This window comes from Pantoea sp. 18069 (assembly GCF_902706035.1).
Lineage (GTDB): Bacteria > Pseudomonadota > Gammaproteobacteria > Burkholderiales > Burkholderiaceae_C > Comamonas.
Window position 1 is genome coordinate 55,905 of the sequence record NZ_CACSJA010000001.1, and the last position, 56,994, is coordinate 112,898.

A 56,994-nucleotide genomic window follows, 5' to 3' on the forward strand; every position below is an offset into this window, starting at 1 on the left:
TGGAGCCGCCGCCAGAGATCAGAATCACGATGTTTTTCATTGCCACCGATTGTCTCATCCATGCCCTTTGACCCACGCTCCACTCCGCTCAATCCCGTTCAGGCCCGGGTGCTTGCCACGCTGATGGAAAAGGCCCGCACGGTGCCCGACAGCTATCCGCTGTCGCTCAACGCCCTGCTCAATGGCTGCAACCAGAAAAGCAGCCGCGATCCCGTGATGGAACTCGATGAAGGCGACGTCCAGCAGGCGCTCGACGACCTGCTGCGCCAAAGCCTGGTGACGCCCGTGAGCGGCAACCGCACCCAGCGCTGGGAGCACAACTTCCCGCGCGGCGTGGGCGTGCCCGAGCAGTCGGCCGTGCTGCTGTCGCTGCTGCTGCTGCGCGGCCCGCAGACCGCGGCCGAGCTGCGCCTGAACGCCGAGCGCTGGCACCGCTTTGCCGACATTTCCTCGGTCGAGGCCTTCCTCGATGAGTTGCAGGAACGCAGCGAGGAAAAAGGCGGCCCGCTGGTGGTGCTGCTGCCGCGTGCGCCGGGCGCGCGCGAGCCGCGCTGGGCAACGCTGCTCGGCGGCCCGATTGATTTGTCGGCATTGCCCGCAGCCCCTGCCCCGCGCGCCGCGGCGAGCAGCGTCGCCGAGCAGCGCATCGCGGCGCTGGAAGCCCGGGTGGAGCAACTGGAAGCCCAGCTCCATGCGCTGTGCCAGCAACTGGGTGTAGAGCCAACCTCTGCACCGACCCAGGATTGAAAACCGCACGACAAGCCCGGCGCAGCGGCGCCCGGCGCTGACGCGTCGGGCACCGGGTGTCCCGCTGCGGACAGGGCGAAAAAGCACGCCCGTGCTACAAATATCCCATAACAGGAGACTGACGCATGGATCTCGCATTCACCCCTGAAGAGCAGGCCTTCCGCGAAGAAATTCGCGCCTGGGTTCGCAGCCATCTTCCCGAGGACATCGCGCACAAGGTGCGCAACGCATTGCGGCTGTCGCGCGACGACCTGCAGCGCTGGGCCAAGATTCTGGGCAGCCGCGGCTGGCTGGGCCACGGCTGGCCCACGGCCTTTGGCGGGCCGGGCTGGACTGCGGTGCAAAAACATCTGTTCGAGGAAGAATGCGCGCTGGCCTGTGCGCCGCGCGTCATTCCGTTCGGCCCGGTGATGGTCGCGCCGGTGATCATGGCCTTTGGCAACGCCGAGCAGCAGCAGCGCTTTCTGCCAGGCATCGCCAGCGGCGAAGTCTGGTGGAGCCAGGGCTACAGCGAGCCGGGTTCGGGCTCTGACCTGGCTTCGGTCAAGACCCGCGCCGAGCGCCAGGGCGACCACTACCTGGTCAACGGCCAGAAGACCTGGACCACGCTGGGCCAGTACGGCGAATGGATTTTCTGCCTGGTGCGCACCAGCACCGAAGGCAAGCCGCAGACCGGCATTTCCTTCCTGCTGATCGACATGAAGACGCCCGGCGTGAGCGTGCGCCCGATCAAGCTGCTCGACGGCGAATGCGAAGTCAACGAAGTGTTCTTCGACAACGTCAAGGTGCCGGTCGAGAATCTGATCGGCGAGGAGAACAAGGGCTGGACCTACGCCAAGCACCTGCTGTCGCACGAGCGCACCAACATCGCCGATGTGAACCGCTCCAAGCGCGAACTCGAGCGCCTCAAGCGCATCGCCAAGGCCGAAGGCGTCTGGGAAGACCAGCGCTTTCGCGACCAGATCGCGCTGCTCGAAGTCGATGTGATCGCGCTCGAGATGATGGTGCTGCGCGTGCTCTCGGCCGAGACCTCGGGCAAGAACCCGCTCGACATCGCCGGCCTGCTGAAGATCAAGGGCAGCGAAATCCAGCAGCGCTACAGCGAACTGATGATGCTCGCAGCCGGCCCGTTCAGCCTGCCCTTCATCGAGGAAGCGATGGAAGCCGGCTGGCAGGGCGACTTCCCTGGCGGCGAAGTGGCGAATGCGCCGCTGGCCTCGACCTACTTCAACATGCGCAAGACCACCATCTATGGCGGCAGCAATGAAGTCCAGCGCAATATCGTTGCTCAAACAGTAATTGGATGACACCCCCTGAGCGACTGCGTCGCTTCCCCCTCTCAACCTTCGGTGGAGGGGGGCGCCCGGCTCAGGGACGGCACCATCGCTGCGGGGCGGCCCTTGCTCGGTGCCCCTGGCTTGGGACATGCCCGTTTCAGAGCTGCGTCCTGTGCAAGCATCGTGGCTAAATAAGGAGACATCATGGATTTCAATTTTTCCGAAGACCAGCAGCAACTGCGCGACGCCGTGCGCCGCTGGGTGAGCAAGGCGTACACGTTCGAGCGCCGCAACCAGACCGTGGCCGAGGGCGGCTTTTCGCGCGCCGCCTACACCGAACTCGCCGAGCTGGGCCTGACGGCGCTGGCCGTGCCCGAGGCGCATGGCGGCCTGGGCCAGGGCCCGGTCGACGTGATGGTGGCCATGGAAGAGCTGGGCCGGGGCATCGTGCTCGAACCGCTGGCCCAGGCCGTGATCGCCAGCGCCGTGCTGAGCCAGTACGCTCCCGCCGATGTCCAGGCCCGGTGGCTGCCAAAAATAGCCAGCGGCGAAGCGCTGCTCGTGCTGGCCCATCAGGAGCGCAAGGCACGCTACCGACTTGATGTCTGCAGCGCCACGGCAGCGGCCAGCGGCAGCGGCCATGTGATCACCGCGCACAAGAGCCTGGTGCCCGCGGGCGACCAGGCAGACGCTTTCCTGGTGCCGGCGCAGCTCAATGGCCAGATCGCCTTGTTCCTCGTCGAGCGCGGCGCCAGCGGCATCGCACTGCGCGGCTACGGCACGCAGGACGGCGGCCGCGCGGCCGAGCTGCAATGCACAGCCACGCCGGCCACGCTGCTGACCCAGCATGGCCTGACGGCACTGACGCTGGCCATGGACGTGGCCAACGCCGCGCTGTGCGCCGAAGCCGTGGGCGTGATGGAGCAGACGCTGGCAATCACCGTCGACTACATGAACCAGCGCAAGCAGTTCGGCGTGGTGATCGCCAGCTTCCAGGCCCTGCGCCACCGCGTCGCCGACATGAAGATGCAGCTCGAACTCGCACGCTCGATGAGCTATTACGCAAGCCTCAAGATCACCGCCCCGGCCGCCGAACGCCACCTGGCCGTGGCGCGCGCGCGCGTGCAGCTGGGTCAGGCCATGCGCTTTGTCGGCCAGCAGGCGGTGCAGCTGCACGGCGGCATAGGCGTGACCGACGAATACATCGTCAGCCACTACTTCAAGCGGCTGACGCAGCTCGAGATGACGTTTGGCGACAGCCTGCACCATTTGGGCGAGGTGTCGGCGGGGATGCAGGAGACGGCGGGGGTGTTTGCGTAAGACCTGCGGGAACCTGGGCGCTTGCCCCTTTGCCGCTCTGAAAAGCAGGCTCTCGAAATCCCGTTCGTCCTGAGCAAGGTAAGCGAGGCAAAGCCTCGCAATGCGTTGACAAGAAACAGCGGGGCTTGAGGGCAGGCCGTTCATGGTGCGACGGGCGCGCCGAGCGAGGCTCACCACGAACGGTTTTCCCCGCTCGCCCTGAGCTTGTCGAAGGGTCGGTATTTTGAGCGTAGGCCGCCCATAGTTCGCCGCTGTTTGCTCAAATCGAGTGCTTTCTAAGTCGTTGATTTATTTGACAAAAAAAGCTGTTTCTTGAGAGCGGGGTAAGCGAGACAAGTCTCGCCATGCGTTAGCAAGAAACAGGGTGAAGCATGACCTAAAAATCCCGTTCGTCCTGAGCCTGTCGAAGGATGAACTGGCGCACTGGCCTAGGGTGGAGACGCCCTTCGACGGGCTCAGGGCGAACGGCCATTAGCTATTCGTTTTGGAAAAAAATCATGACTTTGCGATCGCTGTTTGCACAAAACCAACCATTTCTAAGTCATTGATTTATTTGACAAAAAAAGCTGTTTCTTGAGAGCCTGGCGCAGGGCATCCTGTCGAAGGATGAACTGGCGCACTGGCCCAAGAGTGGAGACACCCTTCGATTCTTCGACGGGCTCAGGACTCAGGGTGAACGGCCATCAGCGATTCGTGCTGAGCCGATAACCTGAACCAGTCGAAGGTTCATAGACTGTAGCCCCCACCTCAAGTGAGCTGGTAATTCACCGGCTGCAGCGGCGCAGGCACGTCCGGGGCGTTCAAGGCTTCGAGCAGGCTGATCTCTATGCCCCGGCAAATGGTGTCCAGCGGCAGGTCGTTGCTCTCGATGCCGAACGGCTCCTCGAGTTCGTCGCCCAGCGCGTCCAGGCCAAAGAAGGTGTAGGCGACGATGGCCACGACGAACGGCGTCATGAAGCCGGTGATGTCGACCAGGCCGAACGGCAGCAAAAAGCAATACATATAGGCCGTGCGGTGCAGCAGCAGCGCATACGAAAACGGCATGGGCGTATGGCGTATGCGCTCGCACGAGGCCGCGGCGGCGACCATTTCGGTCAGCGTCGTGTCGAAGCGCGCGGCCAGGCAGGGGTCGATCTCGCCGCGGCGCACGCAGTCGCCCAGCTCCTGGCCCATGCTCATCATCAGCGCATCGGCACGCCGGCCCACGGGCTTGTGGCGCAGCGCCTCCCATTCCCGGGCCGTGAGCCAGCGCTGCACGTCGGCGGATTCGGGCTGGTCTCGCAACTGCAGGCGCAGCGCATGCGCATAGGCAATCGCACGGTGGACCATGCGCACGCGCACATCGCTTTCGCGCTGGCTGGCATTGACGGGCTGCGGCAGGCGGATCAGGCCCAGGCACTGGCGCGCGAGCGTGCGCGTCTGTATCACCATCTCGCCCCAGAGCTTGCGGCCTTCCCAGTAGCGGTCGTAGGCGGTGTTGTTGCGAAACCCCAGAAAGATCGCCAGTGGCAGGCCGATCAGCGTGAAGGGAATCGGCGTCAGCGTGATCTTCACCGAGAACAGGCTGCCATGGGCCAGCGTCACTGCAATGGCCAGCAGCGTGTTGATGGCCAGGGACAGGCGAATGCGCTGCAGCACCGAGCCCCGCAAGACAAGAAAAAGCCGATAACCGGCCGGGCGCTCGCGAACAATCATTGCGGGGGTGCAATCAGTGACAGGAAGAAGGGCGGTATTGGAGCATGGCGTGGCAGGCGTTTTCAGGAATTCCTGAAATGCACACAATTACAAAATGGGCAGCAAGGCCGCCGGGCGCCGCTAACGGCTGGCCTTGTTTCGCCCCAGCCACAAGACGGCCAGCCAGCTGCACAGCGCGAGAAGCGACAGCACGCTGAGGTACCAGAGCGCGGCCTGCACCGGCGCGCCTGCCTGGTTGAGACGCAGCGAAGCCTGGATGGCCGCCGTGCTCGGCGACAGCCAGCGCAGCGCCTGCAGCACGCTCGGCAATGCCTCCGCGGGCCAGCTGAAGCCGCCCATGAACGCCAGGGGAATCGATGTGAACAAAAGCACCTGCATCGCGCGCTCGCGGTTCGCCAGCCACCAGCCGAGCAGCGCCGACAGCCCCACGACAGCAGGAACAAAGACCGCCAGCAGCAGCAGCGCCCCCAGCGGATTGCCGCCGCGCGGGAAATCGTGCCAGACGAATATCCAGCCAAAATAGTACAGGCCCGACAACCAGCCCAGCACGCAAAGTGCCAGCAGGCGGGCCAGCCACACGGATGCCGGCGCCGCGGCCTCGCCGCGCTCGCGCCAGGTGCCGACCAGCAGTGCGCCGCCCATCAGCAAGGTCTGCTGCAGGATCAGCACCGCGACGGCCGCGACCACAAAGCTGCCGTAGCCTTCGGTGGGATTGAACAGCGCCTGCATCTGCAGATTGACCGGAGACCGGCTGTTTGCGGCCTGCAGGCTGCTTTGTCCGCCGGCGCCCAGGCGCCGCAGCTCGATGCCGGCGGAGACCGTGCCCACGGCTTCGGCAAAGCCATACTGCACCTGCTTGGCCGCGAGCGGATAGGCGCCGTTGGCGTAGACCGGCACCACGACGTTCTCGCTGCGCACCACCTTGCGCTTGAAGTCGGGCGGCAGCACGGCATAGCCCATGACATCACCGCGCAGCAGCGCCTGCTGGGCCGCGGCTTCGTCGCCGGTCACCAGGGTTACCTCGATGCGCGGACTGGCCTGGGCAAAGCGCAGCGCCTGGCGCGCCAGGCCGCTGCCGTCCTGCTGCACCACGGCCACCGGCACCCGCTGCACCACTTCATCGGCGTAGAACCAGGGGTAGAAAAAGCCATAGAGCACGGGCGCCCCGACCAGCAGCATCACCACGCCGACATCGCTGACGACCGCGCGCAGCGCGTCGATGAAAGTACGGAAAAAGGATGGCTGCTTTGCCATGCTCAGCGCCCGCCCCACTTGTCAGGACGCCGCAGGCCTCGCGCCAGGCCCGCCGTGGCCAGCAGCAGCAGCGCCAATGTGGCCAGCGCCAGGGAACACAGGATGGGCAGGCTCTGGGCCACCGGTGCACCCATCTGGAATTGCTCGATCTGCAGCCGCGCATAGTGGGTATAGGGCATGGATACGGCCCAGCCACGCGCCGAGGCCGGCATGGCCAGCAGCGGAAAGCCCACGCCACTGAAGGCAAATGCGGGTGCCGACAGCAGCCCGGCCCCCGACAGCGCCGTGCGCAGCGACAGCGTCAATGCCGCCAGCAGCGCGCCCGCGGCCAGGCTCACGGCCACCAGCGCCGCCAGCCCCAGGCCCACCCACACCAGACTGCCGGCCACGGCCCAGCCCCGCCCCGCCGTGAGCCATAGCAGAGCCATCCATCCGCACGATGTCAGAGTCAGCCAGGGCAGCGCCAGCTTGCCGGTGAGCGCGCCCAGCACCACGGACCAGCCCGCGGGCCGGTCGCCACCGGCCTCCTGCATCCAGGCGCCCAGCGTGCGGTCGCGCAGCTCGCGGCCCACAGACCAGGCGCCGGCGGTCATCGCCAGGATATGCAGCAGTGCCGGAATCAGCGCCGCGGCGAGAAACTGCTCGTAATTGGTGGAAATATTGAACAGCGAGACCAGATGGGTCTGCACCGGCTCCATGCGCACCCGCAGCACCTGCTGCGGCTCGCCGCGCCTGGCACGCGCCTGCATCTCGATGCCCGCCGACAACGTGCCGACGACCTGGCGCACATCGCGCTGGATCAGGCTGGAATGCGTGGCGAGCTGGGCGTTGTGCATCAGCACCACATTGGCTGCGTGGCCGCGCTTCACATCGCGCGCAAAACCCGGCGGTATCTGCACGACCGCATACGACGCCATGGACTGCAGCTCCCACTGCGCCTCAGAGGCATTGAGCGCCTGCGAGCGCACCGACAGGCCCGGCGTCGCGTCCAGAAAGCGCACCAGCTGGCGCGAAAGGCTGCTGTGGTCCTGGTCCCAGACCGTGATGGGCAGCCGGTGCGGCAGACCCGCCGAGAAGATCCAGACCAGCAGCATGACCGCCAGCAAGGGCACCCAGCTGACCATGGCCAGATCCCAGGGGCGGCCACGCAGCAGCCGCCCTTCGCGCCGGAGGCTGGCGAGCAGCGGGCCCATCATCCGCCTCAGCGGCCTTCTTCCACCACGACGCTCATGCCCGGCCGCGCGCCTTGGATGGGCTCGGCGGGCCTGGCGCGCACCTCGAACGTGCGCGCATCAAACCCCTGCCCCGCGCGCGTGGCGCGCCAGGTGGCGAAGTCGGGCAGCACGCCCAGGTAATACACCTCGAACTGGACCTGGCGGTTGTCCAATGCCGGCAGGCGCGCCGAGAAACGGCTGCCTTGCGCGAAACGCGCCAGATGGTCTTCACGCACGCTCAGCACCACCCATTGGTCGCTCAGATCGACCACGGTGACCAGGGCCACGCCCTGCGGCGACAGCTCGCCTTCCTTGGCCAGCACCTGGCTGACTTCGCCGCCCACGGGGCTGCGCAACTGGGTCTCGGCACTTGCCGCCTCGACTTCCGCGACCACGCCCTGGACCTGGCGCGCCTGGGCCTGGGCGGCGGTCCTGTCTTCGGTGCGCGCGCCGGAGGCGGCCATGTCGTACTGGGCCTTGGCGGCGAGAGCCTGGTCGCGCGCGGCGCGGTGGTTGGCCAGCGCCTCGTCACGCTTTTGTGCCGCGACCAGGCCCTGGTCGTAGAGGCTTTGCACGCGCCGATAGGAGGTCTCGGCAAGCTCGGCCGCGGCCTGGGCGCGCTGCCAGCCCAGGCGCGCCATCTGCACTTCCTGCGGCCTGGCGCCGGCCAGGGCCTTGTCCGCCACGGCCTGGGCTGCATCGCGCGCCGCCTCGGCCTGCGCCAGCTTGGCACGCACTTCGGGGCTGTCCATCTCTATCAGCAGGTCGCCGGGCTGGATCTGCTGGCCGTCCTTCACCAGCACCTTGGAGATGCGGGCCGTGACCTTGGAGGCGATATCCGTCTCCCGGGCCTCCATCTGCCCCTGGAAATAGAGGGGCGCAGGCTGCGCCGCGCGCCAGAATCCCCAGGCAATCAGCAGGACCACCAGCAGCACCGCCGCAATGGCCGGCACGAAACGCCTGCCGCGGGACGGCGCAGGCACCGGGGATGGGGATTTGGAAGTGCTAGGGGTCATGGTGCGTCGGCGGGAATGTGGATGTCGGCCTGGGCCATGTAGCGCGCGAAGGCATCGCTTTGACCGGAGCTCTCGAGCAGTGCGGCCAATGCCTGTACATACAGATTGGCGCTTTCCGCGCGCTGCGTCTGCACCTTGGCGAGATTCGTCTGGGCGTCGATCAGGTCGAGCACGGTGCCCGTGCCCTCCTTGAGACCGGCCACGCGCAGGCGCAGCAGCTCGCGCGCCAAGTCTTCCTGCGCCTGCTGCGCCAGGTACTGGCGGCGCGCCTGCTCCACGCCCATCCAGTGCTTCTCGACCAGCAGGGCGATATCGCTGCGCACCTGGACCTGCATCGATTGCGCCTGCTCGATCTTGCGCTGTGACGAGGCGGCCATGGCGTCGCGGTCCAGGCTGTCCCACAGCGTCCAGCGCACGGCCACGCCGGCCACCCAGTTGGGCTTGCCGCTGGTCGCCAGTTCGTGCGAGCCGAAGGCCAGCACCTGCGGCCGGCGCAAGGCTTGCTGCGCGTCGTGCAGCGATTCGGCCTGGCGCTGCTTGGCCTGGACCTTGCCCAGCCCGGGGTGCAGCCGCTGGGCAGCAGACACGAACGCTTCGAGCGGCGCCAGCGGCCGGCTGCTGACGAACAGCGGCGAACTGGGAAGCACCGGGGCCTGGGCCTTGACGGTGCGCGCCAGCGCCGTGCCCGCGAGCTGCGCATCATCGCGCGCCTTGCGTGCCTGCTGCTCGGCATCCGCCAATGCCGCCTGTGCCTGCAGGCGTTCGACCTTGGCAATCACGCCCACCTTGAGCATGCTTTGCGCGGCGCTGTCGTGCTGGCGCACCGCGTCCAGTGCCCGCATGCGCAATTGCGCCGCGCGCTCGGCCAGCTGCGCGCCAAAGTAGCGCTGTACCAGCAGGGAATGCAGCGACTCGCGGCTGCTGGCCGCGTCGGCCAATGCCTCGTCCGTGGCGCCGTCGAGCCCGGCGCGCACGGCGTCCGACACACCGCCCATATACAGCGGCCAGATCAGCGAGAGGCTGGCGGAGGCATTGTTCTTCTCGCGCTGCAGCGAGACATTGGAGGGCAGCTGCGGCGTGCCGGGCAGCATCTGCCCCAACTCGGGCGGCAGCATGCCCAGCGTGCCGTCGAGCATGCGCCGCGCGGGATCGAGGTTGAGATCGGCATTGACCGAATAACGGTAGGCCATGCCGGTGACCGCCACCGACGGGCCGCCCAGACCTTGCGTGCCCTGGCGGCGCAGGCGCGCGCTCTCGACCGCGCTATGGGCGGCGGCCAGCTGGTCCGAACGCTCCAGCAGCGCGGTCTGCGCCTCGGAAAAACTCAGCGTGGCCGCCGGCTGCGCCATGGCGGCGCCCATGCCCAGGAGAAGCACGCAGCCACCAAGCAGGCAACGCCGGCGCAGCGCAAAAGATGACGTCGGAGTCAACATGACGGATAGCTCCTTGCGCTCTCGCTATGGGCCTGGAAAAGGATGGGGCCATCATATCGGAACAACCGCCGGCGAACTTCATGCCGGCGGTGGCATGGCTTGGGTGCCGCCATGCGCACCGCCGGTTGGAAGGCAGGGTCTTCAGGCCCTGGCAGTCATCGCCCGCGTCAGCAGATCGACGCCCAGCAGGAAGTCGTCTATGTCCATGGCTTCGTGCGGATTGTGCGAGCCGTTCTCGTTGCGGATGAACACCATGCCCGAAGGCACGCCCGCGTTGGCGAATACCGCCGCGTCATGCCCGGCGCCGCTGGCAATGCGTTCGAGCTTGTCGCCAGGCAAGGCCGCGGCCTCCATGCGATCGAGCCAGCCCGCGTCCATGATGGCCGGCTCGGTGAACAGGCGCTCGTCGAACTCGAAGCGCACATTGCGCGCGCGCTCTATGGCCGCGCATTCCTCGCGCATCAAGGTGTAGAAGCGCTCCAGCGTCTGCGTGTCCTGGCTGCGCACTTCGAAGCTGAAGGCGACCTCGCCCGGAATCACCGAGACCGCATGCGATTGCGCCGAGGTGGAGCAGATGCCGGTGGTCATCACCATGTCCATGCCCATCTGCAGCAGCACGCGCCAGTGCTCGTCCATGCGCGACAGCAGCTCGGCCACGGCGAGCAAGGCGTCCTTGCGCAGCCAGCGCGGCACGGCGCCCGAGTGGCCGGACTCGCCTATGCAGCGGATCAGGTTGTGGCGCACGTTGCCGCGTATGCCCGTGACCAGCGCCACCGGCCAGCCGCGGTTGACCATGACCGGACCCTGCTCGATATGCAGCTCCAGGTAGGCCGCAATGCGCGCGGTGTCGATCAGCGATTCGCCGCGCGCGATGGCATCGACGTCCGCGCCGCAGCGCGCCATGGCTTCGCTCAAGGTATCCACGCCGTCGCGCCGCGGGCGCGCCAGCGTGGCCGCGGGCAGCTTGCCCAGCAGCGACAGCGAGCCCAGATAGGCCTTGCCATACCAGGCACTTTCCTCGCCACGCAGCGCGAGCACGCGCACCGGCGGCGCGTCCTCATGGCGCCCGCGCAGGCCGACCAGGATCAGCATGCCGGCCACGATGCCGGCCAGGCCGTCGAAATTGCCGCCTTGCGGCACGGAGTCGGCGTGCGAGCCTATCACCAGGAAAGGCGCGTCGCGCTGGTCCTCGGGCAGGCTCAGCCACAGGTTGCCGGCGCGGTCGCTTTCGCAGCGCAGATCGAGTTCCTGCGCCTTGTCGGCAAGAATGCGCAGCGCGGTGTTCTCGCCCTTGCCATAGCTTTCGCGTGTCACGCCCAGGCCCTCACGGGTCGCTTCGCGGATTTCGGCCAGCAGCGATTCGGCCAGCGTGCGCGGTTCGGTCACGGTAGTGCAGGCCATCATGCGCCGGTCCCCCCGTTGCGCAGGGACCAGGCCACGGGCGAGGCAGAGAAGTCGGCCAGCGTCGCCTGTTGCGCGCTGCTCAGCTGTCCGCTGGCCAGCAGGGCTTCATGCAGGTGCTTCCAGGTGGCCAGCGCGTGCAGCGACAGGCCATGCTCGGCCAGCGTGCTGGCTTCCTGGGCGTAAAGCGCGTAGTCCAGCAGCACCAGCACATCTTCCACCACCGGGCCCGCGCGGCGCAGCGCCGCCACGGTGCCGGCCTTGGAGCGGCCGTCGGTGGTCACATCGTCGACCAGCAGCACTTTCGCGTCGGCCGGCAGACGCCCTTCGAGCTGGGCCGTGATGTCCCAGCCCACGGGGCGCTTGCGCAGATAGAGCATGGGCAGCTCCAGCCGCTCGGCCAGCCATGCCGCAAAGGCAATGCCCGAGCTTTCCGTGCCCACGATGGCATTGATGCCGCGCGCGGCGATCACCGGCTGCACGCAGCGCGCCGCGAGGTCCATGATTTCGGCCCGCAGCGCGACATCCGACATCAGGACTTGCGCATCCACATAGACCGGACTCGCCCAGCCCGAGGTGTAGAAGAACGGCTGGTGCGCGGCAATGCGCACGGCACCCAGGCCCACCAGGGCCTGGGCAACGCGGGGTGCGTCGGAATCGGAAAGAAGCATGGGCGTGTCCGTGGGCAAAACGCAGATGTTAAGAACCCGGGCGTCCGACCAGAAGTGGCTAAAATTCCTCGAGCCGTTCCAATCCACGATGGCTCATGCCGCCCGCCCATGTCCGAATTCACTTCCTCGCGCAGCTTTTTGCGCCAGATCGACCTTGCCTCGCTGGATCTGTTCGTGCTGATCTGCGAGGGGGGCAGCATCGCGCGCGCCGCCGAGCACGGCGGCATGGTCGCGTCGGCCGTGAGCAAGCGCATCGCCGAGCTCGAGTCGCTGGCGCGCACGCCCTTGCTGCTGCGCCACGCGCGCGGTGTGCGCCCCACGCCCGCCGGGGACTTGCTGCTCGAACATGCGCGCACCATCCTGCTGGGCGTGGAGCACCTGCGCGACGACCTGATCGAATATGCGCGCGGCGTGCGCGGGCTGGTGCGGCTGAGCGCCAACGCGTCTGCCGTGGAGCAGTTCCTGCCCGAGCACATTGCAGCATTTGCCAAGCACCATCCCGACATCCGCATCGACCTGCGCCAGGCCACCAGCCGCAGCGTGGCGCGTGCGGTGCGCGACCATATTGCCGACCTGGGCGTGTGCAGCCCCTGCGATGAAGCCGAGGGGCTCGAGTCCATGCCCTACCGGCGCGAACGCATGGTGCTGATCATGCCGGGTGGCCATGCACTGGCGCGCCACGCGCAGCTCGCCTACGAAGAGGCGCTGGACTATGCGCAGGTCGGGCTGCGCGACAGCTCCATCGTGCAGGAAATGCTCGACCGCGAGGCGCGCGCGGGCCGGCGCATGCTGCGCCAGCGCATCGAGGTCGACAGCCTGAGCGCGATGTGCCGGATGATCGAATGCGGGCTGGGCGTGGGCGTGATGCCCGAGGGGGCGTACCAAAGACTGGGCGAGGCGCGCGAGCTGCACGCCGTGCCGCTGACCGATGCCTGGGCCGAGCGCAGCCTCAACCTGTATGCAACGCGCTTTGCCGACCTGCCCGCGCCCGCGCGGCACTTTGCGGCGGCGCTGGTTCCCCCAGACAAAGACGCTTAAACCACCGCCTCCACTTCATGCCCCAGCAGCATGCGCGAAGACTTGGGCAGATGCGCGGTCAGAAACTCCATCTGGTCGGCAAGGATGCGGCGGTTGCGCAGGATGAAGTCTTCCCAGAGGCTGGGCACATAAGGGGCGTACAGCAGCGGCATGCGCGCCTGCTCGGGTGTGCGTGCGCCCTTGCGGTGGTTGCAGGGGCGGCAGGCCGTGACCACGTTCATCCAGTGGTCCTGGCCGCGCGCGGCCTGGGGCAGGATATGTTCGCGCGTCAGTTCGCTGTCGGCGTAGCGCTGGCCGCAGTAGGCGCAGATGCAGCGGTCGCGCGCAAACAGCTTGCTGTTGGTGAGACCGGGCTTGAGCGCATGCGGGTTGATCGCGGGCATGCCGCGCGTACCTATGATGCTGTTGACCAGGATCTGCGACTGCAGTCCGGTGCGCGCGTTGTGGCCGCCGCGGAAACAGGCAATCGCGCCGCCCGACTCCCAGCGCACGGCATCGGCGGCGTAGTACAGCACCGCCTGCTCGAGCGTGATCCAGGACTGCGGCAGTCCCTGCGCGGACAATTTCAGCACCTTCACAACCCGCCTCCTTTGCAACCCACATCGCCAAGGAACATGGTCCCGACCGGAACAACCCGCCGGACAGGACCAACCTGTCTCAGGCAATATACTCGCTTTCCAGCAAGAACCAGCAGGCTGCGCTGGATGGACATGCGCGCATCGCTATCAAAAACAAAGCATATTGATGAAGATTTTCCGCGGCTTTCAGCACTCGGGGCGTGAGCCAGCCTGTGCCTTGACGATTGGCAATTTCGACGGTGTCCACCGGGGTCACCAGGCCATGCTGTCCCTGCTCGCGGGCGAAGCCCGGCAGCGGGGCGTCGCCACCTGCGTGCTCACGTTCGAGCCGCATCCGCGCGACTATTTCGCCAAGGCGCTGAACCAGCCCGGGCTCGCGCCGGCGCGCATCTGCACGCTGCGCGACAAGCTCGAAGCGCTCGAGCGCTGCGGTGTCGACCAGGTCGTCGTGTTGCCGTTCAACCAGCAGCTGGCCAGCCAGTCGCCCCAGGCCTTCATCGACGAGGTGCTGCTCGAGGGCCTGGGCGCGCGCTATGTGCTGGTCGGCGACGATTTCTGCTTTGGCGCCAAGCGCGCCGGCGACTACGCCATGCTCGACGCCGCGGGCCAGCGCAGCGGCTTCGATGTGGCGCGCATGAACAGCTACGAAGTCCACGGCCTGCGCGTGTCGAGCTCGGCGGTGCGCGAAGCCCTGGCCGCGGGCCGCATGGACGAGGCCGCACGGCTGCTGGGCCACCCCTACACCATCTCCGGCCATGTGCTCCATGGCCGCAAGCTCGGCCGCCAGCTCGCCGAGTCAAGCGCGGGCGCGCACGACGGCTTTCGCACGCTGAACCTGCGCTTTGCGCACTGGAAGCCTGCGGCCGGCGGCATTTTCGCGGTGCATGTGCACGGCCTGTCCGATGCGCCGCTGCAGGGCGTGGCCAACCTGGGCGTGCGGCCCTCGCTGGACCCGAATGACGTCAACGGCGGGCGCGTGCTGCTGGAAACCCACTGCCTCGATTGGCCCGCCCACCTCGGGGCTGAAGGGGCATACGGTAAAATCATCCGCGTGGAACTTCTGCACAAACTGCATGACGAGCTGAAGTACGACAGTCTGCAAGCCCTGACCGAGGGCATCGCCAAGGACTGCGACGATGCGCGCGCGTTGTTTTCTGCGCTGCCTGCGCCCAGCTATACCGAAACCCGTCGCCAGACGACCCGCGATCGAATTTGACGCGCGCCCTGCGCTTCGCTGGCCCGGGCATGACGCCCGCGCCCACTCCCGCCCCGCTTTCCATGCCCGGGCCACTTCCCCGGGCAACGCTTCGCTTTGAAGGTTTCCATGTCCGATCAAGCCAAAAATTCTCCCGCCGCTGCCAGCTATCGCAGCACCCTGAACATGCCCGACACCCCGTTTCCCATGCGCGGCGACCTGCCCAAGCGCGAAGCGGGCTGGGCACAGGAATGGGACGACAAGGGCATCTACAAGAAGCTGCGCGACGCCCGCTGCGGCGCGCCCAAGTTCATCCTGCACGACGGCCCGCCGTACGCCAACGGCCAGATCCACATCGGCCATGCGGTCAACAAGGTGCTCAAGGACATGATCGTCAAGAGCCGCCAGCTCGAAGGCTTTGACGCGCTCTACGTGCCGGGCTGGGACTGCCACGGCCTGCCGATCGAGAACGCGATCGAGAAGCTGCACGGCCGCAACCTGCCGCGCGACGAGATGCAGGCCAAGAGCCGGGCCTTCGCGACCGCGCAGATTGCCCAGCAGATGGCCGACTTCAAGCGCCTGGGCGTGCTCGGCGACTGGGACAACCCGTACAAGACCATGAACTACGCCAACGAGGCCGCGGAACTGCGCGCCCTGAAGCGCGTCATGGAGCGCGGCTATGTCTACCGCGGCCTCAAGCCCGTGTACTGGTGCTTCGACTGCGGCTCGTCGCTGGCCGAGTTCGAGATCGAATATGCCGACAAGAAGAGCCAGACGCTGGACGTGATGTTCCCCACGGCCGAGCCCGAAAAGCTGGCCGCGGCATTTGGCCTGCCCGCGCTCACCAAGCCGGCCGCCATCGTCATCTGGACCACGACCGCCTGGACCATCCCCGCGAACCAGGCGCTCAACGTCAACCCGGCGCTCGAGTACAGCCTGGTCGACACCGAGCGCGGCCTGCTGATCGTCGCCAGCGCGCTGGTGGGCAAGTGCCTGGAACGCTGGGCCCTGACGGGCAGCGTCGTCGCCACGGCGCTGGGCGAAAAGCTGGACCACCTGAACTTCCGCCACCCGCTGGCCGAAGTCGACGCCGGCTTCGACCGCCTGTCGCCGGTGTATCTGGCCGACTACGCGACGGCCGACGACGGCACGGGTATCGTGCATTCGTCGCCCGCCTATGGCGTGGATGACTTCAACTCCTGCGTCGCCAACGGCCTGGAGTACGACAACATCCTCAACCCCGTGCAGGGCAACGGCGTCTACGCGCCCGAGCTGGCGCTGTTCGCCGGCCAGCATATCTGGAAGGCCGCGCCGGTCATCATCGAGACGCTGCGCGAAGCCGGCCGCCTGCTCGACAGCCAGACCATCAGCCACAGCTACCCGCATTGCTGGCGCCACAAGACGCCGGTGATCTACCGCGCCGCGGCCCAGTGGTTCGTGCGCATGGACGAGGGCGAAGGCGTGTTCACCAAGGACAAGGCACCGGGCACGCTGCGCGAGACCGCGCTGGCGGCGATCGAGCAGACGCAGTTCTACCCCGAGAACGGCAAGGAACGCCTGCGCGCGATGATCGCCGGGCGCCCCGACTGGTGCATCTCGCGCCAGCGCAGCTGGGGCGTGCCCCTGCCCTTCTTCCTGCATGTGGACTCGGGTGAACTGCACCCGCGCACCATGGAAATCATCGACCAGGCCGCGGCCATGATCGAGCAAGGCGGCATCGAGGCCTGGAGCCGCGTGAGCGCCGAAGACATCCTCGGCGCCGAGGAAGCCGCCCAGTACACCAAGAGCACCGACATCCTCGAAGTCTGGTTCGACTCGGGCTCGACGTTCTGGCATGTGATGCGCGGCACCCACCCCGACATGCACCACGACAGCGGCCCCGAAGCCGACCTGTACCTCGAAGGCCATGACCAGCACCGCGGCTGGTTCCACTCGTCGCTGCTGCTGGCCTCGGCCATCTACGGCCGTGCGCCCTACCGCGGCCTGCTGACCCACGGCTTCACCGTCGACGGCCAGGGCAAGAAGATGAGCAAGTCGGTGGGCAACACGGTCGCGCCCCAGGACGTGTCGAGCAAGCTGGGCGCGGAAATCATCCGCCTGTGGGTGGCTTCTACCGACTACTCGGGCGACCTGGCGATCGACGACAAGATCCTGGCGCGCGTGGTCGATGCCTACCGCCGCATCCGCAACACGCTGCGCTTCCTGCTGGCCAACGTCAGCGACTTCGACCCCGCCAACGACAGCGTGCCTTTCGCGCAGATGCTCGAGATCGACCGCTACGCCCTGGCGCGCGCACACCAGCTGCAGACCGAGATCATCGGCCACTACCAGGCCTACGAGTTCCACCCGGCGGTCGCCAAGCTGCAGCTGTACTGCTCCGAAGACCTGGGCGGCTTCTACCTCGACGTGCTCAAGGACCGCCTGTACACCAGCGCGCCCAAGAGCCTGGCGCGGCGTTCGGCGCAGACCGCGCTGTGGCAGATCACGCATGCCATGCTGCGCTGGATGGCGCCGTTCCTGTCGTTCACGGCCGAGGAAGCCTGGAAGATCTTTGGCGACAGCGAAACCATTTTCCTCGAGAAGTTCAGCGACCTGCCCGCGGGCGACGCCGCGCTGCTGGCCAAGTGGGCGCGCATCCGCGAGATCCGCGACCTGGTCAACAAGGACATCGAAGCCGTGCGCACCACGGGCCAGGTCGGCTCGTCGCTGCAGGCCGAAGTCACGCTGGCTGCCGAGCCCGAAGACCTGGCGCTGCTGCAAAGCCTGGGCGACGACCTGAAGTTCGTGTTGATCACGTCGGCGGCGCAGGCCGTGACGGGCGCTTCGCTGCAGTCGAGCGTCGCGCCCAGCGCGCACCAGAAGTGCGAGCGCTGCTGGCACTACCGCGAAGACGTGGGCGTCAACCCCGCCCATCCGACGCTGTGCGGCCGCTGCGACAGCAATCTGCATGGCGCCGGCGAAAGCCGTACGGTCGCCTGATGGTCACGACCTTCTCCACCCGTTCGCGCCCGGCCCTCTGGCCGTGGCTGCTGTGGGCGCTGCTGCTGATCGTCGTCGACCAGCTCACCAAGCAGTGGATACTGCAGTACTACCAGCTCGGCGACTTCACGCCGATCACGGGCTTCTTCAACATCGTGCGCGCGCACAATACCGGCGCGGCCTTCTCCTTCCTGGCCGACGCCGGCGGCTGGCAGCGCTGGCTGTTCACCGCCATCGGCGTGGTCGCGACGGTGGTCATCGTCTGGCAGCTGCACGCCCACCGCGGCCAGCGCCTGCTGGGCCTGGCGCTGGCAAGCATCCTGGGCGGCGCAATCGGCAACGTGGTCGACCGCCTGCAGCACGGCTATGTGGTCGACTTTCTCGACTTCTACTGGGGAACTTCGCACTTCCCGGCGTTCAATGTGGCCGACATGGCGATCAGCATTGGCGCGGTGCTGCTGATCCTGGATGAGCTGCGCAGGATGAGAAAAAAGAGCAACGCCTGAATTGGGAGCTGGCCTGCCCCATGCCTATGGGACAGGCGGTTCATCCTTCTATCCGTCTATCCTTCAACAGGCTCGGGACGCAGTACGAACGGTTAAAAAACCCTCGCTACCGTTCGTCCTGAGCCCGTCAAAGGGCATTTCAGTGCGGGTTTTCCCGGTACCCAGCGCAAGCAGGCACCGCTCCAACCTGGTGCCACGTAGGCCAAACGCGCATAAACGCACACAAACGCGCCATTTCAACCATATTTGTGGCATAGGCACAACAATCGCGCTATAGTGACCGGTTCTGCCCATGAAACACTTACTCAACCTACTGGCCGCCGTCGCACTGCTCGTGTGGGGCACCCACATGGTTCGAACCGGGGTCTTGCGCGTCTTCGGTGCGAACCTGCGCAACCTGCTTGCCCGCAGCATGGGCAACCGCTTTTCCGCGGTGCTCTCGGGGATAGGCGTGACCGCGCTCGTGCAGTCAAGCACGGCCACCTCGCTGATGACTTCGTCCTTCGTGGGCCAGGGCCTGATCACGCTGCCCGCCGCGCTGGCCGTGATGCGCGGCGCCGATGTCGGCACGGCGATGATGTCGGTGCTGTTTGCGACCGACCTGTCGTGGCTCTCACCGCTGTTGATTTTCGTCGGCGTGGTGCTGTTCATCACGCGCCAGGACAGCACGCCCGGACGCATAGGCCGGGTGCTGATCGGCCTGGGCGTGATGCTGCTGGCACTGCGCCTGGTCGTCGAAGCCACCGAGCCGCTGGTTGAATCCAACGTCATCCGCACGCTGCTCGGCTCCATGAGCAGCGATATCTTCCTCGAACTGCTGATGGGCGCGGTGCTCGCGGTCATGGCCTATTCCAGCCTGGCCATCGTGCTGTTGATTGCTGCCATGGCCAGCTCCGGCGCGGTGCCGCTCGAAGTGGCCCTGGGCCTGGCGCTGGGAGCGAACCTGGGCAGCGGTCTGGTGGCCGTGCTGACCACGGCCAAGTCCAGCGTCGAAGTGCGCCAGGTGACCATAGGCAACATGCTGTTCAAGATCATGGGGGTCGCGCTGGCGCTGCCCGCCATCGGGCTGTGGATGCAGCATGTGCGGCCCATCATCGGCGACGGCGCGCGCAACGTGGTGCTGTTCCACCTCGCGTTCAACATCTTCAACACGCTGTTCTTCATAGGCATGACCAACATGGTCGCCAAATGGGTGATCGCGTTGCTGCCCAAGCCCGCACCGGACTCGGGCAATCCGCTGCGTCCGCGCCACCTCGACGCTTCGGCGCTGGCCACGCCGTCGCTGGCCATTTCCTGCGCCGCACGCGAAGCGCTGCACCAGGCCGATATCGTCGAAGCCATGCTGATCGGCATGCACAAGGTCGTGGTCAACGACGACCTCAAGCTTTCGGCGGAGTTGCGCCATCTCGACGACACGGTCGACGAACTGTACTCGGCGATCAAGTACTACATGACCAAGATCTCGCGCGCCGAACTCGACGAGAAGGAAGGCCAGCGCTGGACCGAAGTCATCAGCTTCACCATCAACATGGAGCAGATCGGTGACCTGATCGAGCGCGTGCTGCAGGACATTGAAAGCAAGAAGATCAAGAAGGGCCGGCAGTTCTCGGCAGCCGGCATGCAGGAAATCAACGACCTGCACGCGCGTCTGCTCGACAACCTGCGGCTGGCGATGAGCGTATTCCTCACCGGCAATGTGCGCGACGCGCACAAGCTGCTCGAGGAAAAGGCACGTTTTCGCGATCTGGAGCTGGCCTACTCGGCCTCGCACCTCGCGCGGCTGTCGGACAACACCATGCCCAGCATCGAGACCAGCTCGCTGCACATCGACCTGATCAGCGAACTCAAGCGCATCAATTCGCTGCTGTGCTCGGTGGCCTACCCCATTCTGGAAACGGCCGGCGCACTGGCGCCCAGCCGGTTGCGCGAAACGCCGCTACCGCAGCAAGACTGAATTGCTGCGCCGCCGGGGCGCAGCCACATCCTTCGACCAGGGCCTGTCGAAGGATGAACGGGCCGCGCCCGCCTACCAGCCCCAATAACCCGCCCACACCAGCGCCGCCTCGGGCGTGAATTTTTCCTCGCTGGCCCAGGCCTGGACCTGTTCGGTCGGCAGCAGCGCAAAGCCCTGGACTTCTCCGTCCTGGTTGTCGGGCGCCACGCCGTCGGGCACGGCCGCCACATACCAGTGGATGCGCTCGTGGATATAGCCGCAGCCATCGCCTTCGTCGCTGGGCTGGACCAGGTCGAAGAAGCCGCCGTAGCGCAAACCCTGCAGCGCCGCCAGGCGCAGGCCGGCCTCTTCCCAGGTCTCGCGCGCGAGCGCGGTGTCGAGGCTGTCATCCGCGGACACCATGCCGCCCATCAGCGTGTCCCAGCGGTTGGGGAACATCGCCTTGTCGGCCGCGCGCTGCTGCACCCAGAGCCGGCCATCGGGCGCGACGCCGACCAGGTGCACGGCCTGGGTGGCAATGCCCAGCACGCGCACCGCACCGCGCTCCACGGTCGCGATGCGCTCGCCTTCGGGGTTGCGCACGGCGAGCTGCTCGTCGCGCCACGGGCCGCAGCGGCCATCGGCGCGCAGCACCTGGGCCAGCCGGTTCAGCAGCGCCAGCGTGGCGCCATCGCCAGCCTCGGCCTGCAGCCACCAGCTGGTTTCACCCGCGGCGCTGCGCGCCGCGATGTCGATGCCCATGGCCCGCAGATTGTCCAGCCCCAGATCGGGCAGCAAGCCGCGCTGCACCGACCCCACGACCTGGCCCGCGACATACAGCGCTTCACGCGGCTGCAGCGCCGGCGCGCAGGCAATGGCGCGGGTGCGCGCGACCCAGTCGGGAACCGGTACTGCGCTCATAAGGTCAGGATCGTCGAGCCCGTGGTCTTGCGCGCCTCGAGGTCGCGATGCGCCTGCTGGATATCGCGCAGCGCATAGCGCTGGGCAATGTGGATCTTGACGGCGCCGCTTTGCACCACGGCAAACAGGTCGTCGGCCATGGCCTGGCAGGATTCGCGCGTGGCGATGTGGCTGTAGACCGACTGGCGCGTAACGTACAGCGAGCGCGCCGCCAGCAGCGACGGCGCGAACGCCGGCACCGGCCCCGAGGCATTGCCGAAGCAGACCATCAGGCCGAAGGTGCGCAGGCATTGCAGCGAGCCTTCCCAGGTGTCCTTGCCCACCGAGTCATAGACGACTTTCACGCCTTCGCCGCCCGTGATCTCGCGCACGCGCGCGGCAAAATCTTCACTGCGGTAGTTGATGGCATGCGCGGCGCCATTGTCGAGCGCGAGCTGGCATTTCTCGTCGCTGCCGGCCGTCGCGATCAGGCGCAGGCCCAGGGCGCGTGCCCACTGGCAGGCAATCAGGCCGACACCGCCGGCGGCCGCATGGAACAGCACGAAGTCGCCCGCGACCAGGCCTTCGACCGGCTTGACCTTCTTGAGCAGGTACTGCACCGTCAGGCCCTTGAGCATCATCGCCGCGCCGGTCTCGAAACCGATGTCGTCCGGCAGGCGGCAGACGCGGTCGGCCGGCATGACCCGGACTTCGCAGTACGCGCCCGGCGGATTGCTGGTGTAGGCCGCGCGGTCGCCGACCTGCAGATGCTGCACGCCAGCGCCCACGGCCTCGATCACGCCCGCGGCCTCCATGCCCAGGTTCAAGGGCATGGGCAGCGGGTACAGGCCGCTGCGCTGGTAGACATCGATGAAGTTGAGCCCCACCGCCTTGTGGCGTATGCGCACTTCACCCGCGCCCGGTTCGCCTACCGCGACCTGGACCAGCTGCAACTGTTCGGGACCGCCGGGTGCGGCGATTTGCACTGCCATGTTCATAGCCATCGTCTCCTCGAAGCTCACGATAAAGAACAGCCCGGTACGCTGACCGGGCAGATACCTAAGCGGCCAACACAACCCAGCAAATCGAAGATTTGCGGTTGAGGCTAGGCGCGGTGCCGCAGACAGTGCGAATAGCACGGCAAGGCACAGCAACGACGCCTCAAGGGTTGTGTTGGTCGCTCTTAAAAGCTGCCTGGGTACAGACCGCCGTCGGGCAGGATATTCTGGCCCGTCATATAGCCCGCATGCTGGCTGCACAGGAAGGCGCAGATCGCACCGAACTCCTGCGCATTGCCGAAGCGCCTGGCGGGAATCTGCTTCATGCTGGCTTCGCTGATCTCATCGATGCTCTTGCCGGTCTTGCTGGCCGCGGCCTGCATGGTGCCTTGCAGGCGGTCGGTCGCGAACTTGCCAGGCAGCAGGTTGTTGATGGTCACGCCCTTGCCCGCAATGGAGCTGCGCGCCGCGCCCGCGACAAAGCCGGTCAGGCCGCTGCGCGCGCCGTTCGACAGGCCCAGGATGTCGATAGGCGCCTTCACGGCGCTCGAGGTGATGTTCACGATGCGACCGAAACCGCGTGCGGCCATGCCGTCCACGGTGGCCTTGATCAGCTCGATGGGCGTGAGCATGTTGGCGTCCACGGCCTTGATCCATGCGTCGCGGTCCCAGTCACGGAAGTCGCCGGGCGGCGGGCCGCCGGCATTGGTCACGACGATGTCGAAGTCCACGCCCGGGCCACCGGCGGCCGACAGCACCGCAGCGCGGCCTTCGGGCGTGGTGATGTCGGCGGCGGCGGCAATCACCTTGCCCGCGCCCGGCAGCGCCGCCAGGCGCGCGGCGGCATCGGCCAGCGCCTCCGGATTGCGCGCGTTGATCACCAGGTTCACACCTTCACCGGCCAGCGCCTGCGCGCAGCCATAGCCCAGACCCTTGCTCGCGCCGCACACCAGCGCCCACTTGCCTGCAATACCCAAATCCATGGAAAACCTCCGTTGCCGTTGAAAAATCGCGCGCCCTCTGAGCGCGCCTGCCATTGAATATAGCCGCGACCGCGTTCAGCCGCGGCCGTGGAAAAGCTTGTGGTGCAGCCGTCGCAGCGACCACCAGACGCCCAGCGCGACCACGGGAATCGCCACCGCCGCCGTCGACTCGGGCGACCAGGGCCAGCCTATCTTCTGCGCGCCCTTGGCGAGGTAGCTGACCAGGCCCACGATGTAATAGGTGATGGCCGCGACCGACAGGCCTTCCACGGTGGACTGCAGCTTGAGTTGCATGCCCTGGCGGTGGTTCATCGTGCCCAGCAGCGCCTGGCTGCTTTGCTGCTGCTCGATCTCCACGCGCGTGCGCAGCAGGTGACTCACGCGCGAAACACGCTCGGACAGCGCATTCTGCCGGCGCGTGGCCCACTCGCAGGTGCTGCGCGCGGGCGACAGCCGACGGTCCATGAACTGCTGGATGGTCTGCATGCCCGGCAGGCGCGATTCGCTGATGTCCTGGATGCGCCGGTCGACCAGCTCGAAGTACGCCATGCTGGCCGAGAAGCGCGAGTGCGTGGCCGCGTATTCGCTTTCCACCTGGCCCGCGAGGCGCGTGAGCCGGTCGAGCAGCAGCGGCTCGCTGTCGCGGTCGGCCAGGCGAATTGCCTGGGCCAGCTCGGCCAGGTCACGCTCCGCGGTGGCCAGCACTTCGGCCGCGCGGCGCGCGGCCGGCAGGCCCAGCAGCGCGGCCATGCGGTAGGTCTCGATCTCCAGCAGGCGCTGGACCAGCCGTCCCAGGCGCTGCGGCGACATCTGCTCGCCGGCGAACACCAGCATGCGCGAGCAGCCGTCGGCATGGATGGAAAAGTCGGTGAACAGCTGCGCCATCGCATCGGCCACCGCCGACGCCACGACGTTCTCCTCGTGCAGCATGTGGCGCACCAGGCGCTGGCGCTCGCTCTCCGAGGCCGCCAGCGCCCAGAGGTGCAGGCTGCTCAGGCACTGGCCTGGCAGGGCCGCGAGCCACTCGCGCGGCACTTCGGCCAGCGCGGTGCGCGGCGCGCGCGCGTCCAGCCCGGTGGCCGGGTCCAGCGCCACGGTGAAAGTCCAGGAGACGAATTCAGTGTGCAGTTCCCAGCGCAGGCGAAAGGCGCCGAGGTCGCAGCGCAGATGGGTGGTGCTGTCGTCGGGCGGCGACTGGTGGTGGTCGCGCAGCAGGCGCGCCACATGGCTGCGGCTGGCTTCGCGCTGCGCGGCGTCGGCCCACATCACGATCTGGGTGATGGCCAGCGGCGCGGCCATGACTTCGGCGGGACGCGCATGGATTTCATTGTGCAGCAGCACCCGCTGGGGGTGCTGTGCCGGGGGAGTCGGAGCAAGCATGCAAACCTCGTTGACGAGTCGCCTATTGTGGCCTGTCCCGCGCGCCTGCCTCGGGCCAGGCCTGCATTCTCCGGCGCTGGCAAGGGCCCCGGCGGTCTGGGCAAGAAAAAATGGCACCCGAAGGTGCCATTTTTTCTTTGCATGCCCCAGCGCATGGGGCTTGCAGCTTCGTCAGTCTTCGACGAACGCTTCCTCGCGGCGGTTCTTCACCGCAGGCAGCAGCACGATGATCAGCAGCAGCACGGCAGCGATCAGGAAGCCGGCCGAGATGGGACGGGTCACGAACACGCTCCAGTCGCCACGCGACAGCAGCAGCGCACGGCGCAGGTTTTCTTCCATCATCGGGCCCAGGATGAAGCCCAGCAGCAGCGGCGCGGGTTCGGTGCCGAGCTTGTGGAACACATAGCCCACGAAACCGAAGATACCCACCATCCACACGTCGAACTCGCTGTTCTTCGTGCCGTACACACCGATCGCGCAGAACAGCACGATGGCGGGGAACAGCCAGCGGTAAGGCACCGTCAGCAGCTTGATCCAGATGCCGATCAGCGGCAGGTTCAAGATGATCAGCATCAGGTTGCCGAGCCACATCGAGGCGATCAGGCCCCAGAACAGTTCGGGGTTGCTGGTCATCACCTGGGGACCAGGCTGGATGTTGTGGATCGTCATCGCGCCCACCATCAGCGCCATCACGGCGTTCGGGGGGATGCCCAGCGTCAGCAGGGGAATGAACGAGGTCTGCGAACCGGCATTGTTGGCCGACTCAGGCGAGCACACGCCGCGGATGTTGCCTTGACCGAAAGGAACTTCGCCCGGACGGAGCTTGGTCTTCTTTTCGATGGTGTAGGCAGCAAAAGCCGACAGCATGGCGCCACCGCCAGGCAGAATGCCCAGTGCCGAACCCAGTGCCGTACCACGGATCATCGCGGGAATCATGTGCTTGAAGTCTTCTGCGGTAGGCATCAGACCCGTCACCTTGGCGGTGAACACTTCACGCTCGTCTTCGGGCTTGGACAGGTTGGCAATGATTTCGCCGTAGCCGAACACACCCATGGCGATCACGACGAAGTCGATGCCGTCGGTCAGTTCAGGGATGTCGAAGCTGTAGCGGGCAACGCCGGAGTTCACGTCGGTGCCCACCATGCCGAGCAGCAGGCCCAGCACGATCATGGCAATCGCCTTGAGCAGCGAACCCGAAGCCAGCACCACGGCGCCGATCAGGCCCAGGGTCATCAGCGAGAAGTATTCAGCAGGGCCGAACTTGAACGCGACTTCGGTCAGCGGCGGCGCGAACGCAGCCAGGATGACGGTACCCACGCAACCGGCGAAGAACGAACCGATACCGGCGGCTGCCAGCGCGGGACCCGCCCGGCCTTTGCGCGCCATCTGGTAACCGTCGATCACGGTCACCACCGACGAGGACTCGCCCGGCAGGTTCACCAGAATCGCCGTGGTCGAACCACCGTACTGTGCGCCGTAGTAAATACCGGCCAGCATGATCAGCGCCGCCACCGGAGGCAGGGCGTAGGTCGCGGGCAGCAACATGGCGATGGTCGCCACGGGGCCGATGCCCGGCAAGATGCCGATGAGGGTACCCAACAAACAGCCGATGAAGCAGTAAATCAGGTTTTGGAAGGTAAAGGCAACGCCGAAGCCGAGTGCCAGATTGTCAAGAAGTTCCACGAACGATGCTCCCTTAACCCGTGATGAAGCTAGGCCACACGGGGAACTGCAAATTCAGTGCCCAGACGAAAGCCGCATAGCTACCCACTGCCAGGCAGGTCGCCAGAATGGTGACTTCCTTGGTCTTGAAGGAGTAGCCACCCAGGCTGGCGATGAACACCAGGCCGTAGATTGCGACGATCAGGCCGAACTGGGGAATGCCCAGCGCAGGAACACCGACCAGCAGAACGCCGAACGCGAAGTTGGCAGCCAGGATGAAGAAGACTTGCTTCCAGGCCCACTTGCCGATCTTGTCGCCGTCAGCGGTTTCAACGATCAGGCCCTTGGCGCCGATGGCAATACCGAGAATGGACATCAACACGCCCAGAATCAGCGGGAAGTACCCGGGACCCATGCGCGCACCTGTACCAATGTTGTAGTCCACGGCGCCGATCGCAAAAGCGACACCGACGACCAAGAACATCAACCCGGAAAAAAAGTCTTTTTGACTCTTGATTTTCACAAAAATGTCTCCTAGACGGAAATCACGATGGAGCGATTGTGGGGCCTGAAAAGTTGTGTCCGAATGTGGATTCCACCTACAAAGGCCATTCAATGCGGCCTACTTTTGGCGGCATCAAATCGGGCTACAGCCCGCATGCAGCCTGGGTTTGCACGATTCCCCAGGATGCTGCACGCGCAGCCCCCAAGGGTTTGTACCGAGAAGCCTTCAACCCAGCATCGGCGTGCTGCCTATGACTTCGGGCAGCGTGGTCAGGCCTTCGGCCACGCGCAGCGCGCCCGCCAGGCGCAACGGGCGCATGCCGTCCGCCACCGCCTGGCGGCGCAGGCCGTCGATCGATGGGTTGGCATGAATCTGCTCCTTGAGCGCTTCGCTCACCGTGAGCAGCTCGTACAGGCCGGTGCGGCCCTTGAAACCCGTCATGCGGCAGTCGGTGCAGCCCACGGGCTGGTAAGGGCGGTAGCCGCCGTTGAGCTTCCAGGGCTTGACGGCCTCGGCGAGGTCGTCGCGCGAGGTCGATTCATCGGGCTGCTTGCACTGCGGGCACAGCGTGCGCACCAGCCGCTGGGCCAGCACGCCGAGCAGCGTCGCGTTGATCAGGTAGGACGGCACACCCAGCTCCATCAGGCGGCTCACGGCGCTGGGCGCATCGTTGGTGTGCAGCGTGGAAAACACCAGATGGCCGGTGAGCGCGGCCTGCACGGCCATCTCGGCCGTGGCCAGGTCGCGGATTTCGCCGACCATGATGATGTCCGGGTCCTGGCGCATCAGCGCGCGCAGGCCTTCGGTGAAGCCGAAATCGAGCTGCGGCTGGACCTGGGTCTGGTTGAAGCTCGGCTCTATCATTTCGATAGGGTCCTCGACCGTGCTGACGTTGACTTCCTCGGTCGCGATGCGCTTGAGCGTCGCGTACAGCGTGGTGGTCTTGCCCGAGCCCGTGGGGCCGGTCACGAGAATGATGCCGTGCGGGCTGCGCACCAGCGACTCCCAGCGCTGGGCATCGTGCGGCGCGAAGCCCAGGCCCGCGAGGTCCTTGACGGCGTTGTCCGGGTCGAAGATGCGCATCACCATCTTTTCGCCGAACGCCGTGGGCAGCGTAGACAGGCGCATTTCGACTTCGACGCCGCGCGGGTTGCGGGTCTTGATGCGGCCGTCCTGGGGGCGGCGCTTTTCGACCACGTCCATGCGGCCCAGCAGCTTGACGCGCGCCACCATGGCATTGAGCACGCCCATGGGCAGGTGGTAGACCGGGTGCAGCACGCCGTCGATGCGAAAGCGGATCACGCCCTGCTCGCGCCGCGGCTCGAGGTGGATGTCGCTGGCGCGCTGGTCGAACGCGTACTGCCACAGCCAGTCGACGACGCGCACCACGCCCTGGTCGTTGGCGTCGAGCTGCTTGTTGCCCTTGTCGAGTTCGACCAGTTGCTCGAAGCTCGCGGTGCTCGCCGCGCCGCCGCTTTTCTGCGCAGCGCGCACCGACTTGGCAAGCGCGAAGAATTCGGCCGTGAGGCGCTTGATGTCGAGCGGGTTGGCCATGACCCGGCGCACCTTGCGCCGCGCCTGGCGCTCGACTTCGGCGACCCAGTCGTCGATCAGCGGCTCCGACGTGGCAACCACCACTTCCTCGGGCGTGACCTGCACCGGCAACACCTTGTGGCGCTCGGCATAGCTCGCGCTCATGGTCTCGGCGACGCGGCCCGCGTCGACGCGCAGCGGATCGATGCGCAGGTACGGCAGGCCGCAGCGCTGGGCCACGTACTGCGTCAGCGCCTCGACGTCGAGCGCCGGCGCGCCATCGGCGCGCACCATCGCCACATGGGCCAGCCGCACCAGCGGGTGCAGGCTGCTTTCGGCCTGCGAGCAGCGCACGATGGTGCGCTCGGCCTCATGGGGCGTGATCACGCCGTCGGCCTGCAGCCAGCGCACGATGCTGCGCCACTGCAGCGGCCCGGATTCAGGCAGGACCGCGGGTGCGGGGGAAGAAGGCGAAGTGGCGGAGGACATGCAGCCACTGTAAACGCTGGCGCGGCCTCTTGGTAACCATGGCACTCGCACCACCCACAGCCTATGCAACTGGCGTGCTCCAGCTCAGGCGAGGAAGGGCCGCGCAGCGGCTCAGGGGCTGCTCAACGCTTGACGACGGGCTTGAAGCCGCGCGGCCACTTGGCGGCCGGCAGGTCCCAGCGCGACTGGATCATCTGCGCGCGCTCGTCGAGCACGGCGCGTGCCGGGCGCGAGGCGGTGCGCTGGGCCAGCACCACGGTATTGCCTTCGCGCGTGGGCTTGAAGGCCCACAGCGCGTCCTCGCCAAACGCCTCGGCCATCTTCGCCAGGCTTTTCTCGTAGCTCGACGAGCGACCGAACAGGTTCACGGTCATGCAGCCGTCTTCGGTCAGCAGCGCGCGGCAGTCGGCGTAGAACGCGGCGCTGTCGAGCACCGGCGCGGCCGCGTCGTGGTCGTAGAGATCGACGGCCAGCGCATCGACCTGGTCTTCCCAGCCGGGGCGGCGGATTTCCTCGGCCGCGTCGGCCAGCACCACCTGCAGGCGCGGGCCGTTGTGCGGCAGCTTGAACCAGCTGTGGCACACGGCGATCACCTGCGGGTTGAGTTCGATGGCCGTGGTCTGCATGCGCAGCTTCTTGTGGCAGAACTTGGTGATCGCGCCCGCGCCCAGGCCCAGCTGCACGGCATAGCGCTTGGTCACGCTGGCCGGGTCGACGAACAGCAGCCAGGCCATCATGCGCTGCACGTATTCGAGTTCGAGCGCGAACGGCTCCTTGAGCCGCATCGAGCCCTGGATCCAGGGCGTTCCCAGGTGCAGATGGCGCACTTCGCCATCGTCCGAAACACTGACTTCGGGCAGCTCTGCGCTGTCATTTTTCTTGCGGGTCGTCACGTTGTCACCAATCCAGCGGCGGCCAGGGCTTCATGCCAGGCCAGCCGTTTACGTTCAAAACTCCAGCCCGCGTTCGCAGGACTGGTCGAAGGCAGCTTGAGCGCCTGCAGCGGCGCGCGGCTCAGCGGCGCGGCGCCGGGCAGGTGCAGCGCGGCCAGCGCCGCGTCCGCATGGCGAAAGCTCTCGGCGCCGTTGTGCGCGAGCACGCGCAGCTGCGGGCAGTGCGCGCGCAACGCCGCGAAATCATTGACCTGCGGGCGGCGTATGGCCGCATCCAGGCTGCCCTGGCGCTCGCAGCTGTCATAGACATCCCACAGGCCCAGCCCGCGCTCGAGCAGCCAGGCGCAGCGCCCCGCATAGTCCTGCGGGCCGGGCTGGGGATGGCCGGGCCACAGCGCCTGCAACAGGCGCCAGAACTGGTTTTGCGGGTGGGCGTAGTACTGCTGCTGCGCGAGCGATGCCACGCCCGGGAAACTGCCCAGTACCAATAACTGCGTGCGCGGGCCCACCACGGGCGCAAGGCCCTGCAGGCGTGCAGGCGCCGACAGCGCTGTAGCGCAAGGGAAAAGCGATCGCGGCGGCACAGTCATGTGGCTGCATTCTGGCCCGAAACCAGTGCTGCGCGCTGGCCAGGCAGTATTCAGAGCAAGGCAGCCATGCCCGGCAGCGCCGCGCAGGCATTGGCTGTGGTCGCCTGGGCAAGCGCTTCGACGCCGATGCCGCGCAGCCCGGCCATGACTTCGGCAATGCGCGGCAGCTCGGCCGGGCTGTTGCGGCCCTGGGGCCGGCCCGCGGCGCGCTGTTCGGCCGTGGTGTAGACCCAGTGCGGCGGAATATCGGGCGCATCGGTCTCCAGCACCAGCGCCGACAGCGGCAGCCCGGCCGCGAGCCGGCGCAGCTTGTGGGCGCGCTCATAGGTCAGCGCACCGCCAAAGCCGAGTTTGAATCCCAGATCGATGAACATCTGCGCCTGCTGCGCGCTGCCGTTGAACGCATGGGCAATGCCGCCGCGCACCGGGGTGGCGCGCAGCTGCTGCAGCAACCGGTCGCTCGACTGGCGCACATGCAGGATCACCGGCAGATCGAAGCGGCGCGCCAGGGCGATCTGCGCGCGGTAGATCTGCAATTGCCGCTCGGTGTCGAGCCCGGGCACGAAGAAATCCAGGCCGATCTCGCCCACGGCCAGCAGCCGCGCGTCGCCGCGCTGCGCGGCAATCTCCTGGGCCAGCAGGTCCAGGTCGTCGCCACCCGCCTGGGGCGTGTACAGCGGGTGAATACCCAGCGCATAGCTGTCGCCCCCCGCATGGGCGAGTTCGCGCACGGTGGCCCAGTTGCCGCGCTCCACCGCGGGAAGCACGCAGTGGCCCACGCCCGCCGCACGCGCCGCGACGCGCACTTCGGAACGATCGGGATCGAACTCGGGCGCGTCGAGGTGGCAATGGGTGTCTATCCAGAAAGCCATTGCCGCCTGCCGTGGCTCAGCCCAGTTGCCCTTGAACGATGCGCACGACACGGTCGCACTTGGCGGCCAGCGATTCGTCGTGCGTGACCATCACGAACGCCGTGCCCTTGTCGCGCGCCAGGCCCAGCATCAGCGCGAACACCGCGTCGGCCGTGCTGCGGTCGAGGTTGCCCGTGGGTTCGTCGGCCAGCACGCAGGCCGGCTCGGTCACCAGCGCGCGCGCGATCGCCACGCGCTGGCGCTCGCCGCCCGACAGCTCGGACGGCCGGTGCTGCACACGGTCCTGCAGCCCCACGGCGGTGAGCATCTGGCGCGCGCGCTCGCGGCATTCGGCCACGGGCAGGCGGCGTATGCGCAGCGGCATGGCGACGTTGTCGAGCGCGCTGAATTCGGGCAGCAGATGGTGGAACTGGTAGATGAAGCCCAGGTGCTGGTTGCGCAGCTTGCCCTGCTCCTGCGGCGACAGGTCGTTGAGCGCCTGGCCCTTGAGCCAGACAGAGCCGTCGCTGGGCGCGTCCAGCCCGCCGAGCAGATGCAGCAAGGTGCTCTTGCCCGAGCCCGAGGCCCCGACCACGGCCAGGGTTTCGCCCGCAGCCACCGACAGATCGACGCTGCGCAGCACCTGCACATCAAGCCGGCCTTCGGTGAAACGCTTGCTCAGCGAACGCGCCTGCAGCACTACGGCCTGGGAATTATTCTTATTCATAGCGCAGTGCCTCCGCCGGGTTCACGCGGCTGGCACGCCAGCTGGGATAAATCGTCGCCACGAACGACAGGATCAGGGAAATCACGGCAATCGGCACGATGTCGGAGCTTTGCGGCTCGCTGGGCATCTTGCTGATCAGGTAGATGTCCTTGGGCAGGAAGCTCGCGTTGAACGCGTGCTCGATCGCCGGCACGATCACATCGATGTTCAGCGCGATGCCCAGGCCCAGCGCGAGTCCGCCAAGCGTGCCGATCACGCCGACCATCGCCCCCTGGACCATGAAGATCGCCATGATGCTTTGCGGGCTCGCGCCCAGCGTGCGCAGGATGGCGATGTCGGCGCGCTTGTCGGTCACGGTCATGACCAGCGTCGAGACCAGGTTGAAGGCCGCGACCGCGACGATCAGCGTCAGGATGATGAACATCATGCGTTTTTCCAGCTGCACGGCCGAGAACCAGGTCTTGTTCTGCTGCGTCCAGTCGCGGATCAGCAGATGGTCGGTCAGCGAGTCGGCCAGCTGGCGCGCGACGGCCGGCGCCTGGTGCAGGTCCTTGATCTTCAGCCGTATGCCGGTCGGGCCTTCGAGGCGAAACAGCCGCTGCGCGTCCTCGTGGTGCAGCATCACCAGCGCCGAGTCATATTCGTAGTGGCCTGAATCAAAGGTCCCGGCCACGGTCATCTGCTTGAGGCGCGGCACCACGCCGGCCGGCGTGACCTGGCCGCCGGGCACGATCAGCGTGACCGCGTCGCCGCTGCGCACGCCCAGCGAGCGCGCAAGCTCTATGCCCAGCACCACGCGGAACTCGCCGGGAACCAGTTGCGCCAGCGCCTGGGCGTTGGTTTCGGCCAGATCGGTGACTTCAGCCTCGCGCGCCGGATCGATGCCGCGCACCAGCGTGCCTTTCATGTCCTCGCCGCGCGCGATCAGCGCCTGGGAAAACACGAACGGCGCCGCGCCCACCACGTCCGGATTGCGCCTGGCTTCGGCCAGCGTGCGCTCCAGGCTGGGCAGCGCCGCGCCCTGAGGCGCGAAGATTTCGATGTGCGAGACGACGCTGAGCATGCGGTCGCGCACTTCCTTCTGGAAGCCGTTCATCACGCTGAGCACGATGATCAGCGCGGCGACGCCCAGCGCGATGCCCAGCATCGACACACCGGAGATGAAGGAGATGAAACCGTTGCGGCGCGTTGCGCGTCCCGCACGGGTGTAACGCCAGCCCAGGGCCAGCTCATAGGGTATTTGCATGGTGGTGGCATTGTGGCATTGCCGGTGCAAGTCCCTGGGATTGCGCAGGAGACCTCACCCCGCAGCAGAAACGGCCGCTGCCCGACAATAGCGGCCATGCCCCCGATCCCGACCGCTTCCCTGCCTTCGCCTGACACCGCCGACACCTCGGCCCAGACCATCGCCCACACGATTGCCTTCGCCAGCGCGGCCGAAGGCGCGGCCGCGCTGTGGCCCACTCTGCAGCTGCCCCATCTGCAGCAGTTGCTCCAGCATGCGGCGCTGGTGCGCAGCGACCTGGGCGAGGAAACCGACTTCTGCCCGCCGCACGAACGCGCCTGGGCGCGCGCACTGCAACTGCCCGTCCATGAAAGCGGCGTGCCCTGGGCCGCCTGGGAACAGCAGGGCGCCGACCCCGCGCCGCAGGCCCAGGCCTGGGCCTGGATGTCGCCCTGCCACTGGCGCATAGGCGCCGACACCGTGCACATGGCCGACCCCGCGCAGTTGGGCCTGGACGAAGCGCAGTCGCGCGCCCTGCTCGAGATTCTTGCGCCCTGGTTTGCCGAAGACGGCATCGCGCTGCAGTTCGAGCGTGCCGACCGCTGGCTGGCCAGCGGTGCGCCGCTGGCCGGCCTGCGCACGGCCTCGCTGGACCGCGTGATAGGCCGCGACGTGCGCCGCTGGCTGCCCGACGCGCAGACCGCGCGCACCGTCAACCGCCTGCACAGCGAAGTGCAGATGCTGCTCTACACCCACCCGTTCAACGAGCAGCGCGCAGCGCGCGGTCTGCCGCCCGTCAACGCGTTCTGGCTGCATGGCGCGGGCCGGCTGCAGGCACCGGTGCCCGTGCAGCCGCTGCCGATCGATCCCGCGCTGGTGGCGCTGCGCGAAGCCGCGCTGCAGGAAAACTGGCCCGTCTGGGGCCAGGCCTGGCAGGCGCTGGACGCCGGCCTGCTGCGCGAACTGCTCGCGGCCCATCTGCGCGGCGAAGCCGTGGAGCTGACGCTCAGCGGCGAGCGCAATGCGCTGACCTGGCGGCCGCAACGCGCGGGCGCATGGCAAAAGCTCCAATCTGTTTTCAAGCCAAAGGGCTTGCCCGACCTGCCCTCCATGCTATGAACATCATCGAACGCAATATTCCCGCCGCCATGCTGTCGGCCTTGCAGCAGGCGGGAATCCACCCGCTGCTGGCCCAGCTCTATGCAGCGCGCGGCGTGCATTCGGCCGACGAACTCAACGACGCGCTGGCCCGCCTGCTGCCGCCTTCGGGCCTGATGGGGATCGATGCTGCGGCGCGGCTGCTGGCTGACGCCATCGCCAGCGACCGGCGGCTGTGCATCGTCGCCGACTATGACTGCGACGGCGCGACCGCCTGCGCCGTCGCCGTGCTGGGCCTGCGCCTGCTGGGCGCGCGCCATGTCGACTACCTCGTGCCCGACCGCGTGGTCGACGGCTACGGCCTCACGGCATCGATTGCGCGGCGCGTCAAGGAGCGCGGCGCCGACATGCTGATCACCGTCGACAACGGCATCAGCAGCGTCGAGGGCGTGGCCCAGGCGCGCGCGCTGGGCATGCAGGTGCTGGTCACCGACCACCATCTGCCCGGGCCCGCACTGCCCGAGGCCGATGCCCTGGTCAACCCCAACCAGCCGGGCTGCACTTTCGAGAGCAAGTCCATGGCCGGCGTGGGCGTGATGTTCTATGTGCTGATGGCGCTGCGCGCCGAGCTGCGCGCGCGCAATGTATTCGACCGCGACAGCCAGCCCCGGCTAGAGCCCCTGCTGCCGCTGGTGGCGCTGGGCACCGTCGCCGACGTGGTCAGGCTCGACGCCAACAACCGGCGCCTGGTCGCGCAAGGCCTCAAGCGCATACGCGCGGGCCAGATGCAGCCTGGCCTGGCCGCGCTGTTCGACGCCGCGGGCCGCAAGTCGCGCGTGGCCACGACGTTCGACTTCGGCTTTGCGCTGGGCCCGCGCATCAACGCCGCGGGCCGGCTCGCCGACATGACGCTGGGCATCGAATGCCTGCTGACCGCAGAGCGCTCCCGCGCGGCCGAGCTCGCCCAGACGCTGGACGCGATCAACCGCGAACGCCGCGTGATCGAAGGCGGCATGCGCGAGCAGGCGCTGCTGATGGTCGAAAGCCTGTTTGACGAAGGTGACGAGGCGCCGCCGGCCGTGAGCGTGTTCGACCCCGATTTCCATGAAGGCGTGGTCGGCATCGTCGCCTCGCGCATCAAGGACAAGCTGCACCGCCCGAGCTTTGTGTTCGCGGCCAGCGCCGCGCCCGGGCACGGGCATGAGCTCAAGGGCTCGGGCCGCTCGATTCCCGGCTTTCACCTGCGCGACGCGCTGGACCTGGTGGCCAAGCGCCACCCCGGCGTGCTGCTGCGCTTTGGCGGCCACGCGATGGCCGCGGGCTGCACCATCGCCGAGGAGCATTTCGAGGTCTTCGACCAGGCCCTGGCCCAGGTCGCCAGGGAATGGCTGGACGCCGCGACGCTCACGCGGCGCATAGAGACCGACGGCCCGCTCGCGCCCGAGTACTGCCATGCCGACCTGGTCGACAAGCTGCACCAGGAAGTCTGGGGCCAGGGCTTTGCCGCGCCCACGTTCAGCGAGGAAGTCGACGTGCTGTCGCAGCGCCTGGTCGGCGAAAAGCATTTGTCGCTCAAGCTGCGCCACCGCGGCCAGCCCGTGGACGGCATCTGGTTCGGCCACACCGACCCGCTGCCCGAGCGCGTGCGGATCGCGTTTCGTCTGGACGTCAACGAATGGCGTGGCGAGCGGCGCGTGCAATTCCTGCTTGAAGGCGCGGAAATGGGAAGCCCCCCCTGAGCCGCTATCGCCCTGGGCGGGCCCCGGCTTCCCCCTCTCAACCTTCGGTGGAGGGGGGCGGCCGGCTAGGCACGGCACCATCGCTGCGGGGCGGCCCTTGCTCGGTGCCCCCACGCTGGAACATGCCCGTTCTATAGGTGCAGAACTGTATCTGCGCTCTTACGCACGATAAGCAGAAGCCGTGTGGAAGCCCGGCCTACAATGGGTCCGTGCCCACTTACCTCAACGCCGACCTGCATTGCCACTCCATCGTCTCGGATGGCACCCTGACTCCCGAAGAGTTGGCCGCGCGTGCGCGCGCCAATGGCGTGGAGCTGTGGGCGCTGACCGACCATGACGAAATCGGCGGCCAGAAGCAGGCTGCGGCCGCGGCCCGGGCCCAAGGCCTGGCCTGCCTCACGGGCGTCGAGATCTCGGTGACGTTTGCCAATGAGACCGTGCACATCGTCGGCCTGGGCTTTGACGCCGACAACGCGGCGCTGGAGCAAGGTTTGGCAGAAACACGCGGCGGACGTGGCCCGCGCGCGCTCGAAATGGCGCGCCAGCTCGAACTCGCAGGCATTCCCGGCAGCTACGAAGGCGCGCTGCGCTACGTGGGCAACCCGGCGCTGATCTCGCGCACCCACTTCGCGCGCTTCCTCGTCGAGACCAAGGTCTGCCGCGACATGGGCGAAGTGTTTCGCAAGTACCTGACCGAAGGCAAGCCGGGCTTTGCGCCGCACCGCTGGGCGCGCCTGCAGGACGCCGTGCAATGGGTCACAGCCGCCGGCGGCGTGGCCGTCATTGCCCACCCGGCGCGCTACCGCTTCACGGCCAACGAGGAATACGCGCTGTTTTCCGAATTCAAGACGCATGGCGGCCAGGGTGTCGAAGTCGTCACCGGCAGCCATACCACGGCCGAATACCTGACCTATGCATCGATGGCCAAGGAGTTCGGCCTGGCCGCATCGCGCGGCAGCGACTTCCACAGCCCGCATGAATCGCGTACCGACCTCGGGGCCTTGCCCCTGCTGCCCGGCACGCTGACCCCTGTCTGGGAACTGCTGGCCGAGCGCATTCAGCAGCCCTGACATCCCCTCTTCCTTCTGCCACGGAGCGCTTGCAAATGGCCCAGTACTTTGAAGCCCACCCCGACAACCCCCAACCGCGCCTGCTCAAGCAGGCCGCGACGCTGCTGCAAAAAGGCGGCGTGCTGGCCGTGCCCACCGATTCGAGCTATGCGCTGGTGTGCCATCTCGACGACCGCGACGCCGTGGACCGCATCCGCCGCATCCGCCAGATCGACGAGAAGCACCATCTGACGCTGCTGTGCCGCGACCTGTCCGAACTCGCGAACTACGCCCAGGTCGACAACCGCCAGTACCGGCTGCTCAAGCTCGGCACGCCCGGCCCCTACACCTTCATTCTCGATGCGACCAAGGAAGTGCCGCGCCGCGTGAGCCATCCGCAGCGCAAGACCATAGGCCTGCGCGTGCCTGACCGCAAGGGCTTGCTGCTGCTGCTCGAGCTGCATGGCGCGCCGCTGCTGGCCTCCACCTTCATTCCCCCGGGCGAGACCGAGCCGTTGAACGATCCGCAGGAAATTCGCGAACGCTTCGAGAAGCTGCTCGACGCCATCGTCGACGCCGGTGCCTGCCCGCAGGAGCCCACCACGGTGCTGGATCTCACGACCATGGCCAATGGCGGGGATGCAACGCTTGTGCGTCAGGGACGGGGAGCATTGGGGCCGTTGGGGCTTTGAGCATCATGCGTTCATGCCAGGCCCGCCTAAGGACCGAAGAATGAGCGGCCCGGCCTTCGGACATGAGACTTCGCGACACACTACCGCGCCCTGAAACGCCCTTCGACGGGCTCAGGGCGAGCGGTATTTAAGAATTTGAGCGCGATGCTTGCTCATCCGTTCGGATGAACGGAATTGAACTCACTCCGCCAGCGCCAGCGCCGGCCGCGCAGCAACGGCCCGGCTGACGACCACCGGCGTGACCTCGTCGTCATCCAGCTTGAACGCACCGACCGCGCGCTGCAGATCCTGCGCCCGCTCCGACAGCGCCTGCGCCGCATGGCCGGCCTGGCCGACCAGGCTCGCATTTTCCTGGGTCGCGCCATCCATATGGGCGACGGCCAGATTGACCTGGGCGATGCCTTCGCTTTGCTCCTGCAGCGCCTGCGAGATTTCGCCCAGCAGGCCGGTGACCTGGCCGACCGCGCCCACGATTTCCTGCATGGTCTTGCCGGCCTGGCCGACGAGGCCCGAGCCGCTTTGCACCTGGTCCACGCTGGCCGTGATCAGCGCCTTGACCTGCTTGGCGGCTTCGGCCGAGCGCCCGGCGAGGCTGCGCACTTCGCTGGCCACCACCGCAAAGCCCCGGCCCTGGTCGCCTGCGCGCGCGGCTTCGACGGCGGCGTTGAGCGCCAGGATATTGGTCTGGAACGCAATGCCTTCGATCACCTGGATGATGTCGACAATCTTGCGCGAGCTGCCGCTGATGGCTTCCATGGTCTGCACCACCTGGCCGACGACCACGCCGCCGCGTTCGGCCGTTGCCGAGGCGCCCACGGCCAGATCGCTGGCCGAATGCGCGCGATCGGCGTTCTGGCGCACGGTGGCCGTGAGCTGCTCCATGCTGGCCGCGGTCTGCGTCAGCGCGGCCACCTGGTCTTCGGTGCGGCGCGACAGGTCGGCATTGCCGGCATCGATTTCCGAGGCCGACACGCAGATCGAATCGCTGGACTGCTGAATGCGCCCGACCAGCTCGGTGAGCGTGTCCTCCATCGTGCCCAGCGCACCGAGCAGGCGGCCGAAATCGCCTTGCAGATTGGAGCTGAACTCCTGGCTCAGATCGCCGGCCGCGACGGTCTCGGCGATCAGGATCGCCTGCTGCAGCGGCCGCACGATGCCCTGGCGCAGGCTGACCCAGGCCCCCACCGCCAGCGCGCACACGGCGCTGCCCAGACCCAGCACCCACCAGCGGACCTGCTGCACCGCGGTCTGCGCCACGTCGGTCGCGCCGCCGGACTCGAGTGCGCGCTCGGCCCCGGCAAGTGACCAGGCGGCCACCAGCATCATCGCCACCATCAACGCGCAGATGCCACCGAAGGCGATCACCAGCCGTGTGCCAATCTTCCAGCTCCCGAATCCCATTTCTGCCTCTCTCTGCGCCTGGCGCAACTGTCTCAATGTTGTGTTTGGTTGTGGGTTGGCCCTGCCGGACAACGAGGCAGGTACGGATCCGATTGCATTTTGCAACAAATTGACAATTCGGCGCTCCGGACATGCCCGCAGTCGCACGCGACCATACGTAAAAGGCGCTGGTCTGAGACAATCATCGCGTGGACTTATCCAATCTTATCCAAACCGTACTCATCTATGCCCTCCCCGTGCTGTTCGCCATCACGGTCCATGAGGCCGCCCATGGCTATGCCGCGCGCTACTTCGGAGACAACACCGCGCACCTGCTCGGACGCATCACGCTCAACCCGCTCAAGCACATCGACCCCGTCGGCACCATTCTGATGCCGCTGATGCTGTATTTCGCGACCTCGGGCCAATTTCTGTTCGGCTATGCCAAGCCCGTGCCTGTGCAGTTCGGCAACCTGCGCAACCCCAAGCGCGACATGATCTGGGTCGCACTGGCCGGGCCGGCATCGAACTTCTTCCAGGCCATTGCCTGGGCCATCGTGTTCATGGTGCTCGTGACCAATGGCGTGCAGGAGCGCTTCTTCGTCGAAATGGCGCGCGCCGGCGTCCTGGTCAATCTGGTGATGTGGGCCTTCAACCTGTTCCCGCTGCCCCCGCTCGACGGCGGCCGCATCCTCGTCGGCCTGCTGCCCTGGCGGCTCGCCAACCAGGTCGCGCGCATCGAGCCCTTTGGCTTTTTCATCGTGCTCGCACTGGTGGTGCTCGGCATCGTCGGCACCTTCTGGCTGATCCCGCTGATGAACCTGGGCTCCAGCGCCATTGAGCTGCTGCTGACACCGCTGCTCGCGCTGCTGCGCTGAGCGCCCCCCTTTTTTGTTTTAGCGACATATTGGCTGTTTTTTCCATGCGAACTACCCGATTTCTCACCGGCATCACACCTTCGGGCACGCCCCATCTGGGCAACTATGTGGGCGCGATCCGTCCGGCCGTGCAGTCGAGCCAGCGCGCCGACGTGCAAAGCTTCTACTTCCTGGCCGACTACCACGCGCTGATCAAGTGCGCCGATCCCGCGCGCGTGCAGCGCTCGACGCTGGAAATCGCCGCGAGCTGGCTGGCCGCCGGCCTGGACCCGGACAAGGTCATGCTCTACCGCCAGTCCGACGTGCCGGAAATCCCCGAGCTGTGCTGGCTGCTGACCTGCGTCACGGGCAAGGGCCTGCTCAACCGCGCCCATGCCTACAAGGCCTCGGTCGACAAGAACGTCGCCGCAGGCAACGACGTCGATGCCGACGTCACGGCCGGCCTGTTCATGTACCCGGTGCTGATGGCCGCCGACATCCTGATGTTCAAGGCCGACAAGGTGCCCGTGGGCCGCGACCAGGTCCAGCACCTGGAAATGGCGCGCGACATCGCTTCGAGCTTCAACCACCTCTACGGTGAACTGCTGGTGCTGCCCGAAGTCGTGATCGACGACAACGTCGCCACCTTGCCCGGGCTCGACGGCCGCAAGATGAGCAAGAGCTACAACAACACCATCCCGTTGTTCACGCCGCGCGAGCAGTTGCGCAAACTGATCAACGGCATCACCACCGACTCGCGCGCGCCCGGCGAAGCCAAGGACGTCGAAGGCTCGGCGCTGTTCCAGCTGTTCCAGGCCTTTGCCTCGGTCGAGGAAACCGCGGCGCTGGCCGCGCAGTACGCCCAGGGCATTGCCTGGGGCGAGGCCAAGCAGCTGGTGTTCGAGCGCCTGGACCAGGAAATCGCACCGATGCGCGCGCGCTATGAAAGCCTGATGGCCGACCCCGCGCAGATCGAGAGGATCCTGCGCGCCGGCGGCGAACGCGCGCGCGCGCTGGCCACGCCGTTCACCCAGCAGCTGCGCGAAGCCGTAGGCCTGCGCAGCCTCGCCCAGGCCCAGGCCCCGCAAGCGGCCAAGGCCCAGAAGTCGGCCCTGCCCCAGTTCAAGCAGTACCGCGAGGCCGACGGCAAGTTCTATTTCAAGCTGCTGTCGGCGACCGGCCAGCTGCTGCTGCAAAGCACCGGCTTCGACGCCCCCAAGGAAGCCGGCCAGAGCATTGCGCGGCTGCAGCAGCAGGGAGCGGCCGCACTCGCCGAGCTGGGCGCGCGCCTCGCGCCCGTCGAGGGCGTGGACCCCGCAGAAGTCACCCAGGCGCTGGACCAGTTGCTGGCCGCGGCCAACGCCTGAAGGCGCCGTGGTCCCATGTGACGCCATCAAAAGGAGCGAAGATGCGCCGAATTGCAGTCTTGGATGATGACCCGCTGTACCTGGAAATGGTGCAGCAGGTCGTGCAGGGCGCCGGCCATGTATGCCGCACGCATACCACCGGCACCGCGTTCATGCAGGAAATGCGGCGCGAGACTTTCGACCTGCTGATCATCGACTGGGAGCTGCCCGACACCTCGGGCCCGCAGGTGGTGCAATGGGTGCGTGAGCAGATCGGCAAGGAAATTCCCATCCTCTTCATCACCCACCGCAGCGAAGAGAGCGACATCGTCGCCGGCCTGGGCAGCGGCGCCGACGACTTCATGGTCAAGCCGGTACGCATGGGCGAACTCAGCGCGCGCATCCATGCGCTGCTGCGCCGGGCCTACCCCGACGGCCAGGAAGATGTGCAGGAGTTCGGCCCCTATCGCTTCACATCCTCGACGCAGTCGCTGGAGTTCAATCGACAGCCGCTCGAGCTGACCCACCGCGAGTTCGCGCTCGCCAAGCTGCTGTTCCAGAACCAGGGCCGGCTGATGTCGCGCGACCACCTGCGCGATGCGGTCTGGGGCCACAGCGCCGAAGTGCTGTCGCGCACGCTCGACACCCATATCTCGCGCCTGCGCCAGCTGATGAACCTGCGTCCGGGCCAGTGCTACACCATCTCGGCCATCTATGGCTATGGCTACCGCCTGGATGCCCGCGACTCCCCGGCTGCACCGCCGCCACCGACCTGACGGCCTGCCCTGCCCATGATGATCTGTCGCCCCACTGCCTCCCTGCCCCGCCCCCCGCTGCGCACCGTCTGCGCCCTCTTGTTTGCCTGGACCATGGCCGCATCCGTGCAAGCCACGCCACTGATGGTCGACGGCCTGATTGCCCACCGCGTGGCGCCGGGCGACACGCTCGAGCAGATCGCGCGCCAATACCTGGGCGACCACCGCCTGTGGCCTGAACTGCAGTCGTTCAACCGCGTCGCCAATCCCTTGCACCTGCAGCCGGGCTTCACGCTGCGCTTTCCCGACCGCTTGCTGCGCCTGGCCACGGCCTCGGTCGAATACGTGCGCGGCGAGGCCGTGGCGATCACGCCCGCGCGCCGCAGCAGCGACAGCCAGACGCCGGCAGGCGCGGCGCAGCGGCGCAATGTCCAGGCCGGCGAAGTGCTGCAGGAAGGCGAGCAGTTGCAACTGGCCGCCAATGCGTTCGTGTCGGTGCGCCTGGCCGACGGCTCGCTGGTGCGGGTGCAGGCACAGTCCGACGTGCAACTGCAGCAGATGCGCCGGCGCGGCCGCGCGGGCAGCCTGCAATCGGTGCTCGACCTGCATTCGGGCGCGCTCGATGCATCGGTCACACGCGAACCCGCAGACCAGCGCCACTTCGAGATCCGCACGCCCGTGGCGTCGACCAGCGTGCGCGGCACGCGTTTCCATGTGCAGGCCGATGCCACGGGACGCACCATCACCGCCGTGGACGAAGGCTCGGTGGCCGTGGCCAGCGCCGCCGCGCAGCGCCCGAACGCCAGCCGCGTGTCGCTGCTCGAGGCCGGCCAGGGCCTGGCCGTGACGGCCCAGGCCGCCGTGGGAGCACCCACCGCGCTGCTGCCCGCGCCCGATCTGGCCCAGTTGCCCGAGCGCTACGAAGACGCCCACTGGCTAGACATCATCTGGCCCGCGATTTCCAACGCCCGGAGCTACCAGTTGCAGGTCGCGCGCGATGCGCAATTCAGCGCCGTGGTGCGCAGCGCGGCCAGCGACACGCCGCAGCAGCGGTTCGCGGCGCTCGAAGACGGCGACTACTTTCTCGCGCTGCGCGCCATCGACGCCCAGGGCATTCCCGGGCGCCTGGCGCAACGCAGCATACGCATCAAGTCCCAACCCGTGCCGCCGCTCTACCAGACGCCGGCCGCCGCGGGCGTGCTCGCCCAGGGCGCAGGCGCGCTGCAATGCACCACCGTGCCCGGCGCCATCGCCTACCGCATCCAGGTCGCGGGCGCAGCCGGTGCAACCGGATTTGCGCAGCCGCTGCTCGACTCCCGGGTGGACGGCGAATGCCGGCTGTCCGTCGATGCGCTGCCCGCGGGCGACTACCAGTGGCGCGCGGCCAGCATCCGCAGCACGCCGGCCGACGCTGCCGACCAGGGACCGTTTGCCGCGGGCCAGGCATTCACCGTGGCCACGCCGCCGCCCACCCTGGCCGCCGACGAGCTCGCGCTGGGCAACCAGGACGGCACGGCGCAGCTGAGCTGGCCGGGCCAGCCCGGCCAAAGCTACCGGTTGATGGTGGCCAGCGACCTGGCTTTCGCAGACGTGCAGCATGACGCCTTGCTGCAGGAGCCGCGCTGGGCCGCAAACACGCTCGCACCGGGCCGCTACTACGTGCAGCTGCAGGTCATCGACAGCAACGGGCTGCGCAGCCGCTTTTCCGCGGCGCGCGAATTCGCCGCCGGCAACACCGTGCGCGACGGCTCGGGCCAGCGCCTGCGCACCGGCGCCGACCTGCCCCTGCATCGCCAGTAAGGCGTCTTGAGCCTGTCCGCCTTGCCGCCCGCCCCTGCCCGCCGCCGCTTTCACTGGCAGCGCCTCGAATGGGCAGCGCTGGCCACGGCGATCTTTGCGCTGGTGCTGTGGTTCAGCGGACCCGGGCACTTCGTGCGCTTCAACGCCGCCGTGCAGGACATCGCCACGGGCCTGAACCAGCCCGACGCGTCGCCGGACATCGTCATCATTGCCATCGACGACGCAAGCCTTGCCGCGATCGGCCGCTGGCCCTGGCGGCGCGCGCTGCACGCGCAGCTGCTGCAGCAGCTCTCGCAGCAGCCGCCGCTGGCGATAGGCATGGACATCCTGTTCAATGAAGAGGACCTCGACTACCCCGGCGACGACCTGATGCTGGCGCGGGCCATCGCGCGCAGCGCCCGCGTGGTGCTGCCCGTGGTGCGCAGCACCCCCGGTGCCCGCAACGCCGCCGATCTGCCGATGGACGCATTGGTGCAAGGCGCCAGGGCGCTGGGCCATGTGCACGTGCAGGTCGACGGCGATGGCGTGGCGCGCAGCTACTACGCGCACCAGGGCCCGCCGGCCCGGCCCTGGCCGCATCTGGCGCTGGCCATGCACTGCATGGTCGAACCCGCAACGCCGCCCTGCGCGCCCCAGGCGCCCGCCGCCCAAGCCGCTTCAGGCACCGACGCCGACACCAGCTGGCAGCGCCAGCAGCGCGAGATCATCCGCTACGCCAGGCCCCAGCCGGCGTTCACGCGCTACGCCTATATCGACGTGCTGCGCGGCGCGATTCCGGCCGCGGCGTTTCGCGACAAGTACGTGCTGATCGGCGCGACCGCCACCGGCCTGGGCCCGGGCTTTTCGCCGCCTTCGGGCACGGGGCTGCGCCAGTTGCCCAACGTGGACATGCTCGCCCATGTGCTCAACGGCACGCTGCAGCACCGCCATCTGCAGCCCGCCACGCCCTGGGCCAACCGGGCGTTCAACGCGACTCCGGTGCTGCTGGCCCTGGTCGGCCTGGCGGTGCTCGGCCCGTCTTCGGCGCTCGCGGTCTGCGCGGGCCTGCTGGGCCTGACGCTGCTGGCCGCGGCGCTCGCGCCACTGGCCTTCGGCGTGCAGTTCGCGCCCGCGGCCGCGCTGACGGCGCTGGCGCTGATCTACCCGCTGTGGAGCTGGCGGCGCCTGAACGCCGCGGCCCACTTCCTGGGCCTCGAAATCCAGGACCTGCAAAAAGGCCTGCCCATGATGCAGCCCGCGGCCAAGACGGGCGGCGACTTTCTCGAACGCCGCATCAGCGCTGTCGAGCATGCATCGCGCGAACTGCGCCGCCTGCACCATTTCGTCAGCGAAAGCCTGCTGCAGCTGCCTTCGGCGACGTTTGTCTGCGACGACCAGGGCCGGGTGCTGCTGGCCAATACGCTGGCCCAGCAATACGCGGCCAGCGCAGGGCAAGCGGCAATCACCGGCGTGGCGCTGCCCACGCTGCTGCAAGGCCTGCGCGACCGCGACAGCGGCGCCGCGCTGCTCACACCCGAAAGCCTGCGCAGCGCCGACGCACCGCTGCACCTCGAAGGCCAAGACCGCCAGGGCCGCAGCCTGATGCTGCTGCGCAAGCCGCTGGCCACGGGCGCGACCAGCGGCTGGATCATCACCCTGGTCGACCTCAGCGCCATGCGCCAGGCCCTGGCCCAGCGCGACCAGGCAATGCACTTCATCTCGCACGACATCCGCGCGCCTATAGGCGCCATCATCACGCTGCTCGACATGCGGGACACCCATGCAGGCCCGGCCAGCCCAGAACTGCTGCAGCGCATAGAGCGCTATGCCCAGGCGTCGCTGACGCTGGCCGACGACTTCGTGCACCTCGCGCGTGCGCGCAACCAGCCGCTGCGCCAGGAAAGCGTGGATCTGGCCTGGGTGCTCGAGCAGGCCATGGACGACTGCTGGGCCCAGGCCCAGGCGCAAGGCATGCAGCTGTCGTTCACGCCGCCCGAACAAGCAGCGCTGCTGCAGGGCGACGCTTCGCTGCTGCGCCGCGCCATCGTCAACCTGATCGGCAATGCAATCAAATATGGCCGCCCGGCCCAGCCGACCACGGGCGGCGCGGTCATCGAATGCACGCTGGTCGCGCGCGGCAACGACTGGGCGCTGTCGGTGCGCGACCATGGCCAGGGAATTCCGGCCGACCAGCAGGGCCGGCTGTTCCAGGCTTTCGACCGTTTGCAGAACCAGAACAACGCCCAGACCAACGGCGTGGGCCTGGGCCTGGCGTTCGTGCACACCGTGGTCACGCGCCATGGCGGGCAGATTGAAGTGACAAGTACCGAGGGTGTGGGCAGCACGTTTACGCTGGTGCTGCCGGCCGTGGCTGCGGCATAGGAGCGCGCGACAAGGTATCGCGAGCGGGAATAAAAACGAAAAAACCTCAGAGTATTGCTACTCTGAGGTTTCACGTTTGGTGCGGCTGGCAGGAATCGAACCCACGACCCCTTGGTTCGTAGCCAAGTACTCTATCCAGCTGAGCTACAGCCGCTAAGCTTCGTATTCTAGCCGCAGTTTTCAGGCCCTCAGGCAAAAAACCGGCTTTTTTTGCAAATGCCGTGAATGCGCTTACCAAAAGCCCGGGGCCTTGGCCCATTTGCGCAATCGGCGCTGCGATGCATCGAGCAATTCCGTGCGCCGCGCCGCAAGCCAGCCGAGCGCAAACCAGGCCTCAGGCTGCGCGGGCAGCAGCTGGCCGAACGCCTGCTCGGCGACCACGAGGTCGTTGTACTGGCCCAGCGCATCCTGGGCGGGCTTGAGGCGCTGCAGATAGGCCTGCACCTTCTTCTCGCGAAACAGCGAGGCCGCGAACTCGATCGCGTAGCGCAGGCGCTTGAGGCGCCGGCGCGCGCGGTGGCGCTGTTCGTCCGCGAAATCCGCATAGGCTTTTGCATCCTTGGCCAACTGGCGCTGCAGCTGATCGAGCCTGACCGCGGCCAGCGCGCGCAACTCGGCGGCGGGCGGCGACGGGGGGACAGGCTGCGGTGCGCCGTTGGCAAACGCGATCAGCGCCAGCCACAGGCAGGTCGTCGCGGGGGCGCGCAGAACCTCGTCGATGGCGGTGTCCGCGGCTTCGGCCGGCAGTTCGGCCAGCGGTGCGCCCGCGGCGCGCAACGCGGGCAGCAGCTCGGCTTCGAGCGCATCGCGGTCACGCACGCCGCCCAGTTGCCCGAACAGCGTGGCCAGCGCGGGCTCCCAGTGGGCATCGACTCCGGGCGACCAGTCGCCATAGATGCGCAGCGCCGTGCGCAGGCGGCGCAGCGCCACGCGGGTCTGGTGCACATGCTCGGGCTCGGCGGCGCCGCCCGCGACTTCGGCCGCATTCGGCAGCAGATGGGCCAGGCAGGCACCGACCATCTGCCGCAGCGCGGCGTCGGGCAGGTAAGGCTCCTTGAGCACCACGGCCTGCGCGTGCAGCGGTGCGACGGCCGGTGCGCGCTGCGCGAGCTGCTGGCCGCGCTCGGCCTTGCTGATCACATCGACCCACAGGCCATGGCGCTCGACCCAGCGGGTCGCAAGCGCAACCAGCGCGTCCACGGCACCTGTCTTGAGTTCGAACTCGATTTCATGCAGCGCCCGGGTGTCGCTGCCGGCGCGAATCTCGCCGACGTCGAGCGCGACTTCGGCCTGCACGCCCGCGCTGCGGATCATGCGCAAGGTGCGCTGCACGTCGGTGGCGTAATAGACCTGCAGGCTCGCGGCCTGGTCGCCCAGCGCCGCGGCGAGTTGCGCGCCCGCGGCAGTGCCCGCATGCAGCGCGACATCCAATACCGGTTCACCGTCTTCGGATTTGCGCGGCACTTCGTGCTCCAGCCGCGTCCAGCGGTTCTCGCCCGGGCACTTGAGCGTCTGCACCCAGTCATCGCCCTCCTGGCGCAGGCGCAAAGAGACATGGGCTTTCGCCAGCCGCTGGTCGGGCGTGTCGAAGTACTGCGCCTGCAGCCGCAGTGTCCTGGCCTTGGCCGTGGCCAGCGCGCGGTGCACGGCCTTGCGCTGCGCCACCGGCACCTGGAACTTCAGTTCGATTTCATTCATAGGGCCCTCCAATGCACAGGGCCTGCGCCCTGCTCCCACTTGTTTTTCGACTATAGCGGGGGGCGGCCAACGCTGCGTCCTCATTTCGTCCGCATTTGGCAGCATTGGGTAACAGGCCGCGGCGGTCCCGGGCGTGGGGGCGCTCTGTCCTAGCCGCAGGCCAGGCGCTGGATCAGCCCATCGGGCGCATCCTGCAGCGCCACCGGGCGCAGAAAGCGGTCCATCGCGGCCAGCCCTACCGAGGTGGTGCCGGGCGCGGTGGATGCAGGGTAAGGCCCGCCGTGCTGCTGCGCCGCCGTCACCGCCACGCCCGTGGGCACGCCGGCAAACAGCACGCGGCCCGCCACGTCGGTCGCCCTGCGCACCAGCGCCTGGATCTCGTCCGTGACTTGCGCTGCATCGCCATCGATGCCCCAGAGGGTGACGGTCAATGTTCCACCAATCGCGCCCAGCACATCCTCCATCTCCTGCAGGGCAGCGGTGCGCACCACCAGCGCCGCAGGCCCGAACACTTCGTGCTGCAAGGCCGGCTGGGCCAGGTAATCCGCGGCCGATACCTGCACCAGCGTGGCGCAAGGCGTGGCGGCAGAGCCACCGGCCTGGCCCGCAAGCACCTGAGCGCCGCGGACATGGCACCAGGCCTGCACGCCGGACTCGAAGCTCTGACGTATGCCGGCCGTCAGCATGCCATGGGGCTGCATCTGCGACAGCTGCCCGGCCAGTTCGCGCACAAAGCCGTCGCCCGGCTCCCCCTGGGGCACCAGGATGACGCCGGGGCTGGTGCAAAACTGCCCCGCGCCCAGCGTGATGGATTGCGCCAGGGCCGCAGCCCGCTGCGCCGCGCCCGATGCGAGGGCCGCAGGCAGAACGATCAGGGGATTGACCGAGCCCAGCTCGCCAAAGAAAGGAATGGGCCGCGGCCGGGCCGCGGCGAGATCGGCCAGCGCGCGCCCGGCCTTGAGCGAGCCCGTGAACGCCACGGCGGCAATCGCCGGCGCCTGGACCAGCGTCACTCCCACGGCGATGCCCGCGCCCTGCACCAGTTGAAACACCGCGGCCGGCAGACCGCATTGGGCGACGGCCGCCTGGACCTGCTCGGCCAGCGCCAGCGACAAGGCCGGATGCGCGGGGTGGGCCTTGACGATCACCGGGCAGCCCGCGGCCAGGGCCGAAGCGGTGTCGCCGCCGGCGACGGAAAACGCGAACGGGAAATTGCTGGCCGCAAACACCGCGACCGGCCCCAGCGGCACGCGTATGCGCGTCATGCGCGGGCGCCCCAGCGGCGCAGCGCCGGCCACGGCCGGCTCGTCCAGCAGCAAGTGCACTGCGCCCTGGTCCAGCGCCAGTGCGAACTGCTCGAGCTGGTACACCGTGCGGTCCAGCTCGCCGTTGAGCCGCGGCAGGCCCAGCCCGGTCTCGCGGTCGGCCAGGGCGACAAGGGCCTCGCGCGCGAACAGCAGCCGCTGGCCTATGCCGCGCAAAAGCGTGGCCCGCAGCCCGGTCGTGGAAGCGGCGAAATCACGGGCCACCTGGCGCGCCTGCAGCGCTGCCAGGTCAATGTCCCGTGATGTGGATTCGGCCCAGGCGGCGCCATGGGCCAGGCCCGTGCGGGCATTGATCGATTGAAGCATGTTCAGTTCTTGTTGCTGATCCGGGAGGCAATGCTCTTGAGCGCTGCGCTTTCCTGGTCCATGCTGGCGGCAAAGGCCGCGGCGTTTTCGTAGGTGTCGGTGGTGAAGTACTGCTTTTCCATCACTTCGCGCAGCGCGGGTTCCTGCATGGATTTCTCGGCCGCGACCTTGAGCACGTTGACCACCGCATCCGGCGTGTCCCTGGGCACGGCAAGCCCGCGCCAGGTGCCCAGCACCAGGTCCATATTGCGTTCACGCAGCGTGGGCGTGTTCTCCAGCCCCTTGATGCGCTTCTCGGACATGACGCCCAGCGCCTTGAGCTTGCCGGCAAGCACATTGGGAATCACTTCCGGCGCGCTGGCGATGACGGCATCGATATGCCCGCCAAGCAGCGCCAGCAGCGCGGGCGAGCCACCGGGATAGGGGATGTAGTTGAACTGCGCCTTGCCCTTTTCGGCCAGTGCCGCGGAGGCCATGTGCCACATCGAGCCCTGGCCGGCATTGCCGATGCGCACATTGGCCTCGGGCTTGCGGGCATGGGCCAGGAACTCCTCGACGGTCGAATGGGGCGCATCCTCGCGCACGACCAGCACGGCCGGATCGGCGTTGAGCTTGGCGATGGGGCGCAGCGCCTGCTGGTCGAACTTGGCCAGGCCCAGGTGGTGCAGGAAGGTCACTTCCACGGTGGTCAGCGCCACCTTGTAGCCGTCCGGCCGTGCACGGATCACCTCCTGCCAGCCGACAACGCCCGCAGCGCCGGGCTTGTTGACGACGATGATGCTCTGGGGCAGGTGCTTGGCCGCGGCGTTGGCAAAGGCGCGGGCCATCACGTCGGCACCGCCGCCGGCCTGGTAGGGCACGACCAGTTCGATGGAGCGTTGTGGATAGGGCGCGGTCTGTGCCAGGACCGTGGCGGCGTTCATGGCCAGCAGGGCGGCGCTCAGGGCCAGGCAGCGGCGGCGTGCGGGACCGGTTTTCTTGGTGGGTGCATGAATCATTTTTTGTCTCCTGAAGGGTCTGTGGTTTTCTTATGTGGGAAGCAAGATGGATGCATCCACCTCGCGGATATCGGTCTTGCCGCAAAAGGCCATGGTCAGGTCCAGCTCCTTGTGGATGATTTCCAGCGCACGGGTCACGCCTGTCTCGCCCATGGCGCCCAGGCCATACAGCATGGCGCGGCCGATGTAGACGCCCTTGGCGCCCAGGGCGACGGCCTTGAGCACGTCCTGGCCCGAGCGCACGCCGCCATCCATGTGCACTTCGATCTGCCGGCCCACGGCCTGGGCAATCGCCGGCAGGGCCCGTATGGACGACGGCGCCCCGTCCAGCTGGCGCCCGCCGTGGTTGGAGACAATGAGCGCATCGGCGCCGCTGGCCACGGCCAGGTGGGCGTCCTCCACGTCCTGGATGCCTTTGAGAATCAGCTTTCCAGGCCATTGGCGGCGTATCCAGGCGATGTCCTCCCAGCTCAGCGCGGGGTCGTATTGTTTGGAGCTCCAGTCGGCCAGCGACGCCATGTCGTCGACGCCTTCCACATGGCCGATGATGTTGCCGAAAGTGCGGCGCCGGGTGCCCAGCATGCCCAGGCACCAGCGGGGCTTGCCGGCCATGTTCAGCAGGTTCAGAAGGCTCAGCCTGGGCGGCGCGGACAGGCCGTTCTTCAGATCCTTGTGGCGCTGGCCGCTGATCTGCAGATCCAGCGTCACCACCAGCGCCGAGCACTGCGCGGCCTTGGCCCGGTCTATCAGCCGCTGGACGAACTTGCGGTCGCGCATCACATACAGCTGAAACCAGAACGGATGGCCTTGCGTGCCTTCGGCCACGTCCTCGATGGAGCAGATGCTGACCGTGGACAGGGTGAACGGCACGCCGAAGGCCTTGGCGGCGCGGGCGGCCAGGATCTCACCGTCGGCGCGCTGCATGCCGGTGAGGCCCGTGGGTGCAATGGCCACGGGCATGGCCACGTCCTGCCCCGCCATGGCCGAGCGCAGGCTGCGCTGCGACAGGTCGCGCGCCACGCGCTGGCGCAGCAGCAGCGACTGGAAATCCGCGGCGTTGGCGCGGTAGGTGCTTTCCGTCCACGAGCCCACGTCGACGTAGTCATAGAACATCTTGGGCACGCGCTTTTGCGCCAGCACGCGCAGGTCTTCAATGCAGGTAATGACGGAGCTCATGGCGCGGCCCCCTCCCCTGCCGCCTGGCGCGCGGCGGCCTCGCTTTCATACAGCCGGATGAGGGAAGCCGAATCGGCCATGGCCGCGCCCGCGTCCACATACTGCGCAAAGCGCCGGGCCGCGGCGTTCACCAGCGGCAGCTCGCACTGCAAGGCCTGCGCAAACGCGGCCACGGCCTGCATGTCCTTGGACAGCTGGCGCGCATAGCCTATGGGCGGCTCGAACGCCCGGGCATGGATGCGGGGGTAGACTTTTTGCAGCAGCGTGCTGTCGGCAAAGCCGCCTTGCAGGCAGGCGGGCAGCTGCGCGGCATCCATGCCCGCAGCTTCGGCCAGCAGCGCCGCTTCGCTCATCAGCACGAAGCCCGCGCCGACAATCGCCTGGTTGATGATCTTGGCGGTCTGCCCGGCGCCGCTGGGGCCCATGTGCGTGACCTGGCTGCCCAGCGCGTCCAGCACCGTGCGCGCCTGCGCGAAGTCCTGCGCGCGCCCGCCCACCATGATGGTCAGCTGGCCGCTGCGCGCGGCTTCGGGGCCGCCCGACACCGGCGCATCCAGCCATTGCATGCCGGCCTGGGCAGACACGAATTCGGCCAGCGTGCGCGTGGTTTCGGGCGAGATCGTCGAGAAGTCGATGACCAGCCGGGCGCGGCACGCGGGCCGCGTGGCCAGGCCTTCGGGCCCCCGCGTGCAGTGTTCCACGGCCGCGTCGTCGAGCACGCACAGCAGCACGATGTCGCTGTGCTGCGCGACTTCCACGGGCGTTGCGGCGCGGGTCGCGCCGGCGGCAATGACGGCGTCCAGCCGGCGGGGCTCGCGGTTCCAGACCGTGACCCCGTAGCCCTGGGCGCGCAGGCGCAGCGTCATCGCTTCGCCCATCAGGCCGATGCCGATAAAACCAATGTGAGGCAATGTCATATATGCGTATGAAAGTGAAGCCCGGCCCGCGTCTACAGCAGGCCCCGCGCGGCCAGGTTGCGCATCAGTGCGCCTATGCCGAATTGCCAGGGCGGCAATTGATCGCTGCGCCCCACGCGGTTGATCAGCCCGCCCAGGCGGGGACTCAGGATGGTGACCACATCGCCCAGGTGGTGCGTGAAGCCCGAGCCCGGCGCGTCGCGGTCTTCCGTGGGAGCGAACATCGTTCCGCAAAACAGGAACATGCCATCGGGATACTGGTGGTGCGCCCCCATGGCGTGGCCCACCAGTTCGGTCGGGGAGCGGCTGATGTGGCGCATGGAGCTGTGGCCATGAAGCGCGAAGCCGTCGAGGCCTGCCACGGTCATCGCCACTTCCGCCGTGCCGATGTCCGCGAGCGTGAAGTGCGCGTCCAGCAGGCGAACGAAGGGGCCGATGGCGCACGAGGCGTTGTTGTCCTTGGCCTTGCCCAGCAGCAGCGCGCTGCGGCCTTCGAAGTCGCGCAGGTTGACGTCATTGCCCAGTGCCGCGCCCACGATCTGCGCCTGGGCATTCACGGCCAGCACGATCTCGGGCTCGGGGTTGTTCCATTCGGATGCCGGGTGCAGGCCCACGCTCGCGCCATGCCCCATCGAGGACAGCGGCGCCGCCTTGGTGAAGACTTCGGCGTCGGGGCCAATCCCCACTTCGAGGTACTGCGACCACAGGCCCTGGGCAGACAGCAGGCGCTTGAGCTCCATGGCCTGGGCCGAGCCCGGCGCGATGCGCGCGAGATCGTTGCCCACGATGGCCGTCATGGAACTGCGTATGGCATGGGCCTTGTCGGCTTCGCCGCGCGCCTGCTCCTCTATCACCCGCTCCAGCATGCTGGCGGCAAAAGTCACGCCTGCCGCCTTGACCACCTGCAGGTCGCAGGGCGCCAGAAGATGGCGCTGCTGCGGGTCGCCGCCATGCGCAAGGCTGCTGTGCAGCCATTCGGCCAGCGGCCCGAGGTCGGGGCCCGGGGCTTCGCGCGCCAGCCACAGGCGATCGCCGTGCTCGAGCAGCGCGGACATCGTGGGCGTGTGCGCGCTCAGATCGCAAAGGCGATCACCGCGCACCGCGACCACGCAGGGGCCGGCGGGCACTGTGCCATCGGGCGCTGCCGGGCGCCAGGCGCGGCCCACCAGGGCTGCGGCGGCGGCATCGACAGGCAGCGTCTGGGCGATCGAGAAGTCCATGGCGTTCATCAGATCACCACCTTTGCTTCGCGAATGACATGGGCCCACTTGGCCTTTTCGCTGGCGATGAAGGCGGTGAACCGCGCGGAACTCCCGCCGCCATCCTCCGCGCCAAAGGCCATGAGCTTCTCGGCGACCACGGGGAGCTTGAGCACGTCGTTGACGTCCTGGTTGATGGCCTGCACCAGCGGCTCGGCCATGCCGCCCGGGCCGGCCAGGCCGTACCAGGTGCTCGCATCGAAACCGGGAAAACCCACTTCGGCGAGCGTGGGAATCTGCGGCTGGGCCTTGGCCCGCTGCAGCCGCGTCTGGGCAATCGCCACCACCTTGCCGCTGGCCACATGGGGCGTGGCCGAGGCCATGGTTTCAAAGCTGTAGTCGATCTGGCCGCCAAGCAGGTCGGCCAGCATGGGCGCGGACCCGCGGTAAGGCGTGTGCAGGGCGCTGACGCCCGCGCGCATCTGGAACATTTCCAGCGCCAGGTGCTGGATGGAGCCCGGACCGGCCGAGCCGAAGCTCACGGCCCCGGGCTGGGCCTGGCAGCGCTGGACAATGGCCGCCAGCGTCTGCGCTTCCTGTTCCCGGCGGCAGATCAGCAGGCTGGGAACGATGCCCACCAGCACGATGGGGCTGAAGTCGCGCTCCACCACGTAACCGAGGCGCGGGTGCAGGCTGGGAGCGACCGCATGGTTGCTGAAGTTGGTCATCAGCAGCGTGGCGCCGTCCGCAGGCTGCTTGGCCACATATTCCGCGGCGATCACGCCCGCTGCGCCCGCCTTGTTTTCCACCACCACGGCGCGGTCCCAGCGCTGGCCCAGCTGCTGGGCAATCACGCGTGTCACCACGTCGGTGCCGCCGCCGGGCGGAAAGCCCACCAGGATGCGAATGGATGTCCTGGGCAGCAGGGAGCGGGCGGTATTGGCATGGCCCAGAAAGGGCAAGGCCGTCAGCCCTGCGGCCAAAAGGTGGCGTCGTTGCATTGCGTGTCTCCTGTAGTCGTTGTGGTCGCCTTGTCTGCCTGAGGAAAGCCCGCAGGACAAAGGCATGCTGAACGGTCGCTAGTGTAGGAAGCGCCTGCCGGGGCAACAACGTGAAATTACTCCGGCTGAGGGCGAGTTTTTCTCATGCAGGCGCGGCCGAGTTTTTCTCGTGCCAAGGCACAGTTTTTCTCGCTTGAGGCCGCGAAAGTGCCTGCCTAAACTGGGCCGCAACGGCGATATGCGACCGGTTTTATGAAGGCTTTCGACACCATGGACGACTCGATTCTTTTGGCCCGCGACGATCAGCACATCGTCACGCTCACGCTCAACAGCCCCGACAAGATGAACGCCATGAACCTGGGCATGTGGCAGCGCCTGGGCGACCTGATGCAGCAGCTGGACGCGGACGACACGGTGCGCTGCATCGTGGTGACCGGCGCGGGAGAGCGCGCCTTTTCCGCGGGTGCGGACATCGAGGAATTTCCCCGGACCCGCCTGAACAAGACCCAGGCGCTGGCCTACGGCCGGGTCACGCACCGGGCCATGCAGGCCATGGCGCACAGCCGCCACCCGACGCTGGCCGTCATCCAGGGCGCCTGCGTCGGCGGCGGCCTGGAGCTGGCCTCGGTCTGCGACATGCGCATCTGCGGCGAGTCCAGCCGCTTTGGTGCGCCCATCAACCGCCTGGGGCTGGTGATGTCCTATGGCGAGCTGTCGGGCCTGGTGACCTTGGCCGGGCGCGCGGTGGCGCTGGAAATCGTGCTCGAGGGACGGGTGTTCGGCGCGGCCGAAGCGCTGCAAAAGGGACTGGTCAACCGGGTGGTGGCGGACGCCGCGGTGCGCGAGGAAGGCCAGGCCGCCGCACGCCGCATTGCGCTGGGCGCACCGCTGGTGGCGCGCTGGCACAAGCGTTTCGTGCAGCGCCTGGCGCAGCCCCAACCGCTGACCGAAGCCGAGCAGGAGGAAGCCTACGACTGCTTTGAAACCGAGGACTTCCGCATCGGCTACCAGGCCTTTTTAGCCAAGCAGCGTGCCCAGTTCGTCGGCCGCTGAATGCACGCCCCCACCCCTTCCTCTTTCCAGGCATTGCCATGACACTTCCTCTTTCGCGCATCCGGGTTCTCGACGTCAGCCAGATCATGGCCGGCCCTTATTGCTGCATGTTGCTCGGCGACATGGGCGCCGACGTCATCAAGGTGGAAACGCCGGGCGTGGGCGACCAGACCCGCCGCGCCATGGGCTTCAAGCTCAAGGGCGACGACAGCGGCGGCTTTCTCGCCCTCAACCGCAACAAGCGCAGCGTGGAGATCGACCTGAAGAACGCCCAGGGCCTGCAAGCGTTCTACGAGCTGGTGCGCAACGCCGATGTACTGGTCGAGAACAACCGGCCCGGCGTGGCCGCGCGGCTGAAGATAGACTACGCCACCTTGCAGGCCATCAATCCGCGCCTGGTGTATGCCAGCATTTCCGGCTTTGGCCAGACCGGCCCCTGGTCGCGCCGCCCCGGCCTGGACCTGATCGCCCAGGCCAGCAGCGGCCCCATGAGCGTCATGGGCGAGCCCGATGGCCCGCCCATGAAATCCAGCGTGCCGTTTGCCGACCTGGGTGCGGCCCTGTTTGCGGCCTATGCCATCCTGAGCGCCGTCATCGGCCGCGAGCACAGCGGCGCGGGCCAGTACATCGATGCCTCGCTGTTCGAGACGGCGCTGGGCCTGTCCATCTGGGAGACGGCCGAGTTCTGGGGCACGGGCCGCGTGCCCACGCCGCTGGGCAGCGCCAACCGCATGAGCGCGCCCTACCAGGCCATGCGCGCGGCCGACCGCTACTTCGTGATTGGCGCGGCCAACCCCAAGCTGTGGAGCGCCCTGTGTGAAGTCGTGGAGCGCACCGATCTGCTCGAGGACCCGCGCTTTGCCGGCAATGTCGAGCGGCTGCAGAACCGGGCGCCGCTGATCGCACTGCTAGAAGCCGAGTTCGCGCGCCGTCCCGCAGACGAATGGGTGGAGCTGCTGGTGGCCGCCGGCGTGCCGGCCGCGCCCATCCAGAACTTCGAGGAAGCCCTGGCCTGCGAGCAGTCGGTGGCGCGCGAGATGGTGGTGGAAGTCGAGCACCCGGTCGAAGGCAGGATCAAGATGCTGGGCTTTCCCGTCAAAATGCGGGGCACGCCCCAGCAGATCCGCCGGGCCGCACCGCTGCTGGGCGCGCATACCCAGGAAGTGTTTGCCGAGCTGGGCCTGTCCGCGCAGCGCATTGCGCAGCTGCAAAGCGCCGGTGCGTTTGGCACGGCCGGCAAGGCGCTGGAGC

The 56,994-nt window shown here is 67.5% G+C and carries 49 protein-coding genes and 1 tRNA gene (2 of these 50 running past the window's edge); 19 read left to right on the plus strand and 31 right to left on the minus strand.

The window, feature by feature from the left end; genetic code table 11:
- Window positions 1–28: the 5' portion of a phosphoribosylglycinamide formyltransferase gene (gene purN / locus GVL12_RS00285; protein WP_235033774.1), read on the minus strand. Its footprint begins 545 nt before the window's first position; only the first 28 of its 573 coding nucleotides appear in the window; it begins with the start codon at window positions 26–28; its stop codon lies beyond the left edge, outside the window.
- Between the two features lie 32 nt (window positions 29–60).
- On the opposite strand from purN, the gene GVL12_RS00290 reads away from it, so the two are divergent.
- The 3 genes from GVL12_RS00290 to GVL12_RS00300 all read left to right on the plus strand — a co-directional run bounded on the left by GVL12_RS00290 (window position 61) and on the right by GVL12_RS00300 (window position 3,344).
- Window positions 61–747 carry a YceH family protein gene (locus tag GVL12_RS00290; RefSeq protein ID WP_159910643.1) on the plus strand — a complete coding sequence of 229 codons (687 nt, stop codon included), beginning with the start codon at window positions 61–63 and terminating at the stop codon, window positions 745–747.
- 125 nt (window positions 748–872) lie between these two features.
- Entirely contained in the window at window positions 873–2,054 is a 1,182-nt protein-coding gene (locus tag GVL12_RS00295; protein ID WP_159910644.1) for an acyl-CoA dehydrogenase family protein, read from the plus strand.
- Between the two features lie 174 nt (window positions 2,055–2,228).
- Window positions 2,229–3,344 (plus strand): acyl-CoA dehydrogenase family protein, encoded by a 1,116-nt coding sequence (locus GVL12_RS00300; protein WP_159910645.1) that lies wholly within the window; start codon window positions 2,229–2,231, stop codon window positions 3,342–3,344.
- A 747-nt stretch (window positions 3,345–4,091) separates the two neighbouring features.
- Here the strand turns inward: GVL12_RS00300 and GVL12_RS00305 are convergent.
- From GVL12_RS00305 to GVL12_RS00335, 7 genes are all read right to left on the minus strand, one after another.
- A complete protein-coding gene (locus GVL12_RS00305; RefSeq protein ID WP_159910646.1) occupies window positions 4,092–5,039 on the minus strand; it encodes a bestrophin family protein in 948 nt (315 codons plus the stop codon).
- A gap of 120 nt (window positions 5,040–5,159) precedes the next feature.
- Window positions 5,160–6,293, minus strand: coding sequence for an ABC transporter permease (locus GVL12_RS00310; RefSeq protein ID WP_159910647.1), 1,134 nt, complete (start codon window positions 6,291–6,293; stop codon window positions 5,160–5,162).
- A gap of 2 nt (window positions 6,294–6,295) precedes the next feature.
- The gene (locus tag GVL12_RS00315) at window positions 6,296–7,486 is read right to left on the minus strand and encodes an ABC transporter permease (protein WP_159910648.1); all 1,191 of its coding nucleotides are present in this window, start codon (window positions 7,484–7,486) and stop codon (window positions 6,296–6,298) included.
- 8 nt (window positions 7,487–7,494) lie between these two features.
- Window positions 7,495–8,523 (minus strand): HlyD family secretion protein, encoded by a 1,029-nt coding sequence (locus GVL12_RS00320; RefSeq protein ID WP_159910649.1) that lies wholly within the window; start codon window positions 8,521–8,523, stop codon window positions 7,495–7,497.
- On the minus strand, window positions 8,520–9,956 hold the full coding sequence (locus tag GVL12_RS00325; RefSeq protein ID WP_159910650.1) for a TolC family protein: 1,437 nt from the start codon (window positions 9,954–9,956) through the stop codon (window positions 8,520–8,522). The genes GVL12_RS00320 and GVL12_RS00325 overlap by 4 nt, the downstream gene beginning before the upstream one ends.
- 141 nt (window positions 9,957–10,097) lie before the next feature.
- Window positions 10,098–11,360, minus strand: a complete 1,263-nt coding sequence (locus tag GVL12_RS00330; RefSeq protein WP_159910651.1) for a hydantoinase/carbamoylase family amidase — start codon at window positions 11,358–11,360, stop codon at window positions 10,098–10,100.
- Complete coding sequence (locus GVL12_RS00335) at window positions 11,357–12,028, minus strand: orotate phosphoribosyltransferase (protein ID WP_159910652.1); 672 nt, start codon at window positions 12,026–12,028, stop codon at window positions 11,357–11,359. Before GVL12_RS00335 ends, GVL12_RS00330 begins: the two co-directional genes overlap by 4 nt.
- A 108-nt stretch (window positions 12,029–12,136) precedes the next feature.
- Between GVL12_RS00335 and GVL12_RS00340 the strand changes: the two genes are divergently transcribed.
- Window positions 12,137–13,066 (plus strand): LysR family transcriptional regulator, encoded by a 930-nt coding sequence (locus GVL12_RS00340; RefSeq protein WP_159910653.1) that lies wholly within the window; start codon window positions 12,137–12,139, stop codon window positions 13,064–13,066.
- Here the strand turns inward: GVL12_RS00340 and GVL12_RS00345 are convergent.
- Both GVL12_RS00345 and GVL12_RS26205 read right to left on the minus strand, forming a co-directional pair.
- Window positions 13,063–13,644, minus strand: coding sequence for an HNH endonuclease (locus tag GVL12_RS00345; RefSeq protein WP_159910654.1), 582 nt, complete (start codon window positions 13,642–13,644; stop codon window positions 13,063–13,065). The genes GVL12_RS00340 and GVL12_RS00345 overlap by 4 nt on opposite strands.
- Before the next feature lie 79 nt (window positions 13,645–13,723).
- The gene (locus GVL12_RS26205; protein ID WP_200843435.1) at window positions 13,724–13,891 is read right to left on the minus strand and encodes a hypothetical protein; all 168 of its coding nucleotides are present in this window, start codon (window positions 13,889–13,891) and stop codon (window positions 13,724–13,726) included.
- Here GVL12_RS26205 and GVL12_RS00350 point away from each other — a divergent pair.
- The 4 genes from GVL12_RS00350 (at window position 13,811) to GVL12_RS00365 (ending at window position 20,278) form a co-directional block, all read left to right on the plus strand.
- Window positions 13,811–14,860 (plus strand): bifunctional riboflavin kinase/FAD synthetase, encoded by a 1,050-nt coding sequence (locus GVL12_RS00350; protein ID WP_159910655.1) that lies wholly within the window; start codon window positions 13,811–13,813, stop codon window positions 14,858–14,860. The genes GVL12_RS26205 and GVL12_RS00350 overlap by 81 nt on opposite strands.
- A 108-nt stretch (window positions 14,861–14,968) precedes the next feature.
- Window positions 14,969–17,818 (plus strand): isoleucine--tRNA ligase, encoded by a 2,850-nt coding sequence (gene ileS, locus GVL12_RS00355; RefSeq protein WP_159910656.1) that lies wholly within the window; start codon window positions 14,969–14,971, stop codon window positions 17,816–17,818.
- On the plus strand, window positions 17,818–18,324 hold the full coding sequence (gene lspA / locus GVL12_RS00360) for a signal peptidase II (RefSeq protein ID WP_159910657.1): 507 nt from the start codon (window positions 17,818–17,820) through the stop codon (window positions 18,322–18,324). The genes ileS and lspA overlap by 1 nt, the downstream gene beginning before the upstream one ends.
- 292 nt (window positions 18,325–18,616) lie before the next feature.
- Entirely contained in the window at window positions 18,617–20,278 is a 1,662-nt protein-coding gene (locus tag GVL12_RS00365; protein WP_159910658.1) for a Na/Pi cotransporter family protein, read from the plus strand.
- Between the two features lie 72 nt (window positions 20,279–20,350).
- On the opposite strand, the gene GVL12_RS00370 is transcribed toward GVL12_RS00365, so the two are convergent.
- The 12 genes from GVL12_RS00370 to GVL12_RS00425 all read right to left on the minus strand — a co-directional run bounded on the left by GVL12_RS00370 (window position 20,351) and on the right by GVL12_RS00425 (window position 33,014).
- Window positions 20,351–21,178, minus strand: coding sequence for an NUDIX domain-containing protein (locus GVL12_RS00370; protein WP_159910659.1), 828 nt, complete (start codon window positions 21,176–21,178; stop codon window positions 20,351–20,353).
- On the minus strand, window positions 21,175–22,155 hold the full coding sequence (locus GVL12_RS00375) for a quinone oxidoreductase (protein ID WP_159910660.1): 981 nt from the start codon (window positions 22,153–22,155) through the stop codon (window positions 21,175–21,177). The genes GVL12_RS00370 and GVL12_RS00375 overlap by 4 nt, the downstream gene beginning before the upstream one ends.
- A 185-nt stretch (window positions 22,156–22,340) precedes the next feature.
- A complete protein-coding gene (locus tag GVL12_RS00380) occupies window positions 22,341–23,138 on the minus strand; it encodes an SDR family oxidoreductase (RefSeq protein WP_159910661.1) in 798 nt (265 codons plus the stop codon).
- A gap of 75 nt (window positions 23,139–23,213) precedes the next feature.
- Window positions 23,214–24,518: a DUF3422 family protein gene (locus GVL12_RS00385; RefSeq protein WP_159910662.1), complete on the minus strand. Its 1,305-nt coding sequence runs from the start codon at window positions 24,516–24,518 to the stop codon at window positions 23,214–23,216.
- 171 nt (window positions 24,519–24,689) lie between these two features.
- A complete protein-coding gene (locus GVL12_RS00390) occupies window positions 24,690–26,201 on the minus strand; it encodes a tripartite tricarboxylate transporter permease (RefSeq protein WP_159910663.1) in 1,512 nt (503 codons plus the stop codon).
- A 13-nt stretch (window positions 26,202–26,214) separates the two neighbouring features.
- On the minus strand, window positions 26,215–26,703 hold the full coding sequence (locus GVL12_RS00395) for a tripartite tricarboxylate transporter TctB family protein (protein WP_159910664.1): 489 nt from the start codon (window positions 26,701–26,703) through the stop codon (window positions 26,215–26,217).
- Between the two features lie 207 nt (window positions 26,704–26,910).
- The gene (locus GVL12_RS00400) at window positions 26,911–28,707 is read right to left on the minus strand and encodes a GspE/PulE family protein (protein ID WP_159910665.1); all 1,797 of its coding nucleotides are present in this window, start codon (window positions 28,705–28,707) and stop codon (window positions 26,911–26,913) included.
- Window positions 28,708–28,829: 122 nt separating this feature from the next.
- Window positions 28,830–29,600: a spermidine synthase gene (locus tag GVL12_RS00405; protein WP_159910666.1), complete on the minus strand. Its 771-nt coding sequence runs from the start codon at window positions 29,598–29,600 to the stop codon at window positions 28,830–28,832.
- Window positions 29,597–30,190, minus strand: a complete 594-nt coding sequence (locus GVL12_RS00410) for a DNA-deoxyinosine glycosylase (protein ID WP_159910667.1) — start codon at window positions 30,188–30,190, stop codon at window positions 29,597–29,599. The genes GVL12_RS00405 and GVL12_RS00410 overlap by 4 nt, the downstream gene beginning before the upstream one ends.
- Before the next feature lie 50 nt (window positions 30,191–30,240).
- Complete coding sequence (locus GVL12_RS00415) at window positions 30,241–31,062, minus strand: TatD family hydrolase (protein WP_159910668.1); 822 nt, start codon at window positions 31,060–31,062, stop codon at window positions 30,241–30,243.
- 16 nt (window positions 31,063–31,078) lie between these two features.
- Complete coding sequence (lolD, locus tag GVL12_RS00420; protein WP_159910669.1) at window positions 31,079–31,768, minus strand: lipoprotein-releasing ABC transporter ATP-binding protein LolD; 690 nt, start codon at window positions 31,766–31,768, stop codon at window positions 31,079–31,081.
- Complete coding sequence (locus tag GVL12_RS00425; RefSeq protein WP_159910670.1) at window positions 31,761–33,014, minus strand: lipoprotein-releasing ABC transporter permease subunit; 1,254 nt, start codon at window positions 33,012–33,014, stop codon at window positions 31,761–31,763. The genes lolD and GVL12_RS00425 overlap by 8 nt, the downstream gene beginning before the upstream one ends.
- Before the next feature lie 96 nt (window positions 33,015–33,110).
- Here GVL12_RS00425 and GVL12_RS00430 point away from each other — a divergent pair, with 96 nt between their 5' ends.
- The 4 genes from GVL12_RS00430 (at window position 33,111) to GVL12_RS00445 (ending at window position 37,571) form a co-directional block, all read left to right on the plus strand.
- Window positions 33,111–34,112 carry a hypothetical protein gene (locus GVL12_RS00430; protein ID WP_200843389.1) on the plus strand — a complete coding sequence of 334 codons (1,002 nt, stop codon included), beginning with the start codon at window positions 33,111–33,113 and terminating at the stop codon, window positions 34,110–34,112.
- Window positions 34,109–35,830, plus strand: coding sequence for a single-stranded-DNA-specific exonuclease RecJ (recJ, locus tag GVL12_RS00435; RefSeq protein WP_159910671.1), 1,722 nt, complete (start codon window positions 34,109–34,111; stop codon window positions 35,828–35,830). The genes GVL12_RS00430 and recJ overlap by 4 nt, the downstream gene beginning before the upstream one ends.
- Window positions 35,831–36,039: 209 nt before the next feature.
- Complete coding sequence (locus tag GVL12_RS00440; protein WP_159910672.1) at window positions 36,040–36,900, plus strand: 3',5'-nucleoside bisphosphate phosphatase; 861 nt, start codon at window positions 36,040–36,042, stop codon at window positions 36,898–36,900.
- Window positions 36,901–36,935: 35 nt separating this feature from the next.
- A complete protein-coding gene (locus GVL12_RS00445) occupies window positions 36,936–37,571 on the plus strand; it encodes an L-threonylcarbamoyladenylate synthase (protein ID WP_159910673.1) in 636 nt (211 codons plus the stop codon).
- Window positions 37,572–37,751: 180 nt separating this feature from the next.
- Here the strand turns inward: GVL12_RS00445 and GVL12_RS00450 are convergent, their stop codons facing one another.
- The gene (locus tag GVL12_RS00450; RefSeq protein WP_159910674.1) at window positions 37,752–38,972 is read right to left on the minus strand and encodes a methyl-accepting chemotaxis protein; all 1,221 of its coding nucleotides are present in this window, start codon (window positions 38,970–38,972) and stop codon (window positions 37,752–37,754) included.
- Window positions 38,973–39,208: 236 nt separating this feature from the next.
- On the opposite strand from GVL12_RS00450, the gene GVL12_RS00455 reads away from it, so the two are divergent.
- From GVL12_RS00455 to GVL12_RS00475, 5 genes are all read left to right on the plus strand, one after another.
- Window positions 39,209–39,829 (plus strand): site-2 protease family protein, encoded by a 621-nt coding sequence (locus GVL12_RS00455; protein ID WP_200843390.1) that lies wholly within the window; start codon window positions 39,209–39,211, stop codon window positions 39,827–39,829.
- Window positions 39,830–39,873: 44 nt separating this feature from the next.
- Window positions 39,874–41,175, plus strand: a complete 1,302-nt coding sequence (locus GVL12_RS00460) for a tryptophan--tRNA ligase (protein ID WP_159910676.1) — start codon at window positions 39,874–39,876, stop codon at window positions 41,173–41,175.
- 41 nt (window positions 41,176–41,216) lie between these two features.
- On the plus strand, window positions 41,217–41,930 hold the full coding sequence (locus tag GVL12_RS00465) for a response regulator transcription factor (protein ID WP_159910677.1): 714 nt from the start codon (window positions 41,217–41,219) through the stop codon (window positions 41,928–41,930).
- A 93-nt stretch (window positions 41,931–42,023) separates the two neighbouring features.
- Complete coding sequence (locus GVL12_RS00470) at window positions 42,024–43,709, plus strand: FecR domain-containing protein (protein ID WP_159910678.1); 1,686 nt, start codon at window positions 42,024–42,026, stop codon at window positions 43,707–43,709.
- 6 nt (window positions 43,710–43,715) lie between these two features.
- Window positions 43,716–46,070, plus strand: a complete 2,355-nt coding sequence (locus GVL12_RS00475) for a CHASE2 domain-containing protein (RefSeq protein ID WP_200843391.1) — start codon at window positions 43,716–43,718, stop codon at window positions 46,068–46,070.
- Window positions 46,071–46,147: 77 nt separating this feature from the next.
- Here GVL12_RS00475 and GVL12_RS00480 read toward each other — a convergent pair.
- The 8 genes from GVL12_RS00480 to GVL12_RS00515 form a co-directional block, all read right to left on the minus strand.
- A tRNA-Arg gene (locus GVL12_RS00480) sits at window positions 46,148–46,224 on the minus strand.
- Between the two features lie 77 nt (window positions 46,225–46,301).
- A complete protein-coding gene (locus GVL12_RS00485; protein ID WP_159910679.1) occupies window positions 46,302–47,768 on the minus strand; it encodes a CYTH and CHAD domain-containing protein in 1,467 nt (488 codons plus the stop codon).
- A gap of 149 nt (window positions 47,769–47,917) precedes the next feature.
- On the minus strand, window positions 47,918–49,399 hold the full coding sequence (locus GVL12_RS00490; RefSeq protein WP_159910680.1) for an aldehyde dehydrogenase (NADP(+)): 1,482 nt from the start codon (window positions 49,397–49,399) through the stop codon (window positions 47,918–47,920).
- A 2-nt stretch (window positions 49,400–49,401) separates the two neighbouring features.
- The gene (locus GVL12_RS00495; protein ID WP_159910681.1) at window positions 49,402–50,397 is read right to left on the minus strand and encodes a tripartite tricarboxylate transporter substrate binding protein; all 996 of its coding nucleotides are present in this window, start codon (window positions 50,395–50,397) and stop codon (window positions 49,402–49,404) included.
- Between the two features lie 30 nt (window positions 50,398–50,427).
- Window positions 50,428–51,573, minus strand: coding sequence for an alpha-hydroxy acid oxidase (locus tag GVL12_RS00500; protein ID WP_159910682.1), 1,146 nt, complete (start codon window positions 51,571–51,573; stop codon window positions 50,428–50,430).
- Complete coding sequence (locus tag GVL12_RS00505; RefSeq protein ID WP_159910683.1) at window positions 51,570–52,490, minus strand: NAD(P)-dependent oxidoreductase; 921 nt, start codon at window positions 52,488–52,490, stop codon at window positions 51,570–51,572. The genes GVL12_RS00500 and GVL12_RS00505 overlap by 4 nt, the downstream gene beginning before the upstream one ends.
- Window positions 52,491–52,522: 32 nt before the next feature.
- Window positions 52,523–53,719 (minus strand): fumarylacetoacetate hydrolase family protein, encoded by a 1,197-nt coding sequence (locus GVL12_RS00510; protein WP_159910684.1) that lies wholly within the window; start codon window positions 53,717–53,719, stop codon window positions 52,523–52,525.
- Window positions 53,719–54,690: a tripartite tricarboxylate transporter substrate binding protein gene (locus tag GVL12_RS00515; RefSeq protein ID WP_159910685.1), complete on the minus strand. Its 972-nt coding sequence runs from the start codon at window positions 54,688–54,690 to the stop codon at window positions 53,719–53,721. Before GVL12_RS00515 ends, GVL12_RS00510 begins: the two co-directional genes overlap by 1 nt.
- Window positions 54,691–54,960: 270 nt before the next feature.
- On the opposite strand from GVL12_RS00515, the gene GVL12_RS00520 reads away from it, so the two are divergent.
- Together GVL12_RS00520 and GVL12_RS00525 are read left to right on the plus strand one after the other, a co-directional pair.
- Window positions 54,961–55,743 (plus strand): enoyl-CoA hydratase/isomerase family protein, encoded by a 783-nt coding sequence (locus GVL12_RS00520; protein WP_159910686.1) that lies wholly within the window; start codon window positions 54,961–54,963, stop codon window positions 55,741–55,743.
- A gap of 38 nt (window positions 55,744–55,781) precedes the next feature.
- Window positions 55,782–56,994, plus strand: the 5' portion of a protein-coding gene (locus GVL12_RS00525) for a CaiB/BaiF CoA-transferase family protein (RefSeq protein WP_159910687.1). Its footprint extends 8 nt past the window's final position; 1,213 of the gene's 1,221 nt are visible here — the first part of the coding sequence; its start codon is at window positions 55,782–55,784; the stop codon falls past the right edge of the window.

What these genes read in the sequence shown, in the direction of transcription:
- GVL12_RS00290 (WP_159910643.1), top strand. Translation starts at nt 61, where the DNA reads ATGCCCTTTGACCCACGCTCCACTCCGCTCAATCCCGTTCAGGCCCGG.
- GVL12_RS00295 (WP_159910644.1), top strand. Translation starts at nt 873, where the DNA reads ATGGATCTCGCATTCACCCCTGAAGAGCAGGCCTTCCGCGAAGAAATT.
- GVL12_RS00300 (WP_159910645.1), top strand. Translation starts at nt 2,229, where the DNA reads ATGGATTTCAATTTTTCCGAAGACCAGCAGCAACTGCGCGACGCCGTG.
- GVL12_RS00305 (WP_159910646.1), bottom strand. Translation starts at nt 5,039, where the DNA reads ATGATTGTTCGCGAGCGCCCGGCCGGTTATCGGCTTTTTCTTGTCTTG.
- GVL12_RS00310 (WP_159910647.1), bottom strand. Translation starts at nt 6,293, where the DNA reads ATGGCAAAGCAGCCATCCTTTTTCCGTACTTTCATCGACGCGCTGCGC.
- GVL12_RS00315 (WP_159910648.1), bottom strand. Translation starts at nt 7,486, where the DNA reads ATGGGCCCGCTGCTCGCCAGCCTCCGGCGCGAAGGGCGGCTGCTGCGT.
- GVL12_RS00320 (WP_159910649.1), bottom strand. Translation starts at nt 8,523, where the DNA reads ATGACCCCTAGCACTTCCAAATCCCCATCCCCGGTGCCTGCGCCGTCC.
- GVL12_RS00325 (WP_159910650.1), bottom strand. Translation starts at nt 9,956, where the DNA reads ATGTTGACTCCGACGTCATCTTTTGCGCTGCGCCGGCGTTGCCTGCTT.
- GVL12_RS00330 (WP_159910651.1), bottom strand. Translation starts at nt 11,360, where the DNA reads ATGATGGCCTGCACTACCGTGACCGAACCGCGCACGCTGGCCGAATCG.
- GVL12_RS00335 (WP_159910652.1), bottom strand. Translation starts at nt 12,028, where the DNA reads ATGCTTCTTTCCGATTCCGACGCACCCCGCGTTGCCCAGGCCCTGGTG.
- GVL12_RS00340 (WP_159910653.1), top strand. Translation starts at nt 12,137, where the DNA reads ATGTCCGAATTCACTTCCTCGCGCAGCTTTTTGCGCCAGATCGACCTT.
- GVL12_RS00350 (WP_159910655.1), top strand. Translation starts at nt 13,811, where the DNA reads ATGAAGATTTTCCGCGGCTTTCAGCACTCGGGGCGTGAGCCAGCCTGT.
- ileS (WP_159910656.1), top strand. Translation starts at nt 14,969, where the DNA reads ATGTCCGATCAAGCCAAAAATTCTCCCGCCGCTGCCAGCTATCGCAGC.
- lspA (WP_159910657.1), top strand. Translation starts at nt 17,818, where the DNA reads ATGGTCACGACCTTCTCCACCCGTTCGCGCCCGGCCCTCTGGCCGTGG.
- GVL12_RS00365 (WP_159910658.1), top strand. Translation starts at nt 18,617, where the DNA reads ATGAAACACTTACTCAACCTACTGGCCGCCGTCGCACTGCTCGTGTGG.
- GVL12_RS00370 (WP_159910659.1), bottom strand. Translation starts at nt 21,178, where the DNA reads ATGAGCGCAGTACCGGTTCCCGACTGGGTCGCGCGCACCCGCGCCATT.
- GVL12_RS00375 (WP_159910660.1), bottom strand. Translation starts at nt 22,155, where the DNA reads ATGAACATGGCAGTGCAAATCGCCGCACCCGGCGGTCCCGAACAGTTG.
- GVL12_RS00380 (WP_159910661.1), bottom strand. Translation starts at nt 23,138, where the DNA reads ATGGATTTGGGTATTGCAGGCAAGTGGGCGCTGGTGTGCGGCGCGAGC.
- GVL12_RS00385 (WP_159910662.1), bottom strand. Translation starts at nt 24,518, where the DNA reads ATGCTTGCTCCGACTCCCCCGGCACAGCACCCCCAGCGGGTGCTGCTG.
- GVL12_RS00400 (WP_159910665.1), bottom strand. Translation starts at nt 28,707, where the DNA reads ATGTCCTCCGCCACTTCGCCTTCTTCCCCCGCACCCGCGGTCCTGCCT.
- GVL12_RS00410 (WP_159910667.1), bottom strand. Translation starts at nt 30,190, where the DNA reads ATGACTGTGCCGCCGCGATCGCTTTTCCCTTGCGCTACAGCGCTGTCG.
- GVL12_RS00415 (WP_159910668.1), bottom strand. Translation starts at nt 31,062, where the DNA reads ATGGCTTTCTGGATAGACACCCATTGCCACCTCGACGCGCCCGAGTTC.
- lolD (WP_159910669.1), bottom strand. Translation starts at nt 31,768, where the DNA reads ATGAATAAGAATAATTCCCAGGCCGTAGTGCTGCAGGCGCGTTCGCTG.
- GVL12_RS00425 (WP_159910670.1), bottom strand. Translation starts at nt 33,014, where the DNA reads ATGCAAATACCCTATGAGCTGGCCCTGGGCTGGCGTTACACCCGTGCG.
- GVL12_RS00430 (WP_200843389.1), top strand. Translation starts at nt 33,111, where the DNA reads ATGCCCCCGATCCCGACCGCTTCCCTGCCTTCGCCTGACACCGCCGAC.
- recJ (WP_159910671.1), top strand. Translation starts at nt 34,109, where the DNA reads ATGAACATCATCGAACGCAATATTCCCGCCGCCATGCTGTCGGCCTTG.
- GVL12_RS00445 (WP_159910673.1), top strand. Translation starts at nt 36,936, where the DNA reads ATGGCCCAGTACTTTGAAGCCCACCCCGACAACCCCCAACCGCGCCTG.
- GVL12_RS00450 (WP_159910674.1), bottom strand. Translation starts at nt 38,972, where the DNA reads ATGGGATTCGGGAGCTGGAAGATTGGCACACGGCTGGTGATCGCCTTC.
- GVL12_RS00460 (WP_159910676.1), top strand. Translation starts at nt 39,874, where the DNA reads ATGCGAACTACCCGATTTCTCACCGGCATCACACCTTCGGGCACGCCC.
- GVL12_RS00465 (WP_159910677.1), top strand. Translation starts at nt 41,217, where the DNA reads ATGCGCCGAATTGCAGTCTTGGATGATGACCCGCTGTACCTGGAAATG.
- GVL12_RS00470 (WP_159910678.1), top strand. Translation starts at nt 42,024, where the DNA reads ATGGCCGCATCCGTGCAAGCCACGCCACTGATGGTCGACGGCCTGATT.
- GVL12_RS00485 (WP_159910679.1), bottom strand. Translation starts at nt 47,768, where the DNA reads ATGAATGAAATCGAACTGAAGTTCCAGGTGCCGGTGGCGCAGCGCAAG.
- GVL12_RS00490 (WP_159910680.1), bottom strand. Translation starts at nt 49,399, where the DNA reads ATGCTTCAATCGATCAATGCCCGCACGGGCCTGGCCCATGGCGCCGCC.
- GVL12_RS00495 (WP_159910681.1), bottom strand. Translation starts at nt 50,397, where the DNA reads ATGATTCATGCACCCACCAAGAAAACCGGTCCCGCACGCCGCCGCTGC.
- GVL12_RS00500 (WP_159910682.1), bottom strand. Translation starts at nt 51,573, where the DNA reads ATGAGCTCCGTCATTACCTGCATTGAAGACCTGCGCGTGCTGGCGCAA.
- GVL12_RS00505 (WP_159910683.1), bottom strand. Translation starts at nt 52,490, where the DNA reads ATGACATTGCCTCACATTGGTTTTATCGGCATCGGCCTGATGGGCGAA.
- GVL12_RS00510 (WP_159910684.1), bottom strand. Translation starts at nt 53,719, where the DNA reads ATGAACGCCATGGACTTCTCGATCGCCCAGACGCTGCCTGTCGATGCC.
- GVL12_RS00515 (WP_159910685.1), bottom strand. Translation starts at nt 54,690, where the DNA reads ATGCAACGACGCCACCTTTTGGCCGCAGGGCTGACGGCCTTGCCCTTT.
- GVL12_RS00520 (WP_159910686.1), top strand. Translation starts at nt 54,961, where the DNA reads ATGGACGACTCGATTCTTTTGGCCCGCGACGATCAGCACATCGTCACG.